The following is a 57,369-nucleotide window of genomic DNA, read 5'->3' as shown; positions in this document are numbered from 1 at the left end:
CGTGGTCCTCGACGGCACCGGGTACACCAGCGGCGAGCCCTCCCCGGGCTACCTGCCCAAGGCGTACACGGTGACGGCTGCGGCGACCGCGGCCAAGAGCAGGTTCGTCCCGATCACCCCCTCCCGGTTCCTGGACACGCGGGACGGCACCGGGGCCACCAAGGCACGGGTCGGTCCCGGCGGGGTCGTGACCCTTCAGGTGGCCGGTGCGAAGGGCGTACCGGCGACGGGTGTCACGGCCGTGGTCATGAACGTGACCGCCGTGTACCCGACCGAGGCCGGGCACGTGATGGTCTACCCGAACGGGCAGCCCAAGCCCGCGGTGTCGAACCTGAACTTCTCGGCCGGGCAGATCGTGCCCAACCTGGTGACCGTTCCGGTCGTCAACGGGAAGGTGGACCTGCGCAACAACGCCGGTTCGGTCGACCTGATCGCGGACGTCACCGGGTACTACACCGACAAGGCGGCCACCGGTTCCGCGCTGACGCCGATCACGCCCACCAGGTTCCTGGACACGCGTGACGGCACCGGGGCGAAGAAGGAGCGCGTCGGTCCCGGTGGGGTCGTCACCCTCCAGGTCGCCGGCGTGAAGGGGGTCCCCGCGAGCGGGGTGACCGCGGTCGTCATGAACGTGACCGCCGTCAGTCCCACCGAGGCCGGCCACGTCACCGTCTACCCGAACGGGCAGGCGGCGCCGGGGGTGTCGAACCTCAACTTCACCGCCGGGCAGGTCGTCCCGAACCTGGTGACGGTGCCGGTCGTGAACGGGAAGGTGGACCTGCGCAACAACGCCGGTTCGGTCGACCTGATCGCGGACGTCACCGGCTACTACTCGGCCACCGGGTCGACGTTCTCGGCCGGTTCGCCGGTGCGGCTGCTCGACACCCGCTACGGTCTCGGCGCCCGCGCCGGCTCCGTCGGCCAGGGCGGCGTCGTCAGCCTGCAGATCGCCGGCGTCGAGGGCGTGCCGCTGACCGGGGTCACCGCGGTGGTCCTCAACGTCACCGTCACCGGTCCCACGCAGGACGGCCACCTGATCGTCCAGCCGCACGGGGTGCCGCGTCCCAACGTGTCGAACCTCAACTTCACGGCCGGACAGACGGTTTCCAACCTGGTGGTCGTCCCGGTCGTGGACGGCCGGGTGACCTTCTACAACAACACCGGTTCCGCCGATGTGATCGCCGACCTGAACGGCTACTTCACCTCCTGACGGACCCGCGCAACACACGAGGGGCCCGTCCGATCCCACGATCGGACGGGCCCCTCCGCATGTCCGGGTCAGTTCACCGAGTCGAGCCTGGCGCGCTGCTCCGCGGTGAGGTCCAGGTCCACCGCGCCCAGGTTCTCCTCCAGCTGGGCCACCGAGGAGGCGCCGATCAGGGGCAGGACCGGTATGTCGCCGCCCATCAGCCAGGACAGCACGACCTGGTTGACGGTGGCGCCCGTCTCGGCGGCCACCTCGCGGACCGCACGGAGGCGGGGGTCCGTGCCCGCGTGGTCGAAGCCCGGGCCCAGCGGCTTGTCGGTGCGGGTGTAGGCGCCGGCGATCAGCGGGGAGTACGCGACCTGGGTGAGGAACGGGTTGTCCCGGAGGTAGCTGAGCAGGTCGCCGCTGACCAGACCCTGGTTGCCGTCGGGGGAGCGCAGGCTGGGGACGTCGGTGCGCTGGCGCAGGTAGCTGTGGTGGTGCTGGAGCACCTCGTAGCCGGGTACGCCGGCCGCCGCGGCCAGCGTACGGGCGCGCTCCACGCGCCAGGCCCAGTGGTTGCTGGCGCCCAGCAGGCCCGCCGTGCCGTCCGCGACGACCTCGGCGAAGCCCCGGACGGTCTCCTCCAGCGGGGTGTTCTCGTCCATGATGTGCGCGTACAGCAGGTGGATGCGCTCGATGCCGAGCCGCTCCCGGCTGCGCTCCGCCGACTCCCGGATGACCTTGGCGGACAGGCCCTCCACGTCGAGGCTGAAGCCGCTGGTGGGCTGGTTGGGGCGGGCGCCGAGCTTGGTGGCGACGGTGATCCCGTCGCCGATGCCGCGGCTGCGCAGCCAGCGGCCGACCAGCTCCTCGCTCTCGCCGCCCTGGGTGCCGTTGACCCAGAACGCGTAGTTGTTGGAAGTGTCGATGAAGGTGCCGCCCGCTTCGGCGAACCGGTCGAGGATCGCGTACGCGGTGGCCTCGTCGACGGTGGTGCCGAAGGTCATCGTGCCGAGGCTCAGCACGCTCACTTCGCGGCGGGTCTCGGCGGCGGTGCCGATGACACGGTATTTCACGGTGATGCCTTTCGGATCAGGGCCTTGAACCTCGAAGTGGGAAATGATGGGTTCATGGGGATCATTGACGAACGGGACAGTGGGACGGCGGGGGCCTGGACAGCCCTCGGAGGTGCGCCGGAACTCGTCCGTCGCGTCCGCTTCACCGGAGCCGGAAACCTCGAAGAAGGTCCGCTGCCGGTGCGGGAGTTGGCGCGATCCACTGTAGGTGTCTGCGCACTGGCGGCGGGAGAGCTCGCCGCGGTGCGGGGCGCAGGCGCGGCGGAGGAGGCGTCTCCCCTCGTGGTGGACGAGGGCGCGGTGGCGACGGCCTTCGTCAGCGAACGGCACCTGCGCGTGGAAGGCCGCGCGCCGGTGGTCTTCGCGCCGCTGTCGGGCTTCTGGCGGACGGCCGACGGATGGGTCCGTACGCACGCCAACTACCCGCACCACGCCGCCGCGTTGGTACGGGCGCTGGACCTGCCGGCCGCGACACCGGAGGCGCTGCGCGCCGCGGTGGCGGGGCGGACCGCCCTGGAAGTGCAGGAACTCGCCTACGGGGCGGGCGGACTCGCCGTCGCCGTCGCGCAGGAGTACGGGGAGCCGCAGCCGCTGGTGGAGTCCGTACGCCGGACCGGCGCGCGGGGACGGAAGCTCGGCCCGGCCCCGGCGGGTCGGCCCGCCACGGGGGTGCGGGTGCTGGACCTGACCCGGGTCATCGCCGGGCCCGTCGCGACGCGGACGCTCGGGCTGCTCGGGGCGGACGTCCTGCGGGTCGACTCACCGGGCCTGCCGGAGGCGGACGACGCGTACGCGGACACCGGCTTCGGGAAGCGGTCGGCCCGGCTGGACCTGGCGGCGCCGGGGGACCGGGCCGTCTTCGAGGGACTGCTCGCCGAGGCCGACGTGGTGGTGACGGGGTACCGGCCCGGGGCGCTGCGGCGCTTCGGGCTCGACCCGGCGGATCTGCTGGAGCGGCGGCCGGGGCTGGTCGTGGCCGAGCTGTGCGCGTGGGGGTGGCGCGGGCCGTGGGCTGCGCGGCGGGGGTTCGACTCGCTGGTGCAGGCCGGGTACGGGATCGCTGCGCGCTGTGCGGGGGACGGGGGTGTGCCCGGGGTGCTGCCCGCGCAGGCGCTGGACCACGGGACGGGGTACCTGGTGGCGGCCGGTGTGCTGAGGGCGGTGGCGGGTGGGGGTGGGGGGTGGCTGCGGTTCTCCCTCGCGGGGACGGCGTCGTGGCTGGTGCGGGATCTGGTGCCTGCGCGGCCCTCTGCCGCCTCTGTGGCCGAGGAGTACGCGGCGGAGCCGTGGCTGCGGGAGACGGGGTCGGGGTACGGGGTGGTGCGGCACGCCGCCAGTCCCTTCGGGGAGTGGGCGGTGGGGCCGTCGCGGTGGGGCACGGACCCCGCCGTCTGGCTTCCGCGGTAGGCCGCCTGCGGCCCGGCTGCTGGGGCTCCGCCCCAGACCCCGCTCCTCAAACGCCGGAGGGGCTGAAAGATCGGGGCTCCACCCCGGACCCCGCTCCTCAAACGCCGGAGGGGCTGGATGGTGCGGCGGGGCTGGATGTGCCCGGCTTAGTGCAGTGGTTTTGTCATGCAGCGGCTGGAGGTGTGGAAGCGGTAGTGGCCGAATTTGCTGGACATCGTGTAGCCCGAGGAGAGGTAGAGGGCTATCGCCTCCGGCTGCTGGTCGCCCGTTTCGAGGACCATGCGCAGGCGGCCCGCCGCGCGGGCGTCGGCTTCCAGGTCGGCCAGGACGCGGCGGGCCAGGCCCAGGCCCCGGGCCTCCGGGACGACGTACATGCGCTTCAGTTCGGCGTCGCCGTCCGAGTAGCCCTGGTCGTTCTCGTCCTGGATGCGCCAGCCGCCGCTCGCCACCGGGGCGCCCGTGGCGTCGTACGCCAGGAGGTACAGGCCGCGCGGCGGGACGAACATCGCCGGGTCCAGGTGGGTCGCGTCGCCCTCGCCGTCGTACCGCACCTGGTATTCGAGCTGGACCTGGTCGTTGAGTTTGACCGCGTCCGGGTGGTCGTACGGCACGGTGCGGAGCTGTATCCGGTGAGGCATCCGAACATCGTACGGAACCGCCCCGCCGGGCCCGTCTGCCCGCCGTGAGACGGGAGGGCCCGGCCGGGGGTCCGGCGGGTAGGCTGCTCCCGTTTTGTGCGATGTGGGGAGCTTGTTTTGATCACTGTGACGTCCGTGAATGTGAATGGGATCCGCGCCGCCGCCAAGAAGGGCTTCGGGGCGTGGCTCGAGGGATCCGACGCCGACGTGGTCTGCCTGCAGGAGGTGCGGGCCGAGGAGGCGCAGATTCCGGACGAGGTCCGGACCCCCGCCGGCTGGCACACCGTGTTCGCGCCGGCCGCCGCCAAGGGGCGGGCCGGTGTCGCGCTCTACACGCGGCGGGCGCCCGAGCGGGTGCAGGTCGGATTCGGCAGTGAGGAATTCGACACCGCCGGGCGGTACCTGGAGATCGACCTTCCCGGCGTGACCGTGGCCAGCCTCTACCTGCCCTCGGGCGAGGCCGGGACGGAGAAGCAGGACGAGAAGTACCGGTTCATGGGCGAGTTCCTGACCTACCTCGCCGCGCTGAAGGAGCGGGCTGCCGCCGACGGGCGCGAGGTCGTGGTCTGCGGTGACTGGAACATCTGCCACCAGGAAGCCGACCTCAAGAACTGGAAGACGAACCGGAAGAACGCCGGCTTCCTGCCCGAGGAGCGGGAGTGGCTCGGGAAGGTGTACGACGAGGCCGGGTACGTGGACGTGGTGCGCGGGCTGCACCCGGACACCGAGGGCCCGTATTCCTGGTGGTCCTACCGGGGCCGCGCCTTCGACAACGACGCCGGCTGGCGGATCGACCTCCAGGTGGCGACGCCCGGGCTGGCCGCGAAGGCCGTCAAGGCGTTCGTGGAGCGGGCCGAGACTCACCCCGAGCGCTGGTCGGACCACGCACCGGTGACCGTGGTCTACGAGCTCGGTTCCTGACCGGCGGCGGAGGCCAGCAGGCGGTCCATCGCCATCGTCAGCTCGGCCTCGACCACGCTCTTCGCCAGCGGACGAAGCCGCGTGAGCGCGTCCTGCGACGGCGAGATGTGGGTCGATATCAGCTCGGTGAACAGGAGCGCCATCGCGTCCGCGTGCTCGCGGACGCGGCGCCCCGTCTCCAGGACCGCCGCCAGCGGGACGCCCTCGCGGACCAGCGCCGACGAGACGTCCAGCAGCCGCCGGCTGACGTGCACGATCGCGTCCCCGTCCACGGCGAGGTAGCCGAGGTCGAGGGAGGCCGCCAGGTTCTCGGGGGTGACCTCGCCCTCGAAGTAGTCGGCCAGCGCCTCCGGGGTGAGCCGGACCGGGGTCTCCTCCGACCAGCCGATGCCGAGCAGCTCGCCGAGCTGGCCCACGTCGCGGCCGCTCTCGAAGGCGGCCGTCAGCTCGGCGATGCCGCCGAGGGTGTGCCCGCGCTCCAGCAGGGCCGCGATGGTGCGCAGCCGGGCCAGGTGGTGGTCGTCGTACCAGGCGATCCGCCCCTCGCGGCGCGGCGGTGGGAGCAGTTTGCGCTCGCGGTAGAAGCGCAGGGTGCGGACCGGGATGCCGGCCGCCTCGGCCAGCTCCTCCGTGCGGTACTCGCGCACCGTCCTGGCTTCCGTCTTCGCTTCCGTCTCATCCTTCGCCACAGGCGCACCTTATGGCGTACCGACAGTAACTTTCCCGGCGTGACCCCTACCCATGAGTACGGGCCTGCTCTACCCTCCCGATTGTGCCAGTGATTGCTGGCAGTGTTCCGATGGTATCTGCGGATGATGCGGAAGGCGGCGGGCATGGGCGGCAAGGACGAGCGCGGGCGCGAGCACGTGCGGGTGGCGGTGATCGGGTCGGGCTTCGGCGGGCTCGGCGCGGCCGTGCGCCTGCGGCGCGAGGGGATCACGGACTTCGTCGTCCTGGAACGGGCCGACTCGGTCGGCGGCACCTGGCGCGACAACACCTATCCGGGCTGCGCGTGCGACGTCCCCTCGCACCTGTACTCCTTCTCCTTCGCCCCCAACCCGGACTGGCCGCGCACCTTCTCCGGCCAGCCGGCCATCCGCTCCTACCTGGAGCACGTCGCCGACACCTTCGGGCTGCGCCGGCACATCCGGCTGGACTCCGAGGTCCGGATGATGCGCTGGGACGCCGACGAGCTGCACTGGGAGATCGAGACCTCCGCCGGACACCTCACCGCCGACGTCGTCGTCTCGGCGACCGGGCCGCTCTCCGACCCGAAGATGCCGGAGGTCCCCGGGCTCGCCGAGTTCCCCGGCAAGGTCTTCCACTCCGCCCGCTGGGACCACGACTACGACCTGCGCGGCAAGCGCGTCGCCATGATCGGCACCGGCGCCTCCGCCATCCAGATCGTGCCCGCCATCGCCCCCGAGGTGGAGCGCCTCACCCTCTTCCAGCGGACCCCGCCGTGGGTACTGCCGCGCACCGACCGGGCCATCAGCACGGCGGAGCGCTGGCTGCACCGGCAGCTGCCCTTCACACAGGCGGCCCGGCGCGGGCTGCTGTGGGGGATCCGGGAGCTCCAGGTCAACGCGTTCTGCAGGCGGCCGAACCAGCTCGGGATCATCGAGTCGCTGGCCAAGGCCAACATGACCCGCTCGATCAAGGACCCGGCGCTGCGCGCCAAGCTGACGCCGTCCTACCGGATCGGCTGCAAGCGGATCCTGCTCTCCAGCGAGTACTACCCGGCCCTGGCCCGGCCCGACGTGGACCTGGTCGCCTCCGGGCTGAAGGAGATCCGCGGCTCGGTGCTGGTCGCCGCCGACGGGACCGAGACCGAGGTCGACGCGATCATCTTCGGCACCGGTTTCCACGTCACGGACATGCCGATCGCCGACCGGGTGGTCGGCGCGGACGGCCAGACCCTCGCGGACGCCTGGAAGGACGGGATGCAGGCGCTGCGCGGGGCCACGGCGGCCGGCTTCCCCAACTGGATGACGATCATCGGCCCGAACACCGGGCTCGGGAACAGCTCGATGATCCTGATGATCGAGTCGCAGCTCAACTACATGGCCGATTACCTGCGGCAGCTGGGCATGTTGGGCGGAAGCAGCCTGGGCGGGAAGGTCGCGCTCGGCGCCCGGCCGTCCGCCGTCCGCCAGTGGAACCGGCAGGTGCAGGCCCGCATGGAGCGGACCGTGTGGAACACCGGCGGCTGCACCAGCTGGTACCTGGACGCGCAGGGCCGCAACACGACGGTGTGGCCGGGCACGACGGGTGAGTTCCGCCGGGAGACGCGGAGCGTCGATCTGGCGGAGTACGAGGTCGTACGGGTACGGGAGCGCGAGCGGGTCCCGGTCTCCGTGGCCGCGCCGCTGCCGGGGGCGCTGCCCCCGGACCCCCGCGCCTCAAACGCCGGCGGGGCTGGAATGGCCTCCGGCGGTGCCTTGAACGTCGGCGAGACTGCCGGCGAGGAGGTCGCGTGAGGCGGTTGGGGCACGTCGTCTCCGGGCCCTACGCGCCGCCCGCCGCGCGGCGCGAGCTCGTCGCGGACTCCGCCGACGGGGCCCGCCTGCACGTCGAGGTGCACGGGGACGAGGGGGCGCCGGCCGTGGTGCTGGCGCACGGATGGACCTGTTCCACCGCGTTCTGGGCCGCGCAGGTACGGGCCCTGGCCGCCACCCACCGGGTCATCGCCTACGACCAGCGCGGCCACGGGCGCAGCCCCGCCGCCCGGGCGCACAGCACCACCGCGCTCGCCGACGACCTCGTGGCGGTGCTCGGCGCCACCCTCGCCCCGGGCGAGCGGGCGGTGGTCGCCGGGCACTCCATGGGCGGTATGACGATCATGGCGGCAGCCGGCCGGCCGGAGTTCGCCGAGCACGCCGCGGCCGCCCTGCTGTGCAGCACCGGCAGCTCCCGGCTGGTCGCCCAGGCGCAGGTGCTGCCGGTGCGCGCCGGGCGCGCCCGGACCCGTATCACCGGCGCGGTCCTGGGATCCCGCGCCCCCCTCGGGCCGGTCACGCCCGTCGCCAGGAAGATCCTCAAGTACGCCACGATGGGCCCCGGCTCCGCGCCCGACAAGGTCGAGGCGTGCGCCCGTATCGTCCACGCCTGCCCCACCGGGGTGCGCCACGCCTGGTCCCAGGTGCTGGCGGGGCTGGACCTCGACGCCGAGGTGGCCCGCCTCTCCGTGCCCACCGCCGTCATCGGCGGCACCGCGGACCGGCTCACCCCGATCGTGCACGCCCGGGGGCTCGCCGCCGCGCTGCCGAACTGCGTGGGCCTCACCGAGCTCACCGGCATGGGGCACATGACCCCGGTCGAGGCGCCCGAGGCCGTCACCCGGGCCGTGCGGGAGCTGACCGGGCTGTATCTCGACACCACCGACAAGGAGAAGACGCCGTGAGTGCTCGCAGGAGTCTGGAAGGCCAGGTCGCCGTCGTCACCGGCGCCGCCCGCGGGGTCGGCGAGCTGCTCGCCCGCAAGCTCTCCGCCCGCGGTGCGCGGATCGCCCTCGTCGGCCTGGAGCCGGAAGCCCTCAAGGAGGTCTCCGAGCGGCTGCACACCGACAGCGACCACTGGTACGCCGACGTCACCGACCACGAGGCCATGGCCCGCGTCGCGCAGGAGGTCAAGCAGCGCTTCGGGAAGGTCGACATCGTCGTCGCCAACGCGGGCGTGGCCGCCGGCGGGCCGTTCGCCGACTCGGACCCCGACGCCTGGCGCCGGGTGATCGAGGTGAACCTCATCGGTGGAGCGGTCACCGCCCGCGCCTTCCTCCCCGTACTGACGGAGAGCCGCGGCTACTTCCTGCAGATCGCCTCGCTCGCCGCGATCACCCCGGCGCCCATGATGACCGCCTACTGCGCGTCCAAGTCGGGCGTCGAGGCCTTCGCCCACTGCCTGCGCGCCGAGGTCGGCTACAAGGGCGTCAAGGTCGGCGTCGGCTACCTCTCCTGGACCGACACCGACATGGTGCGCGGAGCCGACCAGGACGAGGTCATGCGGGAGCTGCGCCAGCGGCTGCCGTGGCCGTCGAACCGCACGTACCCGCTCGGCCCCGCCGTCGACCGGATCGTCGCGGGCATCGAGCGGCGCTCCCCGCACGTGTACGCGCAGTGGTGGCTGCGCGGGATGCAGGGGATGCGCGGTTATCTGCCCGGGCTCATCGCCACGGTCGGACAGCGGGAGATGAAGCGCTTCGAGCCGCGGCTGTCCGCTGTTTCCAAGGGACTTGTGGGGGCCGGCGGGGCCGCGGACGAGAAGGAGCGCACGCAGCGTCACTGATCGAAATGCGAGCTTTGTCCGCCCGTGCAAGTCTGGTCGAGGCCCCACCACCAACACCCCTCATGGAGTGAACAGCATGGGTATCAAGGACCAGTTCCAGGACAAGGCCGAAGAGCTCAGGGACCGCGCGCAGAGCGGCACCAAGGGTGCGAAGGACCAGGTGACCGAGCGCACCGCCAAGCTTCAGGAGAAGGCGAAGCGCCGGCCGCAGCAGGAGCAAGCGGACCGGGTGCGCGACGAGTTCGACGTCTGACCGGACTGCCGTAGGACCTGCGAAGGGGCGCGATCCCCGATGGTGTGGATCGCGCCCCTTCCGCATGTCCCTCCCTTTCCCGAGCCTCCCGCCGGCCCGGGCTGTCGGCTACTCCCGGGGCGGGAGCTTCGGGCGGCGCCGGTCCGGTACGTCCGTGTAGCCGGGCGGCACCGCGGCCGGGTCCTGCTCCAGCAGTTCCAGCGCCAGGTGCACGGCGTCGTCCAGCTGGGCGTGCCGCCCCTCCGCCCAGTCGAGCGGGGTGCGCAGGATCGCGAGGTCCGGCTCCACGCCGTGGTTCTCCACCGACCACCCGTACTCCGGGAACCAGGCCGCGTTCATCGGCACCGTGATCACCGTGCCGTCGCCGAGGGTGTGCCGGCCGGTCATGCCGACCACGCCGCCCCAGGTGCGCTGGCCCACCACCGGGCCCAGCCCCAGCAGTTTGAAGGCCGCGGTGATCATGTCCCCGTCGGAGGAGGTCGCCTCGTCGGCCAGCGCCACGATCGGACCGCGGGGCGCGTTGGAGGCGTACGAGACCGGCTGGGCGTCACGCGTCAGGTCCCAGCCGAGGATGGAGCGGGTCAGCTTCTCCACCACCAGCTCGCTGATGTGGCCGCCCGCGTTGCCGCGTACGTCCACGATCAGCGCGGGCCGGGACATCTCCATCCGCAGGTCGCGGTTGAACTGCGCCCAGCCCGAGCCGCCCATGTCGGGGATGTGGAGGTAGCCGCACCGGCCGCCGCTGATCTCCCGGACCACCTCGCGCCGCTTGGACACCCAGTCCTGGTAGCGCAGCGGCCGTTCGTCGATCAGCGGCACGATGGCGACCCGCCGGGCGCGGCCCTCGCCCTCCGCGGGCTGGAAGGTCAGCTCGACCGTGGTCCCGCCCGCCGCCGACAGCAGCGGATAGGGGCCGGCCACCGGGTCCACGGGCCGTCCGTCCACATGGGTGAGCACGGCGCCCTCCCGGATGCCGGTGCCGGCCAGCGGGGAGCGGGCCTTGGAGTCCGAGGACTCGCCGGGCAGGATCCGGGCGATCACCCAGGACCCGTCCCTGGGGTAGAGGTTGGCGCCGAGCAGGCCGATCGCCCGCTGGTAGTGCGGGGGACCTTCGTTGCGGCGCGCGGGGGAGACGTAGGCGTGCGAGGTGCCGAGCTCGCCGAGGACCTCGCGCAGCAGGTCGGCGAACTCGTCGGGGGAGGCGACCCGTTCGACCAGGGGACGGTACTGGCGCAGCACCCCGTCCCAGTCGATGCCGCACATCTTCGGCTCCCAGAAGTAGGCGCGGATGATCCGCCCGGCCTCCTCGAAGGCCTGGCGCCACTCGGCCGCCGGGTCCACCTCGTGCAGGATGCGCCGCAGGTCCAGGTAGACGGTCGAGTCGCTGTCGCCCGACTCGGTCGCCGGGACCGCGCGCAGGTCCCCGTCGTCGTTGAGGACCAGCCGGGTGCCGTCGCCGCTGACCGCGAACCAGTCCAGTCCCGAGGCCAGTTCGGTCTTGCGGGCCTTGGTGAGGTCGAAGTGTTCCAGCGTGGGCTTGCCGCTGATGTCGTTCGGGTTGGCGAAGGTCTCGCCGAGCGCGCCCGAGATCGGCCAGCGCAGCCACACCAGCCCGCCGCCGTGCACCGGGTACAGGGCCGAGTACTTGGACGCGGACACCGGGAAGGGGGTGACGCGGCTCTCCAGCCCTTCCACCTCCACGGTCACGGAGCCGTCGCCGTCGGCCGAGTCCCCTTCGACCGGGTCCAGTCCCCCCGCCGCGGGCCGGCCCTCGGCGGAGAGCGCGAAGGGGGAGGGGGTCGCGGAGGACAGCGGCACCAGGTACGGGCGGCAGCCCAGCGGGAACGACAGGTCGCCGGTGTGCACGTCGTAGACCGGGTCGAAACCGCGCCACGACAGGAAGGCCAGATAGCGCCCGTCCCGGGTGAAGACCGGATTCTCGTCCTCGAAGCGGCCGTTGGTGACGTCGACGATGGTGCGTGCGCCCGGTCCGGAGATGCGGGCCATCTTGATCTGCCGCAGCGAACGGCCGATGCCCGGGTGCGACCAGGTCAGCCAGGCCCCGTCGGGGGAGAAGGCCAGATCGGTGACGGGTCCGTTGATGGACCGGATCAGCTCGGTGACCTCTCCGTTGGACTCCTCCGTCGCGTTGACGAGCAGCAGCCGTCCGTCGTTGGAGGCGATGGCGAGCCGCTCCCCGTCCGGGTCCGAGAGCAGTTCGGTGACGCGGCCCAGCTCGCCCGAGGCCAGCCGGCGCGGCTCGCGTTCCCCGGAGGCCCGGGGCAGGTAGGCGATCTCGATCGCGTCCTCGCCCTCGGCGTCGGTGACGTAGGCGACCTGCCCGCCGCTGCCGAGCATCTCCGGCAGCCGCACGCGTACGCCCGGGGTGTCGGCGATGGTCCGGGCGGGTCCGTCGCGGTGGGTCAGCCAGTACAGGCTGCCGCGCACCACGACCGCGCTGGCCCGGCCGGTGGTGTCCACGGAGAGCGAGTCGACGTTGCTGGCGGCCGAGGCCTGGTAGGTGCGCCGGCCCGCGCGGGGTCCGCCGAGGCGGACCTGGAGCCTGCGCGGTACGGCGTCGGGGGCCAGGGACTCGACGAGCCAGAGTTCCCCGGCGCACTGGTAGACGATCCGGGAGCCGTCGCTGGAGGCGTGCCGGGCGTAGAACTCGTCGTGGTCGGTGTGGCGGCGCAGGTCGGTGCCGTCGGGCTGGACGGAGTACAGGTTGCCGATGCCCTCGTGGTCGGAGAGGAAGGCGATCCGGCCGCCCACGAACATCGGCGCGTCGAGGTGTCCCTCGACGTCCTCCAGCAGCTGCCGGCCGTGCAGCCACAGCCGGCCGGTGGCGCCGCCGCGGTAGCGCTTCCAGGCGGCGGGCTCGTGCGGGGGCTTTCCGGTGAGCAGCAGGGTGCGGTGCTCGCCGTCGATGTCGGCGACCTGGATGTCGGACACGGGCCCCCAGGGGAGGCGTCCACCGGGGCTGCCGTCGGTGGGCAGCTTGTACGCCCAGGAGTAGTAGGAGAACGGCTGCGCCCGGGAGGAGACCGCCAGGATGTTGCCGTCGGGGTCCCAGCCGCAGACCCGGGTGTCGATGGCGCCCCAGTGGCTCAACTGGCGGGCCGGGCCGCCGTCGACGGGGGCGAGGTGGATCTCGGGGTCGAGGGTGCGCCAGGTGGCGAAGGCGATGTGCTTGCCGTCGGGGGAGAACCGCGGGTGGTTGACCCGGGTCCGGTCGACGGTGATCCGCCAGGCCCGGCCGGGCGTCTGCCCGTCGGGGACCAGCGGGGCGACCCAGAGGTCGTCCTCGGTGGCGAAGCACAGGAGGTCGTCGTGCAGGTGCGGGAACCGGAGGTACGCGACGTCGTGACTCACCCCCCAATGCTTTCCGCGGCAGGGGGCCCTGGCAACTCGTACAGGTGATCCATGCCACTCCGCCGAGCGAAACGGAACGGTTTCGTTTCGCTTGCGTTGGGGGTATCGTCTTCAGCGTACGGAACACATTCGTTTCGATAAGAGCGCGTTCGGACGGAGGCACGGAGATGACCGAGGCGATGGCGGCCCGGCGCAGCCGGATCACCCCCGAACGGCAGGCCGAACTGCACGAGGCGGTCCTCGACCTCCTGCGTGACGTCGGCTACGAGGCGCTGACCATGGACGCGGTCGCCGCCCGTACGAAGTCCAGCAAGGCCACCCTCTACCGCCAGTGGGGGAGCAAGCCGGAGCTGGTCGCCAAGGCCCTGCGATGCACGCAGCCCGTTTCGCTGCGGGAGATCGACACGGGCACCCTGCGCGGAGACTTCGCGCTCATGGTGGAGCACTCCGACGACGCACAGATGGCCAAGGACACCGCGCTGATGCGGGGCCTGGCCCATGCCGTCCACGAGAGCCCGGAGCTCCACAAGGCCCTGCGCGACCTGCTGGTCGACCCGGAGATCAACGGTCTCCAGGCGATGCTCCAGCGCGCGGTGGAGCGGGGCGAGATCCGGCCGGACTGTCCGGCCCTGGATTTCGTACCGCACATGCTCATCGGGGCGTTCATCGCGCTCCCGCTGATCGAGGACCGTCCCGTGGACCGGGCCTTCCTCGGCGAGTTCATCGATGCCGTGGTCTTCCCCGCCCTCGGCGTCTGATCCACCCCGTCCCCTTCGCCCCACCGCTTCCTGCTGCTCCTGACACGCCGCTCTCGTCGTCGGGCCGGCTCTCTACGCCCTGATCCATCCGGATCCATCCCACGACCTGAACGGGAGAACCACCGACGTGGCTACCTTCCTCTACCGGCTCGGCAGGGGCGCCTTCCGGCGCCGCGGCCTCGTCGCCCTCATCTGGGTGGCGCTGCTGTTCGCCGCCGGATTCGGCGCGGCCTCGGCCGGCGCCCCCACCTCCGGCTCGTTCTCGATACCCGGCACGGAGGCCCAGAAGGCCTTCGACCTGCTGGACGAGAAGTTCCCGGGCATGGCCGCCGACGGCGCCACCGCCCGCATCGTCATCAAGGCCCCCGAGGGCGCCAAGGTCACCGACCCCGGCCCCAAGGCGGAGGTCCAGAAGATCGTCGCCGGCCTGAAGTCGGGACCGGGCGCGGAGCAGATCTCCTCGGTCGCCGACCCGTACGAGGCCCAGGCCGTGAGCCAGGACGGCTCCACCGCCTACATCAGCGCCAAGTACGACGTCAGCGGCATGGAGCTGAAGGACGAGACCCGCGAGGCGCTGAAGGACTCCGGCACCGCGGCCAAGGCCGCGGGCCTGAACGTCCAGATCGGTGGTGACGCGCTGATGGCGGCCCCCGAGACCGGCTCCGGCGAGATCATCGGCATCATGGTCGCCGCGATCGTCCTCGTGATCACCTTCGGCTCGCTGATCGCGGCCGGGCTGCCGCTGCTGACCGCCCTGATCGGCGTGGGCATCGGCGTCTCCTCCATCACCGCGCTCGCCAACGTGCTGGACCTCGGCTCCACCACCTCCACCCTCGCGATGATGATCGGCCTCGCGGTCGGCATCGACTACGCCCTCTTCATCGTCTCCCGCTACCGCGCGGAGCTCGCCGAGGGCCGCGAGCGGGACGAGGCCGCCGGCCGGGCCGCCGGCACCGCCGGATCCGCCGTCGTCTTCGCCGGTCTGACCGTGGTCATCGCCCTCGTGGGCCTGGCCGTCGTCAACATCCCGATGCTGACCAAGATGGGCGTCGCGGCAGCCGGCACGGTGGTCATCGCGGTCCTGGTCGCCCTGACCCTGGTCCCGGCCATCCTCGGCTTCGCGGGCAGGAAGGTCCTGCCCGCGGGCGAGAAGAGCAGGCTGTTCGGCAAGGGCAAGCCCGCCGACGAGAAGAAGGCCAACGGCGGCACCCGCTGGGCCCGCTTCGTCCTGCGCCGCCCGGTCATGGTGCTGCTGGCCGGCGTGATCGGCCTCGGCATCATCGCCATCCCGGCGAGCAAGCTGGAGATGGGCCTGCCGGACGACGGCGCCCAGCCGGTCTCCACCACCCAGCGCCAGGCGTACGACCTGCTGTCCGAGGGCTTCGGCCCGGGCTTCAACGGCCCGCTGATGGTCGTCGTGGACGGGGACAAGGCCCTCGCCGACTCCACCGTGGACCGGATCAAGGGCCTGGAGGGCGTCGTCGCGGTCACCCCGCCGACCCCCAACGAGAGCGGCGACGCCTCGGTCATCACCGTCATCCCGAAGGACCGTCCGTCCTCCACGCAGACGGAGGACCTGGTCCACGAGATCCGCGACGGCAGCGGTGACGACGTCCTCGTCACCGGCGCCACCGCGATGAACATCGACTTCTCGCAGAAGATGAACGACGCGCTGCTGCCCTACCTGGCGCTCGTCGTCGGCCTCGCCTTCCTGCTGCTGATGCTGGTGTTCCGCTCGATCCTGGTCCCGCTCAAGGCGGCCCTCGGCTTCCTGCTCTCGGTCGTCGCCGCCCTCGGCGCGGTCGTCGCGGTCTTCCAGTGGGGCTGGCTCGGCTCGGTCTTCGGCGTGGAGCAGACCGGTCCGATCATGTCGATGATGCCGATCTTCATGGTGGGCGTCGTCTTCGGTCTGGCCATGGACTACGAGGTCTTCCTCGTCACCCGCATGCGTGAGGCGTACGTCCACGGCGAGCGCCCGGGCCAGGCCGTGGTGACCGGCTTCCAGTACAGCGCGCGGGTCGTCGTGGCCGCCGCCGTCATCATGATCGCCGTCTTCGCCGGCTTCATGGGCGCCAGCGACCAGATGGTCAAGATGATCGGCTTCGGTCTGGCCGTCGCCGTCTTCTTCGACGCCTTCGTGGTCCGCATGGCCATCGTCCCGGCGGTGCTCGCCCTGCTCGGGCACAAGGCCTGGTGGCTGCCGAAGTGGCTGGACCGGCTGCTGCCGAACGTGGACGTGGAGGGCGAGAGCCTGCGCAAGCACCTCGCCGCCGACTCCTCGGAGGGCCCGGACAAGGACCGCGAGCTGGTCAACGCCTGACCTCGCGCCGTCCGGCCGACAGGACGGCCCGGCCCCGTACCGCCTGCTCACCAGGTGGTGCGGGGCCGGGCCCGTTCCGTGCCCGCGCCCTACGCCCTACGGGTGGCGGCGCCGGCCGGGGCGTACGTACGGCGCAGGAAGCGGCGCAGCGCGGCGATGTCGAACTGGATCACGGCGACGCCCTCGGGGGAGTGGAACTCGACCACCGCCTGGACGCGGCCGCAGGGCCAGACGCGTACGTCCCCGGTCCCGGTCGGCGCCTGGAGGCCGGCCTCCAGCAGGGCGCGGGGGAAGACCCACTCGTTGTCGGTGCCCTCGGGCGACAGGTCGGCCGGGAAGACGATCCGCACGGCCAGCGGCTCGGCGGGCGCGAAGCGCAGGGCGACCGGGATGGTCCGGTAGAGGGGATCGTCCGTGATCACCCGGGCGCGGACCCGCTCCTCCACCGGTTTCGTGGTCGTGGACGGGGTGGCGGTCGTGGTGACGGCGGCGGTCGCGGTGGCGGTCGCGGTCGCGGTGGCTGGTGGATTCTCGGCGGTGGCTGACATCGACCAGGCTCCTCGAAATCGGAACATTTGCGTCCGTTTGTCCTCCAGCCTCGCACATTCCGACGAAAGCGCACGCAAGTTTTTGTGACGGACCTGCTCTTGCCAACGGTTTGCAACTGGGCACTATTCTTGAACGGTTAAAGACTGCGTTAAGGCGTAAGAAGCGGAGCCACTCCATGCATGTGCCCGACGGTTTCATCAACGCACCCGTCTCGGTGGCCGCCGGAGTGGCGGCCGGCGTCGCGATCGCCGTCAGTCTCCGCGGCGCACGCCGCGAGCTCGACGAGCGCACCGCGCCGCTCGCCGGCCTCGTCGCCGCGTTCATCTTCGCCGTGCAGATGCTGAACTTCCCGGTCGCCGCCGGCACCAGCGGCCACCTGCTGGGCGGGGCCCTCGCCGCGATACTCGTCGGCCCCTACACCGGTGTGCTGTGCGTGTCCGTCGTCCTGCTCATGCAGGGCATCCTCTTCGCCGACGGAGGGCTGACCGCCCTCGGCGTGAACGTCACCGTCATGGGCGTCGTCACCGTCGTCGTCGCCTACGCGATCTTCCGCGGGCTGCTCGGGATCCTGCCGCGCACCCGCCGCTCCGTGACCGTGGCCGCCTTCGCCGGCGCCCTGCTCTCGGTGCCCGCCGCCGCGGCGGCCTTCACCGCCGTCTACGCGATCGGCGGCACCACCGACGTGGCCATCGGCAAGGTGCTCACCGCCATGGTCGGCGTGCACGTGCTCATCGGCATCGGCGAGGCCGCCATCACCGCCGCGACCGTGGGCGCCGTGATCGCCGTACGGCCCGACCTGGTGCACGGCGCCCGCGGACTCACCGCGCCGCTCAAGCTGCGGGTCGGCGGCGAGCTCGTCGACGCCCCCGCGGCCGCCGCCGCCCCGGTGGCCGCCGGCTCCACCCGCAAGGTGTGGGCGACCGGCCTGGTCACCGCGCTCGTCCTCGCCGGGTTCGTCTCCTACTACGCCTCCGCCAGCCCCGACGGCCTGGAGAAGGTCGCCGCCGACAAGGGCATCGACGAGAAGGTCGAGGACCACGCGGCCGCCGACTCCCCGCTCGCCGACTACGGCGTCAAGAACGTCGACGACGCCCGGCTGTCCGGCGGCCTCGCCGGGGTCATCGGCGTGGGCGTGACCGTCGCCGCCGGCACCGGGATCTTCTGGGCCGTGCGCCGGCGCCGTACGGAGGAGCTGACCGCCACCTCCGTCTCGGCGGGCTGACATGGGAGCCGGCCATGCCCACAAGCTCTACCGGCACGGGCACACGCCGGTCCACGCCCTGCCCCCGCACTGCAAGCTCGCCGCGACCTTCGCCTTCGTCGTGGTCGTCGTGTCCACGCCGCGCGAGGCGGTGTGGGCCTTCGGCCTGTACGCCGTCCTCATCGCGGCGGCCGCGGCCGTGGCCCGGATCCCGGCCGGCTTCCTGCTGCGCAGGCTGCTGATCGAGGTCCCGTTCGTCGCCTTCGCCGTGCTCATGCCCTTCGTCGCCGAAGGAGAGCGGGTGGAGGTGCTCGGCATGTCCCTCAGCGTCTCCGGCCTGTGGGGCGCCTGGAACGTCCTCGCCAAGGGCACGCTCGGCGTGGCCGCGTCCGTCCTGCTGGCCTCCACGACCGAGCTGCGGGCCCTGCTGCTGGGCCTGCAGCGGCTCAAGCTGCCGCCGCTGCTCGTCCAGATCGCCTCCTTCATGATCCGCTACGGCGACGTGATCGGCGACGAGCTGCGCCGGATGTCCATCGCCCGCCGCTCGCGCGGGTTCGAAGCCCGCGGGATCCGGCACTGGGGGGTGCTGGCCAAGACCGCGGGCGCGCTGTTCATCCGCTCCTACGAACGCGGCGAGCGGGTCTACCTCGCGATGGTCAGCCGCGGCTACGCCGGCTCGATGCCGGTGATCGACGAGGTCGTGGCCACGCGCACCCAGTGGGCGTACGCGGCCGTACTCCCGGTGACGGCCCTCGCCGTCTGTCTGATGGGATGGACGCTGTGAACCTCACCCCTTCGCTGGAAGTCTCCGGCCTCGCCTACGCCTACCCCGACGGACACCAGGCCCTCTTCGGGGTGGACCTGACCGTCGGCTCCGGCGAGCGGGTCGCCCTGCTCGGCCCCAACGGCGCCGGCAAGACCACGCTGGTGCTGCACCTCAACGGCATCCTGGGCGGCGGGGTCGGCGCGGTGACCGTGGCCGGGCTGCCCGTGGAGAAGCGGAACCTCGCCGAGATCCGGCGCCGGGTCGGGATCGTCTTCCAGGACCCCGACGACCAGCTGTTCATGCCGACCGTGCGGGAGGACGTGGCCTTCGGTCCGGCCGCCGCCGGAATGCGGGGCGCGGAACTGGAGGAGCGGGTCCGCGCCGCCCTGGACCAGGTCGGCATGGCTGACTTCGCCGACCGGCCGCCGCACCACCTGTCCTTCGGCCAGCGCCGCCGGGTCGCGGTGGCGACCGTCCTGGCCATGCGGCCCGAGATCCTGGTCCTGGACGAGCCCTCGTCCAACCTGGACCCGGCCTCGCGCCGCGAGCTCGCGGACATCCTGCGCTCGCTCGACGTGACCGTGCTGATGGTGACGCACGACCTGCCGTACGCCCTGGAGCTGTGCCCGCGCTCGGTGATCCTCAGCGAGGGGGTCATCGCGGCGGACGGCCGCACCCAGGACCTGCTGTGCGACGAGAAGCTGATGCGGGCCCACCGGCTGGAGCTCCCGTTCGGCTTCGACCCCCGTTCGGTATCGGTGGCATAAGCCCCGGTCGCAGGTTGTTGGACTGCTCGTGGACATCCAGGGTGTGGTGGCGGAGGGCTTCGAGCCCGTCCGGGACGCGTTCGTGCGCAATTTCGAGGTGCTCGGGGACCGCGGGGCGGCCGTGGCCGTCTACCGCGACGGCCGCAAGGTCGTCGACCTGTGGGGCGGCACCAGGGACGCCGACGGCAGGGATCCCTGGACCGCGGACACCGCGCAGGTCGTCCGCTCCGCGACCAAGGGCGTGGCCGCCGCCGTCCCCCTGCTGCTGCACCAGCGCGGGCTCCTGGACCTGGACGCTCCGGTGGGCTCGTACTGGCCGGAGTTCAAGGCGGGCGGCAAGGAGCGGATCCTGGTCCGCGACCTGCTCGCGCACCGGGCCGGCGTCCCGGTGCTGGACCGCGGGCTGACCGCGGCCGAGGCCGCGGACGGGGTCTCCGGAGCGCACGCCGTCGCCGCGCAGCAGCCCTTCTGGGAGCCGGGCTCCGAGCACGGCTACCACGCGCAGACCTACAGCTGGCTGCTGTCCGAGCTGGTCCTGCGGGTGACCGGCCGCACGCTGGGCACCGTACTGGCGGAGGAGATGGCCGAGCCGCTGGGCGTCGACTTCTGGATAGGGCTGCCGGAGACCGAGACGCACCGGGTGGGCCGCGTGGCCCCGGTCGACCCGCCTTCGAGCGCCGGAATGCTCAGGACCAGGCCGCGCAGAAACGTTTCCGAGGCCTACGCCGACCCGGACTCCCTCACCCGCCGCGCCTTCACCGCCATCGACCCGCTGCCCGACGAGAACGACCCCGCCTACCGGGCCGCCGAACTCCCCGCCTCGAACGGCATCGGCACGGCCCGCGCCCTGGCCCGCTTCTACGGGGCCACGATCGGCGTGGTCGAGGACGGCGCGCGGATCTTCACCCCGGCCACCACCGCCCTCGCCGGCCGCGAGCTGTCCTCGGGCCCGGACCGGGTGCTCGTCGTGAACACCCGCTTCGGCCCCGGCTACATGCTGCACGGCCCGGCCTCGCCGCTGCTCTCCCCGGCCTCCTTCGGCCACCCCGGCCGCGGCGGATCCCTGGCCTTCGCGGACCCGGACGCGGGCATCGGCTTCGGCTACGTCACCAACGCCCTGGCCAAGTCGGTCACCGCCGACCCGCGCGCCCAGGCCCTGGTCCGCGCCCTGCGATCAGCCCTCTGACGGTGGTTCCGTACCTCGGCGCCGATGCCGAGGGCGGTCGGACACCGACGCCTCCCGCGAGGAGGCGTCAGCCGGCTTTCGGCACGAGGGCGGGCTGACCCCGGTCAGCCGGCCTTGAGGACCTCGGCGACGATCGGTCCTGCCGCGCCTGCCTTTTCGACGCGGCCCTCGCACTGCTCGGCGCCGGGGCGCCTCGTAGGCTTCGGGGCCGCTGCGCCGGACTCCGTCCGTCGGTGGGTCCCCGCGGGGTGCGGCCGGTCAGCCGGCCTTGAGGACCTCGGCGACGATCGGTCCCGCCGCGTCGCCGCCGTGGCCGCCGGCCTCGACCATCGCGGCCGCGGCCACGTCGCCGCTGTAACCCGTGAACCAGCTGTCCGGGCTGCCCGCGCCGTCGACCTCCGCCGAGCCCGTCTTCGCGCCCTTGTCGCCGCCCACCGACCGCATCACCTTCTCGGCGGTGCCGGATGTCGCGGTCAGCCGCATCATCGAGACCAGCTGCTGCTGCACCGAGGGCTTCATCTTCCGCTGCGCCGTCGCGATCTTCCGGCCGTCGAGCTCCGGCGAGACCAGGAGCGGCTGGCGGAACGTGCCGGTGCGCGCGGTCGCGGTGATGGACGCGATGTTCAGCGGGTTCATCGTGATCCTGCCCTGCCCGATGTACCCGGCGGCCTCCTCCGCGCCCGTCGCCGTCGGGACCTTGCCGTCGACGGACTTGATGCCCGTCTTCCAGTCCAGGTCGATGCCGAAGACCTCCTTGGCCTCCTTCGCGAGCGCGGCGTCGTCGTTGATCACGCCGACCGGCTTGATGAAGGCGGTGTTGCAGGACTTGGCGAAGCTCGTCGCGAAGTTCGCGCCCGGCAGCTCGAAGTTGCCCAGGTTGTGGAAGGTGCGTCCGCCCCACTGCACCTCCTTCGTGCACTGCGCCGGCTTGTCGGCCGCGACCAGGCCCCGGTCGATCAGCATGGCCGCCGTCGCGATCTTCATCGTGGAGCCGGGGGCCCTGGCGCCCCTCATGGCCGCGTTGAAACCGTCGGTGCGGTGATTGGCGACGGCCAGGATGTGTCCGTTGCTCGGCTGGACGGCGACCACCGAGGCCTCGGGGTACTTGGCGACGGCCTGCTCGGCCGCCGCCTGAACCGTGGCGTCCAGGTACGTCTTGAGCGTGCTCGGCTCGCCCTCGACCAGGGTCAGCAGGGTCCGCTTCGGGGCCTCCTTGAGGGCGGGCTCGATCCACACCTCGGCGCCGGACCTGCCGCCCGCCTTGCTGCCGTAGTTCTGGCGCAGCTCGTCGAGGACCGGCCGCAGCGAGGGGTACTTCTCCGGGGTCAGCTCCTCGCCGTTGCGGTCGACGGCCTTGACCGGCGGGCTCGACGCGGCGCCCGCGCGCAGCTTCTCGTCCTTCTGGAGCTGCGGGTGGATCACCGAGGGCTGCCAGTCGACCAGCGGCTTCCCGCTGGTCACCCCGCGCACGACGGTCAGCTGGGAGTCGTAGGCCAGCGGCTTGGTGGTGCCCTCGTACGTGATCTCGGCCTCGACCTTGAAGGGGACGGTGGTGCCGTTCGGCGGGCCGGGGGTGATCACGGCCTTGGAGACGTACGCCTTGGACCTGAAGTCGGCGACGGCGGCCTGTGCGGCCGCGGCGTTGTTCGTCAGGTCGGCGGCCACCCGCTCGTCCCCGGCGGCCCACGCGGCCAGGAAGGCCTTTGCGGTTGCGGCGGTCTCCTTCGCACCGACCGGCCCGCTGCCCTTCTCCGCCTGGACGGAGGTGTCGCCGTCCGGCCCGTCGCCGCTGTCCCCGACCAGGGCGTACACCCCGTACCCGGCACCGCCGAGCATCGCGAGAAACACCCCTCCGACGATGGCGCCCTTCGCTGCCCCGTTCACTGCGTCCCCTCCCCAGGAGCCGATGGTTCCCTGAACATGTTCAAAGAACCTTTGGTGTGGACCTTACGCGGCGGAGCAGGTCGTTCCGGCCGTTGTTACCGGACCGGAACATCGCGACTGCGAAGGCCGTTGAAGCAATTGATGACCACGAAGAGGCTCCCGGCGATGGAAGCGCTCGGCAGCGGGGGACCGCCGCCCGAGCGGATCTGGTACACCTCCTACGGCTCGAACATGCACCGGGGCAGGCTGGCCTGCTACCTCGCCGGAGGCACCCCGGCGTACCTGGCCGGAGGCACCCCCGCGGGCGCCGCCCGCGGCTATCCCGGATGCCGCGACCCCCGTGCGCCGGCCCGCTCCGTGCCCGTCGAACTGCCCGGCCGCCTGTACTTCGCCACGGAGTCCGTCGTGTGGACGGGCGGCCGCGCCTTCTACGACCCGGCGGCGCCGGGCCGCCTGCGCGCGCGGGCCCACCTGGTGACCGTCCAGCAGTTCTCCGACATCGCCGCCCAGGAGATGTACCGGGAGCCCGGGGCCGACATCGACCTCACCCGCGTCCTGCGCACGGGACGCGACGAGCTGGGGCCCGGCCGGTACGAGACGCTGATCTGCTCCGGCGCCCTGGACGGCATCCCCGTGCTGACCTTCACCGCGCCGTGGGGCATGCACGAGGTGGAGTGGGTCAGCCCGGCCGCCGCCTACGTGACGCACCTGGCGGCAGGGCTGCTGGAGTCCGGGGCCTGGGACGCACGGTCCGTCGCCGACTACCTCGCCCGGTGCCCCGGCGCGGCCGGCCACTGGAACGCGGACCGCATCGCAGCCCTCCTGCCCTCCCCCTGACCTGTGCTGACCTCCCCTGACCTGCGCTGATCTGCCCTCGACCTGCCCACGGCCCGCTCGGCCGGACGTGCGTGCGCCGGGGCCGTGCTCTAGCGTCGAAAGGGCGAGGGTGACCGCTGCACCGAGCCGGTCGCCCCTCCGAGTGCCCGCTCCGCGCGCCGCCCCCGCCCGTGGTCCGGCGCACCCGCCGATCGCGCGACCGACCGAGAGAGCAGGTGCATGCGCATGCGTCCGTCGGCCCGTATCCCCAGCATCCTCGCCGGCCTGGCCCTCGCCGTCGGCGGCGCCGTCTTCACCGTCCCGGCCGCGCACGCGGACGCCAAGCAGTGCGAGCAGTCCCTCATGCAGCAGAAGGTGCAGGTCACGGACGATGTCCGGCAGGCCTGCTACGAGGGCCAGATCGGCAACCAGACCAGCTGCAGCGCCAGCCTCACCGAGGCGGGCATCTCCAAGGAGGACGCGGCCAGCGCCTGCCGGGTGGCCCCCCAGTAGCAAGCATGGGACTTCTTCGCGTACCCGCTCGGACCGGTCAACGGCGCACCCGATAGCGCAGGTGAAGCACCCGGTCGCCCTGAATCACCACGTCGGGATCCTCCAGCAGGTGCTGCGCGCGGACCGACCCGAAGTAGCGCTTGCCGGACCCGAACACGACGGGTACGACGTCCATGCGCACCTCGTCGATCAGGCCCGCGGCAAGCACCTGGCCACCGACGTCGCCGGCGGCGACCTCGACCAGGCGGTCACCCGCAAGCTCCTGCGCCTTGGCCATGGCCGCCTCGACGCCGTCTACGAAGTGAAACGGCGCCCCGGGGTCCCAGCCCTCGGGCTCCGGCCGGTGCGTCACGACGACCACGTGGTCGATCCCGCCCGGCGGCTTCCCGTCCCAGCCGTCCGTCAGGTCGAAGACGTGGCGGCCGACGATCGTGACTCCGATCCGGTCCCAGTACGGCCGGGTGTAGTCGTAGGACGTCTGCGACACCTTCAGCCCGCCGCTCTCGTCCAACGGGACGTCACCGCTGGTCAACCAGTCGAACAGGGGTCCGGGCTGGTCGTCCTCGTCCGCGATGAAGCCGTCCACCGACACCGAGCTGTACATGACCACCTTGCCCACGGGGCCTCTCCTCTGCTTCGGGGTGCCCCAAATTAGCGCGTCGTGAGCCGTCGCTCGCGTAACCGGCAACAACCACGACGGGCCCGGCACCAGAGGGTGCCGGGCCCGTCGTTTCGCCTGCTAGACCCAGGTGTCCAGCCACATGCGGCCGCGCCAGGAGTCCATCGGGAGGGTCTGGCCCGTGTAGATCGGCCAGAAGTAGATGAAGTTCCAGATGATCAGCAGGACCAGGACCCCCGCACCGATCGCGCCCAGCGCGCGCCGTCGCTCGGACGAGCCCGCCGGGCCCAGCAGGGCGCCGATCATCATCGCCACCGCCAGGCAGAGGTACGGGACGAAGACCACCGCGTAGAAGTAGAAGATCGTCCGCTCCTGGTAGTTGAACCAGGGCAGCAGACCCGCGGCCACCGCGCACGCGATCGCGCCCGCCCGCCAGTCGCGGCGGAAGAACCACCGCCACAGCACGTACAGCAGCGCGAAGCAGCCCGCCCACCACAGCAGCGGGGTGCCCAGCGCCAGCACCTCGCGGGCGCACTTGCCCGCCGCGGTTGCCGGGCAGCCGTCGGTGCCCGGCTCGGGGGACTCGTAGAAATAGGAGACGGGCCGGCCGAGGACCAGCCAGCTCCACGGGTTCGACTCGTAGGTGTGCCCCGAGGTCAGCCCGACGTGGAACCGGTAGACCTCGGTCTCGTAGTGCCACAGGCTGCGCAGCCACTCCGGCAGGAACGACAGCGCGCTGTCCTGGTCGTTCTTGGCCGCCCAGTCGCGCAGGTAGCCGCCCTTGCCGTTGTCCGGGCTGAAGATCCAGCCCGACCACGAGGCCACGTACGTCACGATCGCGACCGGCACCGTGGAGACGAAGGCCGGCAGCGCGTCGCGGCGCAGCATCGCCGCGTACGGGGCTCCCGCGCCCGCGGTGCGGCGCGCGGCCGCGTCCCACAGCACGGTGAGGACCCCGAAGAAGGCCAGGACGACGAAGCCGTTCCACTTCGTTCCCGCGGCCAGACCCAGGCAGACCCCGGCCAGGATCCGGTACGGCCGCCAGCCCAGCCGCAGCGACTCGGCGATCTTCGCATCCGGCCGGGTCCGGCCTCCCCCAGCCCCAGGGGGCTGGGAGGTACCCCCACCGTCGTCCACCGGCAGCGCGTCCGCGAGTCTGGCCCGGGCCCGGTCGCGGTCGATGAGCAGCGCCCCGAACGCGGCGAGCACGAAGAACATCAGCACCAGGTCCAGCAGCGCGGTGCGGCTCATCACCAGGTGCAGGCCGTCCACCGCGAGCAGCGTGCCCGCCAGACATCCCAGGAAGGTCGAGCGGAAGAGGCGGCGCCCGATCCGGCACAGCATCAGCACCGACAGGGTGCCGAGCACGGCGGTCATGAACCGCCAGCCGAAGGGGGTGAAGCCGAACATCCACTCGCCGAGCCCGATGACCCACTTCCCGACGGGCGGGTGCACCACGTAGCCCGGGTCCACGGGCAGGGCGACCCCGTCCGGGTTGGCGAGGATCGACTTGTCGATGTCCTTGGGCCAGCTCGCCTCGTAGCCCTGCCGGACCGTGGCCCAGGCGTCCTTCGCGTAGTACGTCTCGTCGAATATCACCGCCTTCGGGCTGCCCAGGTGCACGAACCGCAGCACCCCGGCGACCAGTGCCACCAGCAGCGGCCCCGCCCACGAGAAGATGCGCTGCCAGATCCCCCACGTCGAGGGCGGCAGACCGAAGGTCAGCCACAGCTGCCGGGACGGCTTGGCGTACGGGGGCACCAGCCGGCTGCGGACGTCCGCGCGCGGCGACGCGGCGGCGGCCGGCGCGTAGCCGAAGCCGCGCAGCCGGCGCAGCCAGGTGGGCGGCTCTACTTCGCGCCCCGCCGGCGAAGCGGCAGGGGCCCCCGCGGGGCTGGGCGACGGCGTCGCGGTACTGGTCACCGGCACATCGTAGGGAAGAGATCTGTGTGCGCCCCAGTGGCGGGGGCCTGGCGGGGGGCGGCGGGGCGCGGGACTGAGAGGATGGGCGGGTGACAACTGACCAGCCCCGCGGTACCCAGCCCACCTCCACCACCGCCGCGGCCGAAGGCCTGATGGGCACGCTCGTCCTCGCCGGCACCCCCATCGGCGACCTCGCCGACGCCCCGCCGCGCCTCGCGGCCGAGCTGGAGCGGGCCGACGTGATCGCCGCCGAGGACACCCGGCGGCTGCGCCGGCTGACCCAGGGACTGGGCGTGCACACCACCGGGCGCGTCCTCTCGTACTTCGAGGGCAACGAGTCCGCGCGCACCCCCGAGCTGGTCGAGGCCCTGGTCGGCGGCGCGCGCGTGCTGCTCGTCACCGACGCCGGCATGCCCTCGGTCTCCGACCCCGGCTACCGGCTGGTCGCCGCCGCCGTGGAGAAGGACATCAAGGTCACCGCCGTCCCCGGGCCGTCCGCCGTGCTCACCGCGCTGGCGATGTCCGGGCTGCCCGTGGACCGGTTCTGCTTCGAGGGGTTCCTGCCGCGCAAGGCGGGCGAGCGCCTCGGCCGGCTGCGCGAGGTCGAGGGCGAGCGGCGCACGCTCGTCTACTTCGAGGCCCCGCACCGGCTCGACGACACCCTCGCCGCGATGGCCGAGGTCTTCGGCGCCGAGCGGCGGGCCGCGGTCTGCCGCGAGCTGACGAAGACGTACGAGGAGGTCAAGCGCGGCGGGCTCGGCGAGCTCGCGGCCTGGGCCGCCGAAGGGGTGCGCGGGGAGATCACCGTCGTCGTGGAGGGCGCCCCCGCCGCGGGACCCGGCGACGTGGACGCCGAGGAGCTGGTGCGCCGGGTGCAGGTGCGCGAGGAGGCGGGGGAGCGGCGCAAGGAGGCCATCGCGGCGGTCGCGGCCGAGGCCGGGGTACCCAAGCGCGAGGTGTTCGACGCCGTGGTCGCGGCAAAGAATGCGGCACAAAAGATGCCGTAAGTCGGTAAAGAGCTAACCTGAAAAGCAAAGCTTCAGACCGCGCACCGGGCGCTTTGGGCATGGACTCGCCCAAAGACCGTCCAACAGTAGACAGGGCCTGATGCGCTCCCGCCTGAAGAGGCGTCCACTGGCAATGGCACCAGTGGAACAAGAGGAGCTGGCATGAGTGAGATCGCTGACACCCCGGTACCCGTCCCCGTCGCGGTACCCGCCGCAGTCCCTGCCGTCGTCTCCAGCCCCGGCGTGCAGACCGTGCACGAGGCCTACTCCTTCGCGTGCATGAAGTGCGGGTACGCCTGGGAGCAGGCGTACGCGATCGAGCACCACGTCGACGGCCGGGGCGAGCCGTTCATCATGTACAAGGTCAACGGCGAGCGGGTGCCCTCCCCGCTGTCCAACCCGACCTGCATGAACTGCGGCGGACACGTCGTACGGATCATGCGCGCGGGCCAGGTCTCCTCGGTGCTCGGCATGATCGACCACCTCTACCACCACCGCATCGCCCCCGGGATCGCCGGACCGGTGCCGGCTGGGGCCAACGTCCCCCGGACCCCGAAGCCCCGCACGGGGACGCACGACTCCCCCGGGCCCGTCGCCGTCGACCGGGCCCAGGAGCGCCGGGGCCCGCTCTCCCGCCTGATGGGCATCTTCCGCCGGTCATAAGATCGGCCCCATGAGCCCTTCCTCCGCCTCCAAGGACGCACTGCCCCCGCTGCCCGAACCCCTCCGGGTGGCGGTGGCGGACTCGCACACCCACCTCGACATGCAGGCGGGCACCGTCGAGGAGGGCCTCGCGAAGGCCGCCTCGGTCGGCGTGACCACCGTCGTCCAGGTGGGCTGCGACGTGAAGGGCTCCCGGTGGGCCGCCGAGACCGCCGCCGCCTACGAGAACGTCCACGCGGCCGTCGCCCTTCACCCGAACGAAGCCCCCCGGATCGTCCTCGGGGATCCGGACGGCTGGTCGCGGCAGGGGGCCCGGGCCGGCGGTGGCGAGGGCGCGCTGGACGAGGCGCTCGCCGAGATCGAGGCGCTGGCCGCCCTCGACCACGTGAAGGCGGTCGGCGAGACCGGGCTGGACTACTTCCGCACCGGACCGGACGGCATGGCCGCGCAGGAGCGCTCCTTCCGCGCCCACATCGAGATCGCCAAACGGCAGAACAAGGCGCTCGTCATCCACGACCGCGAGGCCCACGCGGACGTCCTGCGCGTCCTGCGCGAAGAGGGCGCCCCGGAGCGGACCGTCTTCCACTGCTACTCCGGGGACGCCGACATGGCCCGCGAGTGCGCCGCCGCCGGGTACTACATGTCCTTTGCCGGAACCGTCACCTTCAAGAACGCGGCGCCGCTGCGCGAGGCGCTGGCCGTGGCCCCGCTGGAGCTGGTGCTCGTCGAGACGGACGCGCCCTACCTGACCCCGGCGCCGTACCGCGGACGGCCCAACGCGCCGTACCTCATTCCGCTGACGGTACGGGCGATGGCCGCGGTCCGCGGCATCGACGAGGACGCGATGGCCACCGCGCTGGCCGCCAACACGGCACGCGCCTTCGCCTACTGAATCCGCCCCTCCACCGGTGGCCCACCCAGCGCCGCACCACCCGCTCCGACACGCTGAGTACCCGCCCGGCTTTGGAGCGTGACGTCTCCTCCGCTAGGGTGCCGTGCCCGAACCCCGGGGGTGCCGGATCACCAGTGGAGCGAGCGTCGTGAGCGATACGCAGGGCAGTCACCGCCGTGCCGGTCCCGTCCCGGAGGAGTACGGGGCCGAGCCCCAGGCCTGGACGGCCGGTACGGCGGATCCCGGGGCCACGCTCCGCGACCCCGATCCCGGCGTCCCCGGCCCGCGCGCCGGGAGCCGGCGGGCCGGCCGGCGCCGTCGGGGCGCGGACAGCGCCACCGGTCCCGGTTGGCCCGGCGGCCGGACGCCGGCCGAGCTGGCCGAGCTGGCCGCCGTGGCGGAGCTGGCCGAACTGGCCGAACTGGCCCGGCTCTCCGAGGCCGACACGCTGGCCGCGCCCGGCTCCGGCCGCCGCCGCGCCGCGAGCCCGGCCGTCGCCGCCCTCGCACCCGCCCCCGCCGCCCCCGCGGTTCCCTCGGTTCCCGGGACGGGCCGCCGGGCCCGCGGCCGCGGCGCGCCCGCCGACGCCCCGGCCGCAGCGCCCGGGACCGGCCGCCGCCGCGCCGCCCGCGGCCGCGGCGCCCCCGCCGAACCGCCCGGAGCGAACTGGCGGCGGATCGTGCCCCAGGCCCTGGTCGTCGCCTTCCTCGCGGGCGGCACGACCGCGTTCGTCGCCGCCGACAAGTCCGTACGGCTCACCGTGGACGGGGTCCCGAGGGACCTGCACACCTTCGCCGGCGACGTCGAGGAACTGCTCGCCGCCGAGGGCCTCGGCGTCGGCCCCCACGACCTCGTCGCCCCCGCCCCCGGCGAACCCCTCGAAGACGGCGAGGAGATCGTCGTCCGCTACGGCCGCCCCCTGCGCCTGACCCTCGACGGGCAGCAGCGCCAGGTGTGGACCACCGCCCGCACCGTCGAAGGCGCACTGCGCCAGTTCGGCATCCGCGCCGAAGGCGCCTACCTCTCCGCCCCCCGCACCGCGCCCGTCCCCCGCTCCGGCCTCGCCCTGAGCGTGCGCACCGAACGCAGCGTGACCTTCATGGCCGACGGCCGCGAACGCACCATCCGCACCAACGCCGCCACCGTCCAGGAGGCCCTCGACCAGGCCGGCATCACCCTGCAGGGCCAGGACACCACCTCCGTACCCCCCACCGCCTTCCCGCGCGACGGCCAGACCGTCACCGTGCTCCGCATCACCGGCACCCGTGAGGTCCGCGAGGAGCGCATCCCCTTCGAGACCGAGAAGGTCAAGGACCCCGACCTGTTCGCCGGCACCGAGGTCGTCGAACGCGCCGGCCGGCCCGGGGCGCGCCGGGTCACCTACACCCTGCGCACCGTCAACGGGGTCCGCCAGACCCCCCGCGCCATCGCCGACGAGGTCGTCCGCGAGCCCGTCACCCAGCTCGTCAGGGTCGGCACCAGGGCGCTGCCCAGCTCCGTCGCCGGCGCCGACGGCCTCAACTGGGCGGCCCTCGCCCAGTGCGAGTCCGGCGGGCGCCCCTCGGCCACCGACGCCTCGGGAACGTACGGCGGCCTCTACCAGTTCGACGTCCGCACCTGGCAGGGCCTCGGCGGCAGCGGCCGCCCCCAGGACGCGTCCGGCTCGGAACAGACCTACCGGGCCAAGAAGCTCTACGTGCAGCGGGGCGCGAGCCCGTGGCCCCACTGCGGCCGCAGGCTCACCTCGTAGCGGTCCCGCCGGAACGCGTCCGCGAGCCGGACACCCGGTCCGGCTCGGGATCACCCGGCCGATCTGAGACGCTTTACCGGTGAGCACCGCAGAGCAGCAGCCCGAGAACCCCTCCAGTACCCCCGCCGCGCCCGACGCCCTCCTCGGCCCGGCCGACATCCGGGAGCTGGCCGCCGCCCTCGGCGTACGCCCGACGAAGCAGAAGGGGCAGAACTTCGTCATCGACGCCAACACGGTCCGCCGGATCGTGCGGACCGCCGAGGTCCGCCCGGACGACGTGGTCGTCGAGGTCGGCCCGGGCCTGGGCTCGCTGACGCTCGCGCTGCTGGAGGCCGCCGACCGGGTCGTCGCCGTCGAGATCGACGACATCCTGGCCGCCGCGCTGCCCGCCACCATCGAGGCCCGCATGCCCGCGAAGAAGGACCGCTTCGCGCTGGTCCACTCCGACGCGATGCTGGTGACGGAACTGCCCGGCCCGGCGCCGACCGCGCTCGTCGCCAACCTGCCGTACAACGTGGCCGTGCCGGTCCTGCTGACCATGCTCGACCGCTTCCCGACCATCGAGCGGACCCTGGTGATGGTGCAGGCGGAGGTCGCCGACCGGCTGGCCGCCGAGCCCGGCAACAAGGTCTACGGGGTCCCCTCCGTCAAGGCCAACTGGTACGCGCACGTCAAGCGCGCCGGGTCCATCGGCCGCAAGGTCTTCTGGCCCGCCCCGAACGTCGACTCCGGTCTCGTCTCGCTGGTGCGGCGCACCGAACCGATCAAGACCACCGCCTCCAAGGCGGAGGTCTTCGCGGTCGTGGACGCGGCGTTCGCACAGCGCCGCAAGACGCTGCGCGCCGCGCTGGCCGGCTGGGCCGGCTCGGCGGCGGGCGCCGAGGCGGCGCTGGTCGCCGCCGGCATCTCGCCGCAGGCACGCGGCGAATCCCTGACGGTGGAGGAGTTCGCCGCGATCGCCGAGAACAAGCCCGCGGCGGAGAGGCCCGCACTGTGAGCGCGCGCACGACGGGTGTGACCGTACGGGTCCCCGCGAAGGTCAACGTGCAGCTGGCGGTGGGCGCGGCCCGCCCCGACGGCTTCCACGACCTGGCCAACGTCTTCCTCGCCGTGTCGCTGTTCGACGAGGTCACGGCGACCCCGGCCGACACGCTGACGGTGACCTGCGAGGGCCCGGACGCCGACCAGGTACCGCTGGACCGCACCAACCTCGTGGCGCGGGCCGCCGAGATCCTCGCGGCCCGCCACGGCATCGAGCCCGCCGTCCACCTCCACATCGCGAAGAACATCCCGGTGGCCGGAGGCATGGCGGGCGGCAGCGCGGACGGCGCGGGGGCCCTGCTGGCCTGCGACACCCTGTGGGGCCTGGACACCCCGCGCGCCGAACTCCTCGACATCTGCGCGGAGCTCGGCAGCGACGTCCCCTTCAGCCTCGTCGGCGGGGCCGCGCTCGGTACGGGCCGCGGCGAGCTGCTGACGCCGGTGGCCGCGGGGGCGTTCCACTGGGTGTTCGCGGTGGCCGACGGGGGGCTGTCCACCCCGGCGGTGTTCCGCGAGTTCGACCGGCTCACGGCCGCCACCCCGGTCCCGGCCCCCGAAGCCTCCCCGGCCCTGCTCGCGGCCCTGGCCTCGGGCGACCCGAACGCGCTGGGCGCTGCGCTGACCAACGACCTCCAGGCGGCGGCGCTTTCCCTTCGGCCGTCCCTGGCGGACACGCTGTCGGCGGGCACCGGAGCCGGGGCGCTGGCCGCGCTGATCTCGGGCTCGGGCCCCACGACGGCCTTCCTGGTCGCGGACCAGGAGTCGGCCGTCAAGGTCGCTGCCGCGCTGGACGCCTCGGGCACCTGCCGAGCCACCCGCGTGGCGTCCAGCCCGGCCCCGGGCGCCACGGTCCTCCCGTCCTGACCCCGCGGACCGTTGCCGGGGGCCAGCCCCCGGACCCCCGCGCCTCAAACGCCGGCGAGGCTGAAATGCCCGGGGCTCCGCCCCAGACCCCGCGCCTCAATCGCCGGCGGGGCTGGAAAATCCAGCCCCGCCGGCGATTGAGGCGATCTTTTAGCCCCTCCGGCGTTTGAGGAGCGGGGTTCGGGGCGGAGCCCCGGTCTTGAAGCCTCGCCGGCGATTGAGGCGCGCGCGGAGCCCCGGTACCTAGGCCGGAGTTGAGTATCCGCGCCCTGTCGGGAGACGGCCCGGCAGGCGACCGTGGCCCCATGACAGCCAGCGCACGCGACCTCGCCCTCGCCACCCCACCCGGCCGGGACCGGTACGTCGACCTGCTGCGGGTCGCCTCGCTCGGCACCGTCATCGGCGGGCACTGGCTGATGGCCGCCGTGAGCAGCGACGGCATAGGGAACCTGCTCGCCCTCGTGCCCGCCCTCCAGGTGCTCACCTGGGGGCTGCAGGTCATGCCGGTGTTCTTCTTCGTCGGCGGGTTCTCGCACGCCCTGTCCTACCGCTCCCTCGCCCGCCGCAGCGAGACCTCCGTCTACGCCGCCTTCCTCCGGGCCCGGCTCCAGCGGCTGCTGCGCCCCACCCTCGTCTTCGTCCTGGTGTGGGCCGCCGCCGCGCTCGCCGTGCAGCTCGCCGGGCACGGCGGCGGCCGGCTGACCGGGGCCGCGCTGCGCCTGGTCACCCAGCCGCTGTGGTTCATCGGGATCTACCTGGCGATGGTCGCCTTCACCCCGCCCCTGCTGAAGCTGCACGAGCGCCACGGCTGGGCCGCCTTCGCCGCGCTGGCCGGGGCGGCCGCGCTGGTCGACGTACTGCGCTTCGCGTGCGGCGTCCCCTACGTGGAGTTCCTGAACTTCGCCCTCGTCTGGCTCGCCGTCCACCAGCTCGGCTTCCTCCGCGCCGACGGCCGGATCCGCCGGCCCGCCGCCCTCGCCGCCGCGGGACTCGCCGGGGCCGTCCTGCTGGTCGCGTTCGGCCCGTACCCGCTGTCCATGGTCGGGATGCCCGGCGAGAAGGTGTCCAACATGGCCCCGCCCACCCTCGCCCTGCTCGCGCACGGCGTGTGGCTCGTCGGCGCCGTGCAGCTGCTCGCCCGGCCCGCCGCCCGCCTGCTCGCCCGCCCCCGCGTCTGGCGCGGGGTGGTCGCCGCCAACGGCGTCGCCATGACCGCCTTCCTGTGGCACCTCACCGCCATGCTCGGCGTGTACGGGGCCCAGCTCGCCCTCGGCATGGACCTCCCGGCCCCGGCCGGCTCCGCCTGGTGGGCGCAGGTCCCCGTACGGATCCTCGCGGCGGCCGCCCTGACGGCCGTGTTCGTCACGCTGTTCCGCCGCTTCGAGGCCCCGGCCGCCCCGCGCACCGGCACGGCCGGCGGCGCCGCCGGCCCCGTCGCCGCCCTCGGCATCACCCTGTGCCTCCTCGGCATCCTCGGCCTGTCCATGACCGGACTCGGCGGTCTGCTCGACGGCCACAGCGCCACCCTGATCGCCTTCCCCGTCACCGCACCGGTCGCCATCGGGATGGCCCTCGCGGGCGCCCTGCTCGTGGAACGGTCAGCCCCGGCCCGGAGCGTTAGGCTGGGCAGCTGATCCACACCCTCCCCCAGAGTCCGTCCGGGGGTACCCCACCTGGAGCGCGTCTGATGGCCGTCAATCTGGTCAATGTCGAGGCAGTCAGCAAGGTGTACGGCACACGTACCCTGCTGGACAGCATCTCCCTCGGCGTGTCCGAGGGGGACCGGATCGGCGTCGTCGGCCGTAACGGCGACGGCAAGACCACCCTCATCCGGATGCTCGCCAAGCTGGAGGAGCCCGACACCGGCCGCGTCACGCAGTCCGGCGGGCTGCGCATGGGCGTCCTCACCCAGCACGACTCCCTCGATCCCAAGGCGACCATCCGCCACGAGATCATCCGGGACATGGCCGACCACGAGTGGGCCGGCAACGCCAAGATCCGCGACGTGCTCACCGGACTCTTCGGCGGCCTCGACCTGCCCGGCTTCGGCCAGGGCCTCGACACCGTCATCGGCCCGCTCTCCGGCGGCGAGCGCCGCCGCATCGCCCTCGCCAAGCTGCTCATCGCCGACCAGGACCTCCTGATCCTCGACGAGCCCACCAACCACCTCGACGTCGAGGGCATCTCCTGGCTGGCCCAGCACCTCCAGGAGCGCCGCTCCGCGCTCGTCTGCGTCACCCACGACCGCTGGTTCCTCGACCAGGTCTGCACCCGCATGTGGGACGTGCAGCGCGGCTCCGTGTTCGAGTACGAGGGCGGCTACAGCGACTACGTCTTCGCCCGCGCCGAGCGCGACCGCATCGCCGCCACCGAGGAGTCCAAGCGGCAGAACCTGATGCGCAAGGAGCTGGCCTGGCTGCGCCGCGGCGCCCCCGCCCGGACCTCCAAGCCCCGCTACCGCATCGAGGCCGCCAACGAGCTGATCGCCGACGTCCCGCCGCCGCGCGACAAGTCCGAGCTGATGCGGTTCGCCAACGCCCGCCTCGGCAAGACGGTCTTCGACCTCGAGGACGTCGGCGTGCACGCCGGTCCGAAGGAACTGCTCAAGCACCTCACCTGGCACCTGGGCCCCGGCGACCGCGTCGGCCTCGTCGGTGTCAACGGCGCCGGCAAGACCTCCCTGCTGCGCGCCCTGGCCGAGGCCGCCCGCAGCCAGGGCGACGTCCAGCCCGCCGCCGGAAAGATCACCGTCGGCAAGACCGTCAAGCTGGCCTACCTCTCGCAGGAGGTCGGCGAACTCGACCCGTCCCTGCGGGTCCTGGAGGCCGTCCAACGCGTCCGTGACCGCGTCGACCTCGGCAAGGGCCGCGAGATGACGGCGGGCCAGCTGTGCGAGCAGTTCGGCTTCACCAAGGAGAAGCAGTGGACGCCGGTCGGCGACCTCTCCGGCGGCGAGCGGCGCCGGCTGCAGATCCTGCGCCTGCTGATGGACGAGCCCAACGTCCTCTTCCTCGACGAGCCCACCAACGACCTCGACATCGAGACCCTGACCCAGCTGGAGGACCTCCTCGACGGCTGGCCCGGCTCGATGATCGTGATCTCCCACGACCGGTTCTTCATCGAGCGCACCACCGACACGGTGATGGCGCTGCTCGGCGACGCGAGCCTGCGGATGCTTCCGCGCGGCCTGGACGAGTACCTGGAGCGCCGCCGGCGGATGATCGAGGCGGCCTCCCCGGCGCCCGCCCCGGCCGCCGCCGCGGCGGCGAAGACCGCCGCCTCGGTGGACTCCCGCGCCGCGAAGAAGGAACTCCAGAAGATCGAGCGGCAGCTCAACAAGCTCTCCGACCGCGAGGGCAACCTGCACGCCCAGATCGCCGAGAACTCCACCGACTACGACAAGGTGGCCAAGCTCGACGCGGAGCTCCGCGAACTGCTCGCGGACCGCGACGATTTGGAGATGCGCTGGCTGGAGCTGGCCGAGGAGGCCTAGTTTCCGCTCACCCGGCCGGGCCAACTGGCGGGATAACGACGGCATCACGGGCCGGTCCTCCCTTGGGAACAGGGGGTGGACCGGCCCGGTGTTCGAAGGCCGGCAGTGATAGAAAGGTCATCCTCCCCGACCCGCCGAAGCCGAAAGCGTGCGCTGATGACCGAGCCGCCCCAGCCGCCGAACCAGCCACCGACTCCTTCCGGTTACGGTCACCTCCCCGGCCCCCCGCAGCAGGGATACGGATACCCGCAGGGCGAGAACCCGTACGCGCAGCAGGCCCCGTACGCGCAGCAGCCGCCCACCGTCCAGCAGCAGCAGCCGGGCTACGGCTACCCGCAGCCCGCCATGCCCGGCGAGCCCGGCGCCCCCGGGACGCCGCCGAAGAAGAAGCGGACCGCGCTGATCGCCGCCTCGGCCGCCGCGGCCGTCCTCGCCGTCGCGGTCGTCGGCTACTTCGGCTTCTCCGGGGACGACGAGGACCCCAAGCCGCCCGTGGCGCAGGAGCCCACCGACGCCAAGCCCTCCGGCTCCCCTTCCGTGGACAACGGCGACGGCAATGGCAACGGCGGCCAGCAGGCCGACCTCAACTCCGGCCGCAAGCAGGGCGAGGACAAGGTCCTCTGGTTCAAGACCGCCAAGGTCGACGGCCCCGGCATGGGCGTCGAGTCCGCGGCCCAGTGGGTCGCCGGCGACACCGTCGTCAAGAGCGTCTGGAAGTCCCTGAGCGGCTACGCGGTCACCGACGGCAAGGAGAAGTGGACACTCGCCTTCCCCGCCCCGGTCTGCTCCGTCGCCCGGGACACCACCGCCGACGGCAAGACGGCCGTCATGTACAAGGACGGCGAGGGGGAGAGCTCCTCCTGCACGCAGCTGCGCGTGGTCGACCTCAAGACCGGCAAGGAGGTCTGGTCGAAGGAGGTGCCCAAGGAAGGGCTCTTCGACCTCTTCACCAGCCCCACCCTCGCCATGACCGGCGACACCGTCGCCGTCAGCCGCGGCGGCACCGCCAGCGCCTTCAAGATCAGCAACGGTGACAAGCTCTTCGGGAGCGCCATGGGCACCGGCTGCAGGCCCGACGGCTACGAAACCGGCAACGGCAAGATGATCGCCCTCGCCACCTGCAGCGACGCCGACCACAGCGCCGAGGTCCACGGGGTCGACCCCGTCACCGGCCAGAAGGCCTGGGCCTTCCGGCTCCCCAAGAAGTACAAGGTCACCAGCATCTACTCGGTGGACCCGCTCGTCCTCGACATCGGCGACGAGGAGGCCAAGCAGCGCTCCATCGTGGTCCTGGGACCCGACGGGAAGCAGACCGCCACCCTCGCAGGAGAGGGCAGCTTCGTCGTCGGCTGCGGCGACACCGGCGCCTTCCGGGCCCTGACCACCTGCCCCTCGGCCGTCGTCGACGCGGGCACCCTGTACCTCCCCACCGCGGCGGAGTCCGGCAAGGCCAACGAGATCGTCGCCTTCGACCTGGCCACCGGCAAGGCCAAGTGGCGCACCCCGGCCGGCGACAAGCGCACCCTCACCCCGATCAAGGCCGCCAACGGGCAGCTGATCGCCTACCGCAAGGCCGAGGAGGACCAGGGCGGCGAGGTCATCTCCATCCCGGCCGGCGGCGGCACCCCCACCGCACTCCTGCGCCACCCGTCGGGCCCGGCCGCGCCGATCGAGAGCTCCTTCCGCACCCCGAAGCTCGACTACGTGGACGGACGGTTCTTCATCTCCACCTCCCGTCTGCAGGCCAAGGGCACGGACGAGAAGCTCCTGATGGTCTTCGGCAAGTGACAACGCGTCCCACGAGCAGCCCAGCGAGAGGCAAGAGCAACCCATGAGTACCCCGCCGCCCCCCAGCCAGCCGCCGTCCGGCGGCTTCGGCGCGCCGCAGGATCCGCCCCCGGCCCCGGCCGGGGGGACCCCCGCCCCGGGCGGGTTCGGCGCGCCCGTGCCGCCGGCCGGACCCCCGGCCCCGCCCGCCGGCCCCCCTGCCCCGCCGGCCGGACCGCCCGCGCCCGCGCAGCAGCCGGCCGCGCAGCCCGCGTACGGGTACCCGCAGACCGGACCCGGCTACGGCTACCCGCAGCAGCCCGGCACCCCGCCGCCCTTCGGCGCCCCCGGCACCCCGCCGCCCTTCGGCGCTCCCGGCGCCGCGGCCCCCGCCGCCGGCCCCCCGGCCGGCGGCGGCAACGACAAGCGCACCCAGCTGATGATCGTCGGCGCGGCCCTGCTGGCCATCGTCCTCATCGTCGGCGGCGGCCTCTGGTACGTCTCCGGCGACGCGGACGGCACGAAGGACACCGCGGACAGCGGCCCCGCCAAGCCGGGGGACGACAAGTCCCAGCCCGGTGCGGGCGGCAGCGAGAAGGTGCCCTCCAACACCAAGTCGAAGGTGCTGGTCAACCAGCCGAGCCCGACCCCGGACGAGATGGTCCAGGTCCCCGGTTCCTGGCTGACCGACTCCACCTACGTCAAGTCCGACGTGTACAAGATCGTCGGCTACAACGTCGTCGACGGCGGCATGAAGTGGGAGATCCCCCTCCCCGGTGAGCTCTGCGGAGCCTCCCGGCACGCCTCCGACAACAAGACGGCGGTGATCTTCCGGCCCGCGAAGCCCACGGCGGAGGTCAAGTACCCGGCGTGCACCGAGGTCGGCGTCATCGACCTGAACGCCGGCAAGCTCCTCTGGACCGGCCAGGCCAAGGGCGCCACCAGCGGCGACAAGCCCGTGTCCTACTACGAGGTCACCGTCAGCGGGCAGACGGTCGCCGCCGGCGGCCCCTCGGGCGGCGCCGCCTGGAACCTCGCCGACGGCAAGTCCCTGTGGCTGCCCAAGGTCGACGGCGAAGGCTGCCGCGACGTCGGCTACGGCGGCGGCGAGGCCCTCGCCGTCATCCGCAGGTGCGGCCAGAGCTCCACCCCGACCGTGTACGCGCAGGCCCTCGACCCGACCACCGGCGCCCCGCAGTTCTCGTACAAGCTCTCCGCGGGCATCGAGAGCGCCGGCATCGTCTCCACCAAGCCCCTGATCGTCTCCGCCGACGTCGGCAAGACCGCCAAGAACGCCAGCGGCGTCAGCGACCTCTTCGTCCTCGACGCCGCGGGTCAGCTGAAGGCGAAGATCTCGCTCTCCTCCGGCACCTTCGGCGGTGAGTGCAAGACCGAGGTCGAGCGCTGCGCCGGCATGATCGTCGGCAACGGCAAGCTGTACCTGCCCTCCTACGAGCACCAGGGCAAGGACGCCTACGGCAAGACCAACGAGCTGCTCTCCTTCGACCTGGAGACCGGCAAGCAGACCACCGACCGCGCCGACGCGGGCGAGCGGTACAAGCTCTACCCGCTGCGCATGGACGGGTCGAACATCATCGCCTACAAGGAGCCCCCTTTCGACAAGGGCGGCCAGGTCGTCAGCATCGACGGCAAGACGATGAAGGAAACCGTCCTGATGGAGAACCCGTCGGACAAGACCACCCAGCGCATCGAGACGTCCTTCTCGCCCGGCTTCCACGAGTACCGCTACCACAACGGGAAGTTCTTCCTCGCCCGTACCTCGGTCAAGAAGCCGTACTCCGCCACGTCCGAACCGGAGTTCATCTTCTCCTCCTTCACCGCGAGCTGATCCGCCCGCACACCGCAGAAGCCCCCGGAAGGTCCGCCTTCCGGGGGCTTCTGCGCGGTAACCCCCGCGCACCGTCGAACAAGCGTGTAGCTTGCCGGGTCAGAAGGGTGGGGGGTGGGTACCTCAATGGGCGTACGGGTCGTGGTGGTCGACGAGCACCGGCTGCTGGCCGAGGCACTGGCCTCTGCCCTGAAACTGCGCGGCCACCGGGTCCTGGCGGCTGCCGCCCCGGCCGCGGGCGCCGCCGAGCTGGTCATCGGACGGGCCCCGGAGGTCTGCCTGTTCGGGACGGCCACCCCCGCCGAGGCCGGGGTCTTCGAGCCCGTCGTCCGCATCAAGCGGGAGCGCCCGCAGATCGCCGTCGTCGTCCTCGGCCCGGTGCCGAGCCCGCGCGGGATCGCGGCCGCCTTCGCCGCCGGCGCCTCCGGGTACGTACGCCAGGACGAGCGCATCGAGGGCGTGGAGCGGGCGCTGGCCAAGGCGCGGGCGGGCGAGGTGGCGATCGCCCCGCAGCTGCTGCAGGGCGCCTTCGGCGAGCTCCTGAACCCCGCCGCCCAGCCCGACGACGAGGGCAGCCGGCTGCTGCGCCTGCTCACCCCGCGCGAGGTGGAGGTGCTGGTGCGGGTCGCCGAGGGCGAGGACACCCGGCTGATCGCCGCGGGCATGGAGATCGCGCCGAGCACCGCCCGTACGCACGTGCAGCGGGTGCTGATGAAGCTGGGCGTGGGATCGCGGCTGGAGGCGGCCGCGCTGGCCGCCCGTACCGGCCTGCTGGACCGGGCGCTGCCGGTGCGGCCGGCCGCCGCCGCGCGGGACTGACGCACCGGCGCGCACCGGCGGGCCCGCGGGCTGCCCGCCTCTCGCCCGGCGCCGATTTCCCCGCGGGCGTCGAATCGGGTAAGCCAGTGTCCTAGCACGCGCACGCTCCCGCGCGTGCTCCCCCGCGAGAGGCAGTAGGCGAGTGAGCAAGTACCTGGTAACCGGTGGCGCCGGATATGTCGGCAGCGTGGTCGCGGCCCACCTCCTGGAGGCCGGCCACGAGGTCACGGTCCTCGACGACCTCAGCACCGGCTTCCGCGTCGGCGTCCCGGCGGGCGCCGCCTTCATCGAGGGCCGCATCCAGGACGCCGCCCGCCACCTGGACTCCTCCTACGAGGCGGTGCTGCACTTCGCGGCCTCCTCGCAGGTCGGCGAGTCCGTGGTGAACCCGGGCAAGTATTGGGAGAACAACGTCGGCGGCACGCTCGCCCTGCTCGGCGCGATGCGCGGGGCCGGCGTGCGCAAGCTGGTGTTCTCCTCCACCGCCGCCACCTACGGGGAGCCGACGGAGGGCCTGCTCACCGAGGCCTCGGTGACCGCGCCGACCAACCCGTACGGCGCCTCGAAGCTGGCCGTCGACCACATGATCGCGGGGGAGTGCGTGGCGCACGGCCTGGCCGCGGTGTCCCTGCGCTACTTCAACGTGGCCGGGGCCTACGGGGAGTTCGGCGAGCGGCACACCCCCGAGACGCACCTGATCCCGCTGGTCCTCCAGGTCGCGCTGGGCGAGCGCGAGTCGATCTCGGTGTTCGGCGAGGACTACCCGACCCCGGACGGCACCTGCGTGCGCGACTACATCCACGTCGCCGACCTGGCGGAGGCCCACCTGGCCGCCCTGCGGGTCGCCGCCGAGGGCGAGCACCTGATCTGCAACCTGGGCAACGGCAGCGGGTTCTCGGTCCGCGAGGTCGTCGAGACCGTCCGCAAGGTCACCGGCCGGGAGATCCCCGAGGTCGTCGCCCCGCGCCGGGCCGGCGACCCCGCGATGCTGGTCGCCTCCGCGCGCACGGCCCACGAGCGCCTCGGCTGGACCCCGAGCCGCTCGGACCTGACCGGCATCATCACGGACGCGTGGAACTTCGCGCGCACGCACACCTCCTGACCCACGGGTAACCCCCCGGAACACCGCTGTCCTGCGCGCCCCCCGCACCCTGCCCGGTGCGGGGGGCGCGTGCGTTCGAGCCGTGCGCCGCGACCGGGCGCTGTGCGCGGGCGCCCGGCGTGCACAAGCCGGGTGAATTGCCCCCCGCGCAACTGCCCGTGGCACGCGCCGGTGCGGAAGCCGCCATCCGGACCTGTGGGACGGGTGATTTCAAGCCACCACAAAGGCGGTTCAGAACGCCTGCGCCGGAAAATCGCTGGGAAAACTTCTGCTATTCGGCCAACCGTGAGCGGCCCCCGGCCCTACGCTGATGCGTGACACCGGTGGGGGCCGGTGTTGATTCAGGGGTCGAGACAAGTCGGGTACGGCGTCCGGTCCGGGGTAGTGCAGAGGTGTCACGGCGGCGGCCGGGGCAGCTGCGGATCACCCGGTCCGGGCGCCGTACCCGCCATCGTCCGTTCCCCTACCCTTGGGGGTTTTGTGGTTCGTATCCGGGTTCTCGTCGTCGACGATCACCGCATCTTCGCCGAATCGCTCGCAGCCGCGCTCGCGGCCGAGCCGGACGTGGACGTGTCCGCGGCCGGCAGCGGTCCCGCCGCGCTGCGCTGCCTCGAACGCGCGGTGGCCGAGGGCCGCCGCTTCGACGTCCTGCTGGTCGACGCCGATCTCGGCGCGGTCGCCGGGGCCTTGCCCGCCCAGCGGGAGCCGGGCTCCGGGCCGCCGCCGCCCGGCGCGGACGGGATCGCGCTGGTCGCCGGGGTGCGGGTGACCCACCCCGGGGTCCGTACGGTCGTGCTCGCCGAGCGCGACGACCCCCGCCGGGCCGCGCACGCGCTGCAGGCCGGGGCCTCGGGCTGGGTGGCGAAGGACTGCTCGCTCTCGCGGCTGCTGGCCGTGATCCGCGGGGTCCTGCGGGAGGAGACCCACCTGCCGCCCGCGCTGCTGACCGGAGTGCTCCGGGAGTTGACCGCGGCGCGCAAGCACCGCACGGACAGCGAGCGGCTCGTGGAGTCGCTCACCCCGCGCGAACACGAGGTGCTGCGCTGCATGGTGGCGGGGCTGGGCCGCAAGGACGTGGCCGCGCGCCTGTTCCTGTCCCCGCACACCGTCCGCACCCACATGCAGAACGTGCTGGGCAAGCTCGGGGTGCACTCCACCCTGGCGGCGGTGGCGCTGGCCCGGAGGGCCGGGGTGCGACCGGCGGACCTAGCCGGGGATGTTGTCGAACGGAGCGGTCAACTGGCGTAGCAGCCCGGCGAGATCACCGCGCTGGTTCTGCGAGAGCTGGGCGAGGATCGCCCGCTCCTGCGCCAGCAGCCCGGCGAGGGCCTGGTCCGCACGGTCCCGGCCCTCGGGGGTGAGCCGCACCAGGACCCCGCGGCGGTCGCTGGGGTCCGGGAGCCGCTCGACGAGGCCCTTCTTGGCGAGCCGGTCGATGCGGTTGGTCATGGTGCCGGAGGTGACCAGGGTCTGGGTCAACAGCTGGCCGGGGGAGAGCTGGTAGGGCGCGCCGGCCCGGCGCAGCGACGTCAGGACGTCGAACTCCCAGGGCTCCAGGCCGTGCTCGGAGAAGGCCAGCCTGCGGGCGCGGTCGAGATGGCGCGCGAGCCTGCTGACGCGGCTCAGTACCTCGAGCGGTTCCACGTCGAGGTCAGGGCGCTCCCGCCGCCATGCCGCCACCAGTCGGTCGACCTCGTCCTCCATGCGGATCAGTGTAAGGGGTCTGTCGATGTGAAGTCTCTTCACACCGAGTATCTTGATCACAAGTATCTTGACATCGAGATATAAACCGCGCGAGCATGGGGCATGGAGGGGGCCGGAACAGATTCCGCTTCCGACCGCCCCGCCAGCAGGGAGGCTCGAACATGTATTCCGATACCGCGCACTCCGGGACCCCCACGTCCACCGCGCCCTCCGCCCCCACCTGGGATCCCCAGCAGTACCTCCGGCACGCAGGCCATCGCACACGGCCCTTCCTGGACCTCCTCACCCGCATACCCGAGCTCCCCACCCGGCCCGCCCGCATCGCCGACCTCGGCTGCGGCCCCGGCAATGTCACCGCGCTCCTCGCCGACCGCTGGACCGGCGCCCGCATCACCGGCTTCGACCTCTCCCCGGAGATGCTCGAGCGCGCCGCCAAGGAGCACGCCGGGCCCACCACCGGCGGCGGCAGGCTCGACTTCCGCCACGGGGACCTAGCCGGCTGGCTCCCCGAGGAGCCCTACGACCTGATCGTGTCCAACGCCGCCCTGCAGTGGGTCCCCGGCCACGCCGGCTCCTTCGGCGCCTGGATCAACGGCCTGCGCCACGGCGGCACCTTCGCCTTCCAGATCCCCGGCAACTTCACCGCCCCCGGCCACGCCCTGCTCGCCGAACTGTGCGACACCCCGCGCTGGCGCTCCCGGCTCGCCGGCCACGGCGCCCGCTACATCCACATCCTCGAACCCGCCGAATACCTTGCCCGGTTCACCGCGCTCGGCTGCTCCGCCGACGTCTGGGAGACCACCTACCACCAACTGCTCCAGGGCCCCGACCCCGTACTCGACTGGGTCAAGGGCACCGCCCTGCGGCCCGTCCTCACCGCACTCGGCGACGACCGCGAAGCCGCGGACGCCTTCCTCGCCGAATACCGCGACCGGCTGCGCGTGGCCTACCCGGCCGGGCCCCGCGGCACCGTCTTCCCGTTCCGCCGGATCTTCGCCGTCGCCCGCAAGGAGGCCTGACCGTGCTCACCGCCGTCGACCACGTCCAACTCGCCGCGCCGCCGGACTCGGAGGACCGGCTCCGCGCGTACTACACCGACGTACTCGGCATGATCGAGATCCCCAAACCTCCCGTCCTCGCCGCGCGCGGGGGCTGCTGGTTCGCCGCCGGGCCCGTACAGCTGCACCTCGGCATCGAAGAGGACTTCCGGCCCGCCCGCAAAGCCCATCCCGGGCTGCGGGTGACCGGGATCGAGGCGTACGCGAGCAGACTCGAGGAGCGGGGGGCCAAGGTCGTCTGGGACGACGACCTGCCCGGCCACCGCCGCTTCTACTCCGAGGACCCCGTCGGCAACCGGCTCGAATTCCTTGAAGAGCACGCCCTGGAACCGCAGGCCCTGGAAGAGTGCGGCTGACCCCACTGACCAGGCCCGCACCACACGACGGCGCCCCGCCACCGGAAATCCGGTGACGGGGCGCCGTCGTACGCGCACTGCGGTGCCCGGCCCTCGCGGCCGGCGCTCAGCTCTTGCGGCGGCCCACCAGCTGCGGCTTCGACTCCAGCCCGTCCAGCCCGTGCCAGGCCAGGTTCACCAGGTGCGCGGCCACCTCGGCCTTCTTCGGCTTGCGGACGTCCAGCCACCACTGCCCGGTCAGCGCCACCATCCCGACCAGCGCCTGCGCGTACAACGGCGCCAGCTTGGGATCGAAGCCCCGCGCCTTGAACTCCAGACCCAGGATGTCCTCGACCTGCGTGGCGATGTCGCTGATCAGCGAGGCGAAGGTACCGGTCGACTGGGCCACGGGGGAGTCCCGGACCAGGATCCGGAAACCGTCCGTGTACGACTCGATGTAGTCCAGCAGCGCGAACGCCGCCTGCTCCAACAGCTCCCGCGGATGCCCGGCCGTCAGCGCCCCCGTCACCCCGTCCAGCAACTGGCGCATCTCCCGGTCCACGACCACCGCGTACAGGCCCTCCTTGCCCCCGAAGTGCTCGTACACCACCGGCTTCGACACCCCGGCCTTCGCCGCGATCTCCTCCACCGACGTGCCCTCGAAGCCCTTCTCCGCGAACAGGGTCCGGCCGATGTCCAGCAGTTGCTGGCGCCGCTCCGCGCCCGTCATCCGGACCCGGCGGCCGCGCCTGGGCTTGTCGCTGCTGGAATTACTGCCGTCGATCGCCACGCCCCCCATCATGCCGCTTTCGCGTCGCTTTCCCTGCGCCGGGCGTCGATGCGGGCCGCCGACGGCCAGCGCACGTCCGTGGCCCAGCCCAGCTGCTCGAACCAGCGGATCAGCCGCGCGCTGGAGTCGATCTGGCCGCGCAGCACACCGTGCCGCGCCGAGGTCGGATCGGCGTGGTGCAGGTTGTGCCAGGACTCCCCGCAGGAGAGCACCGCCAGCCACCACACGTTGCCACTGCGGTCCCGGGACTTGAACGGCCGCTTGCCCACCGCGTGGCAGATCGAGTTGATCGACCACGTCACGTGGTGCAGCAGCGCGACCCGCACCAGCGAACCCCAGAAGAACGCCGTGAACGCGCCCCACCAGGACATCGTCACCAAACCACCCACCAGCGGCGGGATCGCCAGCGACAGCATCGTCCAGAAGATGAAGTCGCGCGAGATCCGCCGGATCGCCGGATCCTTGATCAGGTCGGGCGCGTACTTCTGCTGATCGGTCTGCTCCTCGTCGAAGAGCCAGCCGATGTGCGCCCACCACAGCCCCTTCATCAGGGCCGGCAGCGTCTCCCCGAACCGCCACGGCGAATGCGGGTCGCCCTCGTGGTCCGAGTACTTGTGGTGCTTGCGGTGATCCGCCACCCAGCGCACCAGCGGCCCCTCCACCGCCATCGAACCCATCACGGCCAACACGATCCGCAGCGGCCGCTTCGCCTTGAAGGAACCGTGCGTGAAGTAACGGTGGAAACCGATGGTGATCCCGTGGCAGGCCAGGAAGTACATGAACACCATCAGGCCCAGGTCCAGCCAGCTCACCCCCCAGCCCCACGCCAGCGGGACGGCCGCCAGCAGGGCCACGAAGGGAACGGTGATGAACAGCAGCAGAGCGATCTGCTCGATGGACCGCTTGCTCTCGCCTCCGAGGGTCGCGGACGGCGCAGATGTCTCGGAGGGCGCCGCGGCACCCTCGATCAGATCGGGACTGGTGGTCATGGGTGTCCCCTGGGGGGTGAGAGAAGTCGGCAGGCTCCCTGGCTACGAACCCTACGGACCCGTAACCTACGGCATCGTAAGTATGGCAAAGCGGGGTCCCAGGGCAAGAGGAGCGCGGCCGCGGTGAAGACGCGCCCGCCGACAGGGCGCGCGCGCCGCCTGGTGAGACGTCTGCCCGGGCACACACGTCGGACACCTATCCTGGTCCCGTCGGACAGCGCGGTCCGCACGGGCAGCCCGAGCTGCGCATCAGGAGCGACGATCCCCCGGACACCGTCCGCAGGGGCATCGGAGCGCGCGGCCGGCAGCCCACCGCCCAGTAGCGCTCGAACACTGCAAGGAGCCGCACCTGTGAGCAGTGCTGACCAGGCCCCCCAGGGCCAGGCCCCCGTCACCCCGGCCGCCACCGCCAACGCGGAACTGCGCGCGGACATCCGCCGCCTCGGCGACCTCCTCGGGGAGACCCTCGTACGCCAGGAGGGCCAGGAACTCCTCGACCTCGTCGAAAAGGTGCGCGCCCTCACCCGCACGGACGGCGAAGCCGCCGCCGAGCTGCTCGGCGACACCGACCTGGAGACCGCCGCCAAGCTCGTACGCGCCTTCTCCACCTACTTCCACCTCGCCAACGTCACCGAGCAGGTGCACCGCGGCAAGGAACTGCGCGCCCACCGTGCCGCCGAGGGCGGGCTCCTCGCCCGCACCGCCGACATGCTGAAGGACGCCGACCCCGAACACCTGCGCGAGACGGTCAAGAACCTCAACGTCCGCCCCGTCTTCACCGCACACCCCACCGAGGCGGCCCGCCGCAGCGTCCTCAACAAGCTGCGCCGCATCGCCGCCCTCCTGGAGGAGCCCGTCACCGGCGCCGGCGACCGCCGCCGCCACGACCTGCGGCTCGCCGAGAACATCGACCTCGTCTGGCAGACCGACGAACTGCGCGTGGTCCGCCCCGAGCCCGCCGACGAGGCCCGCAACGCCATCTACTACCTCGACGAGCTGCACGCCGGCGCCGTCGGCGACGTCCTCGAAGACCTCGCCGCCGAGCTCCAGCGCGTCGGCGTCGAGATCCCCGCCGGCACCCGCCCGCTCACCTTCGGCACCTGGATCGGCGGCGACCGCGACGGCAACCCCAACGTCACCCCCGACGTCACCCGCGACGTGCTGATCCTCCAGCACGAGCACGGCATCACCGACGCACTCGAACTCATCGACTTCCTGCGCGGACTCCTCTCCAACTCCATCCGCTACACCGGGGCCACCGAGGAACTCCTCGCCTCCCTCCAGGCCGACCTCGAACGCCTCCCCGAGATCAGCCCGCGCTACAAGCGGCTGAACGCCGAGGAGCCGTACCGCCTCAAGGCCACCTGCATCCGGCAGAAGCTCCTCAACACCCGCGAGCGCCTCGCCAAGGGCACCCCGCACGAGGAAGGCCGCGACTACCTCGGCACCGCCGAGCTGCTCACCGACCTCACCCTCATCCAGACCTCCCTGCGCGAGCACCGCGGCGCCCTCTTCGCCGACGGCCGCATGGACCGCACCATCCGCACCCTCGCCGCCTTCGGCCTCCAGCTCGCCACCATGGACGTACGCGAGCACGCCGACGCCCACCACCACGCGCTCGGGCAGCTCTTCGACCGCCTCGGCGAGGAATCCTGGCGCTACGCCGACATGCCCCGCGACTACCGCGGCAAGCTCCTCGCCAAGGAACTGCGCTCCCGCCGCCCGCTGGCCCCGACCCCCGCGCCCCTCGACGCCGCCGGCCAGAAGACCCTCGGCGTCTTCCTCGCCATCAAGGACGCCTTCGAGAAGTTCGGCCCCGAGGTCATCGAGTCCTACATCATCTCGATGTGCCAGGGCGCCGACGACGTCTTCGCCGCCGCCGTCCTCGCTCGCGAAGCCGGCCTCATCGACCTCCACGGCGGCTGGGCCAAGATCGGCATCGTCCCGCTCCTGGAGACCACCGACGAGCTCCGCGCCGCCGACGTCATCCTCGACGAGATGCTCGCCGACCCCTCCTACCGGCGCCTCGTCTCCCTGCGCGGCGACGTCCAGGAGGTCATGCTCGGCTACTCCGACTCCAGCAAGTTCGGCGGCATCACCACCAGCCAGTGGGAGATCCACCGCGCCCAGCGGCGCCTGCGCGACGTCGCCCACCGCTACGGCGTCCGCCTGCGCCTCTTCCACGGCCGCGGCGGCACCGTCGGCCGCGGCGGCGGCCCCTCCCACGACGCGATCCTCGCCCAGCCCTGGGGCACCCTCGAAGGCGAGATCAAGGTCACCGAGCAGGGCGAGGTCATCTCCGACAAGTACCTCGTCCCCTCCCTCGCCCGCGAGAACCTCGAACTGACCGTCGCGGCCACCCTGCAGGCCTCCGCCCTGCACACCGCGCCCCGCCAGTCCGACGAGGCCCTCGCCCGCTGGGACGCGGCCATGGACACCGTCTCCGACGCCGCCCACGCCGCCTACCGCGCACTCGTCGAGGACCCGGACCTCCCCGCGTACTTCTTCGCCGCGACCCCCGTCGACCAGCTCGCCGACCTCCACCTCGGCTCGCGCCCCTCCCGCCGCCCCGACTCGGGCGCCGGCCTCGACGGCCTGCGCGCCATCCCCTGGGTCTTCGGCTGGACCCAGTCCCGCCAGATCGTCCCCGGCTGGTACGGAGTCGGCTCCGGCCTCAAGGCCCTGCGCGAAGCCGGACAGCAGGACGCCCTCACCGAAATGGGCGAGCGCTGGCACTTCTTCCGCAACTTCCTGTCCAACGTCGAGATGACCCTGGCCAAGACCGACCTGCGGATCGCCCGCCACTACGTCGACACCCTCGTACCCGACCACCTCAAGCACGTCTTCACCCGCATCGAGGCCGAGCACGAGCTCACCGTCAACGAGGTCCTGCGCATCACCGGCGGCAGCCGTCTCCTGGACTCCAACCCGGTCCTCCAGCAGACCTTCGCCGTCCGCGACGCCTACCTCGACCCCATCTCCTACCTCCAGGTCTCCCTCCTGGCCCGCCAGCGCGCAGCCGCCGCCCGCGGCGAAGAGGCCGACCCCCTCCTCGCCCGCGCCCTGCTGCTCACCGTCAACGGCGTCGCCGCGGGCCTGCGCAACACCGGCTGAGCCCCCGGGCCCGGACACGACGGAGCCCCCGCACCGGCCGGTGCGGGGGCTCCGTCACGTCCGGCAGGAGCCGGCCGCGTCCGTCAGGAGTTGTACGTGGACTGCGCGCGCTCCAGGCCCTCCTGGATCAGGCACTCCACCGAGTCGGCGGCCCGGTCCACGAACCAGTCCAGCTCCTTGCGCTCCGTGGACGAGAAGTCCTTCAGCACGAAGTCCGCGACCTGCATCCGGCCCGGCGGCCGGCCGATGCCGCAGCGCACCCGGTGGTAGTCCGGGCCCATCGACTTCGTCATCGACTTCAGACCGTTGTGGCCGTTGTCCCCGCCGCCCAGCTTCAGCCGCAGCGTCGGGTAGTCGATGTCCAGCTCGTCGTGGACCGCGACGATCCGGTCCAGCGGCACCTTGTAGAAGTCGCGCAGGGCCGTCACCGGGCCGCCGGACAGGTTCATGTACGTCATCGGCTTCGCCAGCACCACCCGGCGGTTCGCCGGTCCCGGCGCGCCGATACGGCCCTCGACCACCTGGGCCCGGGCCTTGTGCGCCTTGAACTTCCCGCCGATCCGCTCCGCCAGCAGGTCGGCCACCATGAAGCCGATGTTGTGGCGGTTGCCCGCGTACTCCGGTCCGGGATTGCCGAGGCCGACGATCAGCCAGGGTGCCGCGTCGTCCGACATCAAAAGCTCCTTAAGGCCTTGAACGAAGACGACCGCCGTCCCGCTCCAGTGGAGCCGGACGGCGGTCGGTCAGCAACTGCTGAGGGGGAAGGGCGAGGCTCAGGCCTCGGTGCCCTCGGCGGCCTCGGCGGCCGGCTCCTCGGCCTGCGGGGCCACGACCTGCAGGACGGCGATGTCGCCGTCGACGGCCAGGGTGGTGCCCGCCGGGAGGACCAGGTCCTTGGCGTGGATGGTGGCGCCGGCCTCGAGGCCCGCGATGGAGACGGTGACCTCGGTCGGGATGTGGGTGGCCTCGGCCTCGACGGAGATCGTGTTCTGCAGGGTCTCCAGCATGTTGCCGCCGGCGGCCAGCTCGCCCTCGGTGACGATCGCGACGTCGACGGTGACCTTCTCGCCCTTCTTGACGATCAGGAAGTCGACGTGCGAGACCGAGCGCTTCAGCGGGTGCTTCTGCACGGCCTTCGGGATGACCAGCTCGGTGCCCTCGCCCGCGATGTCCAGGGAGATCAGCACGTTCGGGGTACGCAGCGCCAGCTGAAGGGCGTGGGCGTCGACGTTGACGTGCTTCGGGTCGGTGCCGTGGCCGTAGATGACGGCGGGGGTCAGGGCGTCACGACGGGCCTGACGGGCAGAGCCCTTGCCGAAAACGGTGCGGACCTTGGCGGAAAGCTTGACCTCGGACATGCTCACTCCTCGTGGGGTGACGGAAATAAGGACGACAGTCACCCGGCCGGAACGGCCTGCTACGAAGAGCGCGTCGATAACGGAGCATCCGTACCGGAAACAGGTACGGCCTCCCTCGCCGAGCAACTCATGGAGTGTACCCGGCGGGGGAGGCCGCACCAAAAACGATCTACCGCGGAGCGGTTACTGCTGCTCCTCGAAGAGGCTGGTGACCGAACCGTCCTCGAAGACCTCGCGCACCGCGCGCGCGATCATCGGGGCGATCGACAGCACCGTGATCTTGTCGAGCTCCAGGTCGGACGGGTCCGGCAGGGTGTTCGTGAACACGAACTCGCTGACCTTGGAGTTCTTCAGACGGTCGGCGGCCGGGCCCGACAGGATGCCGTGCGTGGCCGTCACGATGACGTCCTCGGCGCCGTGCGCGAACAGCGCGTCGGCCGCGGCGCAGATGGTGCCACCGGTGTCGATCATGTCGTCGACCAGGACGCAGACGCGGCCCCGGACCTCACCGACGACCTCGTGGACGGTCACCTGGTTGGCGACGTCCTTGTCACGGCGCTTGTGCACGATGGCCAGCGGCGCGTCCAGACGGTCGCACCAGCGGTCGGCCACGCGCACGCGGCCGGCGTCCGGGGAGACGATCGTCAGCTTGGTGCGGTCCACCTTGGCGCCCACGTAGTCCGCGAGGACGTTCAGGGCCGACAGGTGGTCAACCGGGCCGTCGAAGAAGCCCTGGATCTGGTCCGTGTGCAGGTCGACCGTGAGGATGCGGTCCGCACCCGAGGTCTTCAGCAGGTCCGCGACCAGGCGGGCCGAGATCGGCTCGCGGCCCTTGTGCTTCTTGTCCTGGCGGGCGTACCCGTAGGACGGGATGATCACGGTGATGGAACGCGCCGACGCGCGCTTCAGCGCGTCGATCATGATCAGCTGCTCCATGATCCACTTGTTGATCGGAGCCGTGTGGCTCTGGATCAGGAAGCAGTCCGCGCCGCGAGCCGACTCCTGGAAGCGAACGTAGATCTCACCGTTCGCGAAGTCGAAAGCCTTGGTCGGCACGAGGCCGACACCCAGCTGGTGCGCGACCTCCTCGGCCAGCTCGGGGTGGGCGCGGCCGGAGAAGAGCATGAGCTTCTTCTCGCCGGTCGTCTTGATCCCGGTCACAGCACTGTCTCCTCAGACGTGTTGAAGCTGCTCGCCCCCATGTGCGTCCGTCCCGCACACGGTGAGCCAGCCGAATTGCGTGCACCTATCACGGTACGCCGTCGCGGGCGTACCTGTTTCCGGTCAGTTCACCTCAGTGGCGCTCGGCGTCCTCCGGGGCCGCCGACTGCGCCGCCGCGGCGGCCGCACTGCCCGGACGCTTGCGGGCCACCCAGCCCTCGATATTCCGCTGCTGGCCACGGGCCACGGCCAGGGCGCCGGGCGGCACATCCTTGGTGATCACGGATCCGGCCGCCGTGTAGGCGCCGTCCCCGATCGTGACGGGAGCCACAAACATGTTGTCCGAGCCCGTCTTGCAGTGTGAGCCGACGGTGGTGTGGTGCTTGTGCTCACCGTCGTAGTTCACGAAGACGCTCGCGGCGCCGATGTTCGTGTACTCGCCGATCGTCGCGTCGCCCACGTAGGACAGGTGCGGCACCTTGGTGCCCTCGCCGATCGTCGCGTTCTTCATCTCGACGTACGTGCCGGCCTTGGCCTTCGCGCCGAGGTTCGTGCCCGGACGCAGGTAGGCGAACGGCCCCACGGTCGCCTGCGGGCCCACGACCGCGCTCTCCGCGACCGTGTTGTCCACCCGGGCGCCCGCGCCCACCTGTGTGTCCTTCAGGCGGGAGTTCGGGCCGACCTCGGCGCCCTCGGCGATGTGCGTGGCGCCCAGCAGCTGGGTGCCGGGGTGCACGATCGCGTCCTGCCCGAAGGTGACGGTCACGTCGACGAAGGTGCTGGCCGGGTCGACGACCGTCACGCCCGCGAGCATGGCCTGCTCCAGCAGGCGCGCGTTCAGCAGCGCGCGGGCCTCGGCCAGCTGGACGCGGTTGTTGATCCCGAGGATCTGGCGGTGGTCGCTGCCGACGGCCGCGCCGACGCGGTGCCCCGCCTCGCGCAGGATGCCGAGGACGTCGGTGAGGTACTCCTCGCCCTGGCTGTTGTCGGTACGGACCTTGCCGAGCGCGTCGGCGAGCAGGGCCCCGTCGAAGGCGAAGACGCCGGAGTTGATCTCGCGGATCGCCCGCTGGGCGTCGGAGGCGTCCTTGTGCTCGACGATGGCCGTCACGGCGCCGCCGGCGTCGCGGACGATGCGTCCGTAGCCGGTGGAGTCCGGCACCTCGGCGGTGAGCACGGTGACGGCGTTGCCGTCGGCCTCGTGCGTCGCCGCCAGCTGCCGCAGCGTCTCCCCGGTCAGCAGCGGGGTGTCGCCGCAGACCACGATCACGGTCCCGTCGACCGGGCCGCCGAGCTCTTCGATGGCCATGCGGACGGCGTGCCCGGTGCCGTTCTGCTCGTACTGGACGGCGGTGCGGACGCCGGCGTCGACGTCGGCCAGGTGCGCGGTGACCTGCTCCCGGGCGTGCCCGACGACCACGACGAGGTGGGCGGGGTCCAGCTCACGGGAGGCGGCGACGACGTGACCGACGAGCGAGAGCCCGCAGATCTCGTGCAGAACCTTGGGAGTGGCCGACTTCATGCGGGTGCCTTCACCCGCTGCGAGTACGACGACGGCTGCCGGGCGGTTGGCGCTCACGGGGATGCCCTTCGGCTTCGGGGGTGGACCCGTGAAGGATACCGGGGGGTCAAGGTCCCGAAACGAGGCCGGGTCCCGACCTTTGTGGTCAGGACCCGAAATTGAGCAGCTTGCCTTTGAGCTCCCGGAGAAGGATTCGAACCCTCATTCAATGGACCAAAACCATTTGTCCTGCCCTTAGACGATCCGGGATGGTTCGCCTGCTATGTCCGATTCCGTTGATCGGGATTCGGCGCAGCCCCTACTATGCCGCACCACCAGCCTTCGATGCGACGGTACAGATCGGCGCTTTGCAGAACACGAATCGCCAAGCAGCCGTGATAGCTCTCGCCGGTGTTCTTCCGCGTGGTTCTGGGATTGTGCCGCTTGAGGGTCGTCTTGAGGAATTGCGAGGTGTCCGCGCCGGTGAGGTCGGCCCAGAACCTTTCCGCGCCGGAGGCGTCGGCCGTCTCGTGGATCATCAGGCTGTAGCGGAGGTGTTCGTCCTTGACGCCGAGTAGGCGCAGCCAGGCGAGGTGCAGGCGAATCACGTCCGGGTCGCTGTTGACGAAGATCACGCGTTCGCGCCGGGCGTACGCCTTGTCCTTGCTGCCCTCCGCCCAGTAGAGGCCGACGCCCACGAGGAAGAGCTCCCGGTTCGAGAGCGGGCCGATGTCGCGTGCCGCGGCGTCCTTCACCTCCTGTCTTTCCGTCTCCCGCAGCTGGAGGGTCCGCTCCCATCCGCGCTTGGCCATGGCGGACGCCTCTTCCTTGCTGCGCGGGCGGTGGGGCTTCGGGAGGTCTCGGACCCAGAGGGAGATCGAGCTCTTTGAGCAGCCCAGTTCGACCTGGATCCGGTCGTAGGTCATGCCCTGGAGGCGGAGTTCCCGGGCGCGGGCGCGGACGTCGTCCTTGGCGTTCGGGCGCTTCGTCCATTCGGGTGGTGCTTCGCCGTCGAGGAGGCGGTTGAGGATGTCGTTGTTGTGGACGGCGAGGCGGTCGCGGATCTGGCGGCGGCTGAGGCCCTCGCGGCGGAGGGCGACCGCCTGTTCGCGGAGGTCCTCGAAGGTCGCGCTTCCCGTGCGGAGGCCGCCGGTGCCGTCGCCGGGGCGACGTCGGGTTTCGGTCATGTCGCCAATCTCGTCCGGAATGTGGGATTCAGGTCTCGACCAGCGGGCGTTTCCGTCGTACGTGCGATTACTCGAGGTTCTCGGGATTTTCGTTCGACCGTGTGCTGGGGGCGCTGCGTACGCTGGACGGCATGACCAGTACGGGGGAAGTGGAAGGCCGCGCTGGGCCGCCTTTGTGGTGGGCGCAGCGGCGGGATGCCGTGGTGGACGTGCTGCTCGGCGGGGTGTCCGCCGTCGAGTGTGCGTGGGAGGGCGTGATCTTCGCCCGTGAGGCGGGGCTGCCGACGGCGGTCGGGTTGGCGTTCGGGCTGGTGGTCGGGAGCACGCTCGTGCTGCGGCGGCGGTGGCCGATCGCCGTGGTGCTCGTGGGGATCGCCGTGGCGCCCGCCGCGATGGGGTTCCTGCTCTCGGTGGTGGGGATGTACTCGCTCGCCTCCTCCGAGGTGCCCCGGCGGATCATCGCCACGCTCGCCTCGATGTCGCTGGTCGCGACCTTCGTGGTGATGTACGTGCAGACCCGCGGGGACGTGGAGGCCGATCCGACGCTCGTGGTCGCGCTGTCCGGGTTCGTCGCGGTGGCGCTGACCGTGCCGCCCTTGCTGCTCGGGCTCTACATCGGGGCCCGGCGGCGGCTGATGGAGAGCCTGCAGGAACGGGCGGACTCGCTGGAGCGGGAGCTGTCGCTGCTGGCGGACCGGGCGGAGGAGCGGGCCGAGTGGGCCCGTACGGAGGAGCGGACCCGGATCGCGCGGGAGATGCACGACGTGGTCGCGCACCGGGTGTCGCTGATGGTGGTGCACGCGGCCGCGCTGGAGGCGGTGGTGGCGAAGGATCCGGCGCGGGCCGCGAAGAACGCCGCGCTGGTGGGTGACATGGGGCGGCAGGCGCTGACGGAGCTGCGGGAGATGCTCGGCGTGCTCAGGGCGGCGCCGAAGCCGGTCCCGGCTGCGGCCGGTCCGGCCGTCGTCGCTCCGGCTGCCGCGGCCATGGTGGCCGCCGCCGTGCCGGTGGCCTCGGTCGCGCTCGCGGGGGGTGCCGAGGAGGGGCCCTCGCTCGACGAGCTGGAGGCGTTGGTCGGGCAGTCGCGGGCGGCCGGGATGGTCGTGGAGATGCTGGTGCAGGGCGAGGGGGCGGCGTACGCGGCGGAGGTCGAGCAGACGGCGTACCGCGTGGTGCAGGAGGCGCTCACCAACTGCCACAAGCACGCTCCGGGCGCGCAGGTCGTGGTGCGGCTCGCGCACCGCGGCGCGGAGGTGGCGATGCAGGTGGAGAACGGGCCGTGCGAGGGGCCGGCGGACGGGGTCGGGGTCGGGCTGCCGAGCGGGGGGAACGGGCTGCTGGGGATGCGGGAGCGGGTGCTCGGGCTGGGCGGGGTGTTCGTGTCGGGGCCGACGGATGCGGGGGGTTTCCGGGTGTCGGCGGTACTGCCGGTCCGCTAGGTCGCTGGGCGCTGGCCTTGGCGGGGGCCGGGGGGCCGGGGTGCCGGTGTGCGGAGGTCCGGTGCCGCGCCGTTGCGGGGGCGCTGCCCCCGCGCCTCAAACGCCGGCGGGGCTGAGTTGGGCGGTGCCGGTCCGCGGGGCGTCGGCCTCGGCTGGCTGGGCCGTGCCTTCGGACCAAGCGGTCGGAGGGCCGGCTGCGCCGGGGCCGGGCCGGTTGGCTGCACCGCTCGGGCCGGGCCGGGGCGGGCCAGCTGCGCTGGTGCGGCTTGGGCCGGGTGTGTTCCGGGGCGTCTCCTCGGGCGTCGAACGTGTCGGGGGGTCGGTGGGCCGGGGCACCTTGCGTTCGACGCCCTGCGGGGAGCGCCCCTGCACACACCCGTCCCTGGCCCGACCGGCTGCCCCGATCCCTCAGCCCCGCCGCACCATCCAGCGCTGACGCACCAATCCAGCCCCGCCGCACCACTCCAGCCCCGCCGGCGTTTGAGGCGCGGGGTCCGGGGCGGAGCCCCGATCTTTGAGCCGCACCAACCCGCCCCGCCAGAGCCGCGCTGGGGGGCGGCCGGCCAGGGCACCTTGTGTTCGACGCCCTGCGGGGAGCGCCCCTGCACACACCCGACCCCGCACCATCCAGCCTCGCCGCACACCCCAGCCCCTCCGGCGTTTGAGGAGCGGGGTGCGGGGCGGAGCCCCGGTATTTCAGCCTCGCCGGCGTTTGAGGCGTGGGGGTCCCCCCGGACGGAGTCTGGGGGAGGGTCTGGGGCGGAGCCCCGGGCTTTGAGCCGCCCGCCGGAGCCGTGCTGGGGGTCGGCCGGGGCACCTTGCGTTCGGCGTCCTGCGAGGCGCGCCCCGGCTGCCCTGCCGGGAGGGGCCACCCCTGTGGCTAGAGCGGCAGGGTCGCGGTGACGAGCCAGCCGCCTTCGGGGGTGGGGCCGGCGGTGAAGGAGCCGCCTAGTACTGCAACGGTGTTTGGCGTGACTGGTAGCCAGGCTGGTCGTTGGTCAGGTTATGGGTGGGCTCTTTGGTGATGTGAGGGTGTGGGCGGCG

The 57,369-nt window shown here is 72.3% G+C and carries 48 protein-coding genes and 1 tRNA gene (1 of these 49 only partly in view); 32 read left to right on the top strand and 17 right to left on the bottom strand.

From position 1 onward, the window contains the following. Positions 1-1,210: the 3' end of a hypothetical protein gene (locus tag ACIPYQ_RS15590; protein ID WP_401250993.1), read on the top strand. The gene continues 2,705 nt to the left of window position 1, outside the view; only the last 1,210 of its 3,915 coding nucleotides appear in the window; the start codon falls outside the window, past its left edge; it ends in the stop codon at positions 1,208-1,210. Between the two features lie 68 nt (positions 1,211-1,278). Here ACIPYQ_RS15590 and ACIPYQ_RS15585 read toward each other — a convergent pair whose 3' ends face one another. Further along, positions 1,279-2,265, bottom strand: coding sequence for an aldo/keto reductase (locus ACIPYQ_RS15585; protein ID WP_401250990.1), 987 nt, complete (start codon positions 2,263-2,265; stop codon positions 1,279-1,281). Between the two features lie 54 nt (positions 2,266-2,319). On the opposite strand from ACIPYQ_RS15585, the gene ACIPYQ_RS15580 reads away from it, so the two are divergent. After that, positions 2,320-3,672 carry a CoA transferase gene (locus tag ACIPYQ_RS15580; RefSeq protein ID WP_401250987.1) on the top strand — a complete coding sequence of 451 codons (1,353 nt, stop codon included), beginning with the start codon at positions 2,320-2,322 and terminating at the stop codon, positions 3,670-3,672. A 146-nt stretch (positions 3,673-3,818) separates the two neighbouring features. Here ACIPYQ_RS15580 and ACIPYQ_RS15575 read toward each other — a convergent pair whose 3' ends face one another. Next, a complete protein-coding gene (locus tag ACIPYQ_RS15575; protein ID WP_401250985.1) occupies positions 3,819-4,310 on the bottom strand; it encodes a GNAT family N-acetyltransferase in 492 nt (163 codons plus the stop codon). 117 nt (positions 4,311-4,427) lie between these two features. Between ACIPYQ_RS15575 and ACIPYQ_RS15570 the strand changes: the two genes are divergently transcribed. Continuing rightward, a complete protein-coding gene (locus tag ACIPYQ_RS15570) occupies positions 4,428-5,231 on the top strand; it encodes an exodeoxyribonuclease III (RefSeq protein ID WP_361759955.1) in 804 nt (267 codons plus the stop codon). Here ACIPYQ_RS15570 and ACIPYQ_RS15565 read toward each other — a convergent pair. Next, positions 5,213-5,920 (bottom strand): MerR family transcriptional regulator, encoded by a 708-nt coding sequence (locus ACIPYQ_RS15565; RefSeq protein ID WP_401250981.1) that lies wholly within the window; start codon positions 5,918-5,920, stop codon positions 5,213-5,215. The two genes, ACIPYQ_RS15570 and ACIPYQ_RS15565, sit on opposite strands and share 19 nt — an antisense overlap. Before the next feature lie 126 nt (positions 5,921-6,046). Between ACIPYQ_RS15565 and ACIPYQ_RS15560 the strand changes: the two genes are divergently transcribed. The 4 genes from ACIPYQ_RS15560 (at position 6,047) to ACIPYQ_RS15545 (ending at position 9,768) form a co-directional block, all read left to right on the top strand. After that, on the top strand, positions 6,047-7,711 hold the full coding sequence (locus tag ACIPYQ_RS15560) for a flavin-containing monooxygenase (protein WP_401251833.1): 1,665 nt from the start codon (positions 6,047-6,049) through the stop codon (positions 7,709-7,711). Beyond that, a complete protein-coding gene (locus ACIPYQ_RS15555; RefSeq protein ID WP_401250978.1) occupies positions 7,708-8,634 on the top strand; it encodes an alpha/beta fold hydrolase in 927 nt (308 codons plus the stop codon). Before ACIPYQ_RS15560 ends, ACIPYQ_RS15555 begins: the two co-directional genes overlap by 4 nt. Then, on the top strand, positions 8,631-9,515 hold the full coding sequence (locus ACIPYQ_RS15550) for an SDR family oxidoreductase (RefSeq protein WP_401250975.1): 885 nt from the start codon (positions 8,631-8,633) through the stop codon (positions 9,513-9,515). The genes ACIPYQ_RS15555 and ACIPYQ_RS15550 overlap by 4 nt, the downstream gene beginning before the upstream one ends. A 76-nt stretch (positions 9,516-9,591) precedes the next feature. Further along, positions 9,592-9,768, top strand: a complete 177-nt coding sequence (locus tag ACIPYQ_RS15545; protein ID WP_401250972.1) for a hypothetical protein — start codon at positions 9,592-9,594, stop codon at positions 9,766-9,768. Positions 9,769-9,876: 108 nt separating this feature from the next. Here ACIPYQ_RS15545 and ACIPYQ_RS15540 read toward each other — a convergent pair whose 3' ends face one another. Continuing rightward, positions 9,877-13,140: a S41 family peptidase gene (locus ACIPYQ_RS15540; RefSeq protein ID WP_401250969.1), complete on the bottom strand. Its 3,264-nt coding sequence runs from the start codon at positions 13,138-13,140 to the stop codon at positions 9,877-9,879. Between the two features lie 167 nt (positions 13,141-13,307). On the opposite strand from ACIPYQ_RS15540, the gene ACIPYQ_RS15535 reads away from it, so the two are divergent. Both ACIPYQ_RS15535 and ACIPYQ_RS15530 read left to right on the top strand, forming a co-directional pair. Further along, positions 13,308-13,898: a TetR/AcrR family transcriptional regulator gene (locus ACIPYQ_RS15535; RefSeq protein ID WP_361759971.1), complete on the top strand. Its 591-nt coding sequence runs from the start codon at positions 13,308-13,310 to the stop codon at positions 13,896-13,898. 127 nt (positions 13,899-14,025) lie between these two features. Continuing rightward, positions 14,026-16,218: an MMPL family transporter gene (locus ACIPYQ_RS15530; RefSeq protein WP_401250965.1), complete on the top strand. Its 2,193-nt coding sequence runs from the start codon at positions 14,026-14,028 to the stop codon at positions 16,216-16,218. A gap of 89 nt (positions 16,219-16,307) precedes the next feature. Here ACIPYQ_RS15530 and ACIPYQ_RS15525 read toward each other — a convergent pair whose 3' ends face one another. After that, positions 16,308-16,766 carry an SsgA family sporulation/cell division regulator gene (locus ACIPYQ_RS15525; protein WP_401250962.1) on the bottom strand — a complete coding sequence of 153 codons (459 nt, stop codon included), beginning with the start codon at positions 16,764-16,766 and terminating at the stop codon, positions 16,308-16,310. Positions 16,767-16,942: 176 nt separating this feature from the next. Here ACIPYQ_RS15525 and ACIPYQ_RS15520 point away from each other — a divergent pair, with 176 nt between their 5' ends. Genes ACIPYQ_RS15520 through ACIPYQ_RS15505 form a run of 4 tightly spaced genes read left to right on the top strand, consistent with a single transcriptional unit; the run spans position 16,943 to position 20,687 of the window. Next, the gene (locus ACIPYQ_RS15520) at positions 16,943-17,989 is read left to right on the top strand and encodes an energy-coupling factor ABC transporter permease (RefSeq protein ID WP_401250959.1); all 1,047 of its coding nucleotides are present in this window, start codon (positions 16,943-16,945) and stop codon (positions 17,987-17,989) included. Position 17,990: 1 nt separating this feature from the next. Continuing rightward, positions 17,991-18,752, top strand: a complete 762-nt coding sequence (gene cbiQ, locus ACIPYQ_RS15515; RefSeq protein ID WP_401250956.1) for a cobalt ECF transporter T component CbiQ — start codon at positions 17,991-17,993, stop codon at positions 18,750-18,752. Beyond that, positions 18,740-19,501 carry an energy-coupling factor ABC transporter ATP-binding protein gene (locus ACIPYQ_RS15510; RefSeq protein ID WP_401250953.1) on the top strand — a complete coding sequence of 254 codons (762 nt, stop codon included), beginning with the start codon at positions 18,740-18,742 and terminating at the stop codon, positions 19,499-19,501. The genes cbiQ and ACIPYQ_RS15510 overlap by 13 nt, the downstream gene beginning before the upstream one ends. Before the next feature lie 22 nt (positions 19,502-19,523). Continuing rightward, a complete protein-coding gene (locus ACIPYQ_RS15505) occupies positions 19,524-20,687 on the top strand; it encodes a serine hydrolase domain-containing protein (RefSeq protein ID WP_401251830.1) in 1,164 nt (387 codons plus the stop codon). 258 nt (positions 20,688-20,945) lie between these two features. On the opposite strand, the gene ACIPYQ_RS15500 is transcribed toward ACIPYQ_RS15505, so the two are convergent. Further along, positions 20,946-22,571 (bottom strand): penicillin-binding transpeptidase domain-containing protein, encoded by a 1,626-nt coding sequence (locus tag ACIPYQ_RS15500; RefSeq protein ID WP_401250951.1) that lies wholly within the window; start codon positions 22,569-22,571, stop codon positions 20,946-20,948. 141 nt (positions 22,572-22,712) lie between these two features. Here ACIPYQ_RS15500 and ACIPYQ_RS15495 point away from each other — a divergent pair, with 141 nt between their 5' ends. Together ACIPYQ_RS15495 and ACIPYQ_RS15490 are read left to right on the top strand one after the other, a co-directional pair. Continuing rightward, the gene (locus ACIPYQ_RS15495; RefSeq protein WP_401250948.1) at positions 22,713-23,408 is read left to right on the top strand and encodes a histone deacetylase; all 696 of its coding nucleotides are present in this window, start codon (positions 22,713-22,715) and stop codon (positions 23,406-23,408) included. Between the two features lie 219 nt (positions 23,409-23,627). Continuing rightward, positions 23,628-23,900 carry a hypothetical protein gene (locus tag ACIPYQ_RS15490; RefSeq protein ID WP_401250945.1) on the top strand — a complete coding sequence of 91 codons (273 nt, stop codon included), beginning with the start codon at positions 23,628-23,630 and terminating at the stop codon, positions 23,898-23,900. A 37-nt stretch (positions 23,901-23,937) separates the two neighbouring features. Here ACIPYQ_RS15490 and ACIPYQ_RS15485 read toward each other — a convergent pair whose 3' ends face one another. Both ACIPYQ_RS15485 and ACIPYQ_RS15480 read right to left on the bottom strand, forming a co-directional pair. Continuing rightward, positions 23,938-24,519 (bottom strand): dihydrofolate reductase family protein, encoded by a 582-nt coding sequence (locus ACIPYQ_RS15485; protein WP_401250943.1) that lies wholly within the window; start codon positions 24,517-24,519, stop codon positions 23,938-23,940. Positions 24,520-24,639: 120 nt separating this feature from the next. Beyond that, positions 24,640-26,442: a dolichyl-phosphate-mannose--protein mannosyltransferase gene (locus ACIPYQ_RS15480; RefSeq protein ID WP_401250940.1), complete on the bottom strand. Its 1,803-nt coding sequence runs from the start codon at positions 26,440-26,442 to the stop codon at positions 24,640-24,642. A 149-nt stretch (positions 26,443-26,591) separates the two neighbouring features. Here ACIPYQ_RS15480 and rsmI point away from each other — a divergent pair, with 149 nt between their 5' ends. From rsmI to ACIPYQ_RS15415, 13 genes are all read left to right on the top strand, one after another. Then, on the top strand, positions 26,592-27,449 hold the full coding sequence (rsmI, locus tag ACIPYQ_RS15475) for a 16S rRNA (cytidine(1402)-2'-O)-methyltransferase (RefSeq protein ID WP_401251827.1): 858 nt from the start codon (positions 26,592-26,594) through the stop codon (positions 27,447-27,449). Positions 27,450-27,611: 162 nt separating this feature from the next. Next, the gene (locus ACIPYQ_RS15470) at positions 27,612-28,112 is read left to right on the top strand and encodes a hypothetical protein (protein ID WP_401250937.1); all 501 of its coding nucleotides are present in this window, start codon (positions 27,612-27,614) and stop codon (positions 28,110-28,112) included. A gap of 10 nt (positions 28,113-28,122) precedes the next feature. Further along, on the top strand, positions 28,123-29,004 hold the full coding sequence (locus ACIPYQ_RS15465; RefSeq protein ID WP_401250934.1) for a TatD family hydrolase: 882 nt from the start codon (positions 28,123-28,125) through the stop codon (positions 29,002-29,004). Between the two features lie 448 nt (positions 29,005-29,452). Continuing rightward, complete coding sequence (locus ACIPYQ_RS15460) at positions 29,453-30,754, top strand: ubiquitin-like domain-containing protein (RefSeq protein ID WP_401251824.1); 1,302 nt, start codon at positions 29,453-29,455, stop codon at positions 30,752-30,754. Positions 30,755-30,833: 79 nt separating this feature from the next. Continuing rightward, entirely contained in the window at positions 30,834-31,751 is a 918-nt protein-coding gene (gene rsmA, locus ACIPYQ_RS15455; protein ID WP_361767226.1) for a 16S rRNA (adenine(1518)-N(6)/adenine(1519)-N(6))-dimethyltransferase RsmA, read from the top strand. Next, a complete protein-coding gene (locus ACIPYQ_RS15450) occupies positions 31,748-32,659 on the top strand; it encodes a 4-(cytidine 5'-diphospho)-2-C-methyl-D-erythritol kinase (RefSeq protein WP_401250931.1) in 912 nt (303 codons plus the stop codon). The genes rsmA and ACIPYQ_RS15450 overlap by 4 nt, the downstream gene beginning before the upstream one ends. A 305-nt stretch (positions 32,660-32,964) precedes the next feature. Then, the gene (locus ACIPYQ_RS15445; protein WP_401250928.1) at positions 32,965-34,293 is read left to right on the top strand and encodes an acyltransferase; all 1,329 of its coding nucleotides are present in this window, start codon (positions 32,965-32,967) and stop codon (positions 34,291-34,293) included. A 53-nt stretch (positions 34,294-34,346) separates the two neighbouring features. Further along, positions 34,347-36,152, top strand: coding sequence for an ABC-F family ATP-binding cassette domain-containing protein (locus tag ACIPYQ_RS15440; protein WP_361767235.1), 1,806 nt, complete (start codon positions 34,347-34,349; stop codon positions 36,150-36,152). Positions 36,153-36,308: 156 nt separating this feature from the next. Continuing rightward, positions 36,309-37,940 carry a PQQ-binding-like beta-propeller repeat protein gene (locus tag ACIPYQ_RS15435; RefSeq protein ID WP_401250925.1) on the top strand — a complete coding sequence of 544 codons (1,632 nt, stop codon included), beginning with the start codon at positions 36,309-36,311 and terminating at the stop codon, positions 37,938-37,940. Positions 37,941-37,983: 43 nt separating this feature from the next. Next, positions 37,984-39,768, top strand: a complete 1,785-nt coding sequence (locus ACIPYQ_RS15430; protein WP_401250922.1) for a PQQ-binding-like beta-propeller repeat protein — start codon at positions 37,984-37,986, stop codon at positions 39,766-39,768. Positions 39,769-39,894: 126 nt separating this feature from the next. Further along, entirely contained in the window at positions 39,895-40,587 is a 693-nt protein-coding gene (locus ACIPYQ_RS15425) for a LuxR C-terminal-related transcriptional regulator (RefSeq protein ID WP_361767301.1), read from the top strand. A gap of 142 nt (positions 40,588-40,729) precedes the next feature. Beyond that, entirely contained in the window at positions 40,730-41,689 is a 960-nt protein-coding gene (gene galE / locus ACIPYQ_RS15420; RefSeq protein WP_361767244.1) for a UDP-glucose 4-epimerase GalE, read from the top strand. Between the two features lie 480 nt (positions 41,690-42,169). Beyond that, positions 42,170-42,937 (top strand): response regulator transcription factor, encoded by a 768-nt coding sequence (locus ACIPYQ_RS15415; protein WP_361767247.1) that lies wholly within the window; start codon positions 42,170-42,172, stop codon positions 42,935-42,937. Here ACIPYQ_RS15415 and ACIPYQ_RS15410 read toward each other — a convergent pair. Then, positions 42,896-43,393 carry a MarR family winged helix-turn-helix transcriptional regulator gene (locus tag ACIPYQ_RS15410; protein ID WP_030386194.1) on the bottom strand — a complete coding sequence of 166 codons (498 nt, stop codon included), beginning with the start codon at positions 43,391-43,393 and terminating at the stop codon, positions 42,896-42,898. The two genes, ACIPYQ_RS15415 and ACIPYQ_RS15410, sit on opposite strands and share 42 nt — an antisense overlap. Positions 43,394-43,554: 161 nt before the next feature. On the opposite strand from ACIPYQ_RS15410, the gene ACIPYQ_RS15405 reads away from it, so the two are divergent. Further along, on the top strand, positions 43,555-44,412 hold the full coding sequence (locus ACIPYQ_RS15405) for a trans-aconitate 2-methyltransferase (RefSeq protein WP_401250917.1): 858 nt from the start codon (positions 43,555-43,557) through the stop codon (positions 44,410-44,412). Positions 44,413-44,414: 2 nt separating this feature from the next. Continuing rightward, positions 44,415-44,807 (top strand): VOC family protein, encoded by a 393-nt coding sequence (locus tag ACIPYQ_RS15400; protein ID WP_361767253.1) that lies wholly within the window; start codon positions 44,415-44,417, stop codon positions 44,805-44,807. 106 nt (positions 44,808-44,913) lie between these two features. Here ACIPYQ_RS15400 and ACIPYQ_RS15395 read toward each other — a convergent pair whose 3' ends face one another. Beyond that, a complete protein-coding gene (locus ACIPYQ_RS15395; protein ID WP_184791550.1) occupies positions 44,914-45,588 on the bottom strand; it encodes a TetR/AcrR family transcriptional regulator in 675 nt (224 codons plus the stop codon). Next, entirely contained in the window at positions 45,585-46,565 is a 981-nt protein-coding gene (locus ACIPYQ_RS15390; protein ID WP_361767256.1) for a fatty acid desaturase, read from the bottom strand. Before ACIPYQ_RS15390 ends, ACIPYQ_RS15395 begins: the two co-directional genes overlap by 4 nt. Positions 46,566-46,916: 351 nt before the next feature. Between ACIPYQ_RS15390 and ppc the strand changes: the two genes are divergently transcribed. Continuing rightward, entirely contained in the window at positions 46,917-49,679 is a 2,763-nt protein-coding gene (gene ppc / locus ACIPYQ_RS15385) for a phosphoenolpyruvate carboxylase (protein ID WP_361767259.1), read from the top strand. Between the two features lie 83 nt (positions 49,680-49,762). On the opposite strand, the gene pth is transcribed toward ppc, so the two are convergent. The 6 genes from pth to ACIPYQ_RS15355 all read right to left on the bottom strand — a co-directional run bounded on the left by pth (position 49,763) and on the right by ACIPYQ_RS15355 (position 54,886). Further along, positions 49,763-50,353: an aminoacyl-tRNA hydrolase gene (pth, locus tag ACIPYQ_RS15380; RefSeq protein WP_388832449.1), complete on the bottom strand. Its 591-nt coding sequence runs from the start codon at positions 50,351-50,353 to the stop codon at positions 49,763-49,765. 99 nt (positions 50,354-50,452) lie between these two features. Next, positions 50,453-51,037, bottom strand: a complete 585-nt coding sequence (locus ACIPYQ_RS15375) for a 50S ribosomal protein L25/general stress protein Ctc (protein WP_361767268.1) — start codon at positions 51,035-51,037, stop codon at positions 50,453-50,455. 183 nt (positions 51,038-51,220) lie between these two features. Then, positions 51,221-52,198, bottom strand: a complete 978-nt coding sequence (locus ACIPYQ_RS15370; protein ID WP_352212621.1) for a ribose-phosphate diphosphokinase — start codon at positions 52,196-52,198, stop codon at positions 51,221-51,223. Between the two features lie 133 nt (positions 52,199-52,331). Further along, the gene (gene glmU, locus ACIPYQ_RS15365) at positions 52,332-53,777 is read right to left on the bottom strand and encodes a bifunctional UDP-N-acetylglucosamine diphosphorylase/glucosamine-1-phosphate N-acetyltransferase GlmU (RefSeq protein WP_401250910.1); all 1,446 of its coding nucleotides are present in this window, start codon (positions 53,775-53,777) and stop codon (positions 52,332-52,334) included. Between the two features lie 121 nt (positions 53,778-53,898). Further along, positions 53,899-53,969 (bottom strand) — tRNA-Gln (locus tag ACIPYQ_RS15360). Between the two features lie 11 nt (positions 53,970-53,980). Continuing rightward, complete coding sequence (locus ACIPYQ_RS15355; RefSeq protein WP_401250907.1) at positions 53,981-54,886, bottom strand: hypothetical protein; 906 nt, start codon at positions 54,884-54,886, stop codon at positions 53,981-53,983. 131 nt (positions 54,887-55,017) lie between these two features. On the opposite strand from ACIPYQ_RS15355, the gene ACIPYQ_RS15350 reads away from it, so the two are divergent. Further along, positions 55,018-56,325, top strand: a complete 1,308-nt coding sequence (locus ACIPYQ_RS15350) for a sensor histidine kinase (protein WP_401250904.1) — start codon at positions 55,018-55,020, stop codon at positions 56,323-56,325. Positions 56,326-57,369 lie beyond the last annotated feature (1,044 nt).

The organism is Streptomyces sp. NPDC090045 (assembly GCF_044747975.1).
Taxonomy (GTDB): Bacteria; Actinomycetota; Actinomycetes; order Streptomycetales; family Streptomycetaceae; genus Streptomyces.
Note: the sequence above shows the minus strand (reverse complement) of the source record. Positions and strands in the feature narration are given on the sequence as shown.

Excerpts from the sequence above, each read along its gene's own strand:
- ACIPYQ_RS15545 (WP_401250972.1), top strand. The coding sequence starts at position 9,592 with ATGGGTATCAAGGACCAGTTCCAGGACAAGGCCGAAGAGCTCAGGGAC.
- ACIPYQ_RS15465 (WP_401250934.1), top strand. The coding sequence starts at position 28,123 with ATGAGCCCTTCCTCCGCCTCCAAGGACGCACTGCCCCCGCTGCCCGAA.
- cbiQ (WP_401250956.1), top strand. The coding sequence starts at position 17,991 with ATGGGAGCCGGCCATGCCCACAAGCTCTACCGGCACGGGCACACGCCG.
- ACIPYQ_RS15350 (WP_401250904.1), top strand. The coding sequence starts at position 55,018 with ATGACCAGTACGGGGGAAGTGGAAGGCCGCGCTGGGCCGCCTTTGTGG.
- ACIPYQ_RS15435 (WP_401250925.1), top strand. The coding sequence starts at position 36,309 with ATGACCGAGCCGCCCCAGCCGCCGAACCAGCCACCGACTCCTTCCGGT.
- ACIPYQ_RS15390 (WP_361767256.1), bottom strand. The coding sequence starts at position 46,565 with ATGACCACCAGTCCCGATCTGATCGAGGGTGCCGCGGCGCCCTCCGAG.
- ACIPYQ_RS15535 (WP_361759971.1), top strand. The coding sequence starts at position 13,308 with ATGACCGAGGCGATGGCGGCCCGGCGCAGCCGGATCACCCCCGAACGG.
- ACIPYQ_RS15520 (WP_401250959.1), top strand. The coding sequence starts at position 16,943 with ATGCATGTGCCCGACGGTTTCATCAACGCACCCGTCTCGGTGGCCGCC.
- ACIPYQ_RS15430 (WP_401250922.1), top strand. The coding sequence starts at position 37,984 with ATGAGTACCCCGCCGCCCCCCAGCCAGCCGCCGTCCGGCGGCTTCGGC.
- ACIPYQ_RS15410 (WP_030386194.1), bottom strand. The coding sequence starts at position 43,393 with ATGGAGGACGAGGTCGACCGACTGGTGGCGGCATGGCGGCGGGAGCGC.
- ACIPYQ_RS15440 (WP_361767235.1), top strand. The coding sequence starts at position 34,347 with ATGGCCGTCAATCTGGTCAATGTCGAGGCAGTCAGCAAGGTGTACGGC.
- ACIPYQ_RS15580 (WP_401250987.1), top strand. The coding sequence starts at position 2,320 with ATGGGGATCATTGACGAACGGGACAGTGGGACGGCGGGGGCCTGGACA.
- ACIPYQ_RS15510 (WP_401250953.1), top strand. The coding sequence starts at position 18,740 with ATGGACGCTGTGAACCTCACCCCTTCGCTGGAAGTCTCCGGCCTCGCC.
- ACIPYQ_RS15490 (WP_401250945.1), top strand. The coding sequence starts at position 23,628 with ATGCGCATGCGTCCGTCGGCCCGTATCCCCAGCATCCTCGCCGGCCTG.
- ACIPYQ_RS15525 (WP_401250962.1), bottom strand. The coding sequence starts at position 16,766 with ATGTCAGCCACCGCCGAGAATCCACCAGCCACCGCGACCGCGACCGCC.
- ACIPYQ_RS15355 (WP_401250907.1), bottom strand. The coding sequence starts at position 54,886 with ATGACCGAAACCCGACGTCGCCCCGGCGACGGCACCGGCGGCCTCCGC.
- pth (WP_388832449.1), bottom strand. The coding sequence starts at position 50,353 with ATGTCGGACGACGCGGCACCCTGGCTGATCGTCGGCCTCGGCAATCCC.
- ACIPYQ_RS15575 (WP_401250985.1), bottom strand. The coding sequence starts at position 4,310 with ATGCCTCACCGGATACAGCTCCGCACCGTGCCGTACGACCACCCGGAC.
- ACIPYQ_RS15560 (WP_401251833.1), top strand. The coding sequence starts at position 6,047 with ATGCGGAAGGCGGCGGGCATGGGCGGCAAGGACGAGCGCGGGCGCGAG.
- ACIPYQ_RS15425 (WP_361767301.1), top strand. The coding sequence starts at position 39,895 with ATGGGCGTACGGGTCGTGGTGGTCGACGAGCACCGGCTGCTGGCCGAG.
- ACIPYQ_RS15395 (WP_184791550.1), bottom strand. The coding sequence starts at position 45,588 with ATGATGGGGGGCGTGGCGATCGACGGCAGTAATTCCAGCAGCGACAAG.
- ACIPYQ_RS15405 (WP_401250917.1), top strand. The coding sequence starts at position 43,555 with ATGTATTCCGATACCGCGCACTCCGGGACCCCCACGTCCACCGCGCCC.
- ACIPYQ_RS15495 (WP_401250948.1), top strand. The coding sequence starts at position 22,713 with ATGACCACGAAGAGGCTCCCGGCGATGGAAGCGCTCGGCAGCGGGGGA.
- ACIPYQ_RS15470 (WP_401250937.1), top strand. The coding sequence starts at position 27,612 with ATGAGTGAGATCGCTGACACCCCGGTACCCGTCCCCGTCGCGGTACCC.
- ACIPYQ_RS15445 (WP_401250928.1), top strand. The coding sequence starts at position 32,965 with ATGACAGCCAGCGCACGCGACCTCGCCCTCGCCACCCCACCCGGCCGG.
- ACIPYQ_RS15375 (WP_361767268.1), bottom strand. The coding sequence starts at position 51,037 with ATGTCCGAGGTCAAGCTTTCCGCCAAGGTCCGCACCGTTTTCGGCAAG.